Here is a 45964-nt window from a genome sequence, read left to right on the forward strand (position 1 = left end):
CGGGATGCTCTTCGAGGGATACACCCGAGGCAGCGAGGAGAAGGAGTTCGTCGACGGGTTGATGGCCACCGGCGACGTCGGACACTTCGACGACGAGGGTCTGCTGTTCCTCGACGGTCGCAGCGACGACATGATCGTCTCGGGCGGCGAGAACGTCTACCCGCGCGAGGTGGAGAACGTGCTCAGCGAACTGCCCGGGATCCTCGAAGCGGCCGTGCTCGGCGTCGACGACGACGAGTTCGGCGCCAGGCTCGCCGCCTACGTCGTTCGGACCGACGGCGCGGACGGGGCCGCGCTGACCGAGGACGGCATCCGGGCGCACGTGAAGGCACACCTCACACGGTTCTGCGTCCCCCGGGACGTCACGTTCCTCGACGAACTGCCCCGCAACGCGACCGGGAAGGTCGTCCCCCGCGAGTTGCGCTGACGCGTGCCGAAGATCGAGCGGGAGATCTCCCGGCCCGCGACGGTCGCCGCGGACCGCAGGAAACTCGTCACCGCCGGGTTCTGCATGATCTTCTCCACCGCACTCGGCTCGTCGGGCGCGGGCGGCGGCAGGTCCGGCAGGTCGGGCAGCGGAGGCGGCAGGTCCGGCGCCGGCTGCGACGGCGGTGCCAGCCGGGCGGTGAGCAACTCGTAGGCCGACTCCCGATCGAGGGTCTGCCCGTACTTGTCGTGCAGCGGGCTCGCCGCGGCCGCTGCCCGGATCGCGTGCCTCCCCGATCGTGTCCATCAGCGACCTCGGCGGCGGAATCCTCGCCCACGCCACCGGCGTCGGCGCACCCTTCTCCGACAGCACCGTGACGATCGCATCGCCGGTGCCCAGCGAGGTCAGCGCCTTCTCGAGGTCGTAGTGCTCGGTCTTCGGATAGGTACGGACCGTCTTGTTCAGCGCCTTCTGATCGTCGGGCGTGAAGGCTCGCAGAGCATGCTGGATCCGGGCGCCGAGCTGCGAGAGCACCGCGTTCGGCACGTCCGTCGGCAACTGTGTGCAGAAGAAGACGCCGACGCCCTTCGACCGGATCAGCTTCACCGTCTGCTCGATCTGCTGCAGGAACGCCTTCGACGCGTCCGCGAACAGCAGGTGCGCCTCGTCGAACACGAAGACGAGCCTCGGCTTCTCCACATCCCCGACCTCGGGCAACGTCTGGAACAGATCGGCGAGCACCCACATCAGGAACATCGAGAACATCGCCGGACGTGCGGCATGCGCACCCAGCTCGAACAGCGTGACGCTACCGCGCCCGTCCCCGCCGACCCGCAACAGATCCGCGGTGTCGAACTCCGGTTCCCCGAAGAACGTGTCGCCGCCGTCCGCCTCCAGGTTGACCAGCGCCCGCAGGATGACGCCCGCCGTGGCCGAGGAGACACCGCCGATGCCCTTCAGGTCGGCCTTGCCCTCGTCGGACGTCAGGTGCGCGATCACCGACCGCAGATCCTCGAGGTCGAGCAGTGCCGGCCCCTGCGTGTCGGCCCAGTGGAAGATCAGCCCCAGGGTGGACTCCTGGGTGTCGTTGAGGCCCAGGACTTTGCCGAGCAGGATCGGGCCGAAGCCGGTGACCGTCGCGCGGATCGGGACGCCGATGCCCTCGGTGCCGAGGGAGACGAACTCCGTCGGGAACGCCGTCGGGGTCCAGTCGGTCATGCCCGTCTCGACGGCCCGCGTCCTCATCTTCTCGTTCGCTTCACCGGCCGCCGACAGCCCGGACACGTCGCCCTTCACGTCGGCCATCACCACGGGCACCCCGGCTGCGGACAGCTGCTCGCAGATGCCCTGCAGCGTCTTCGTCTTTCCGGTGCCGGTCGCGCCCGCGACCAGACCGTGCCGGTTCAGGGTGGCCAACGGAACACGCACGCGGGCAGACGGATCCACCGTTCCGCCGACGACGATCGTCCCCAGCTCCAAGGCACCGCCCTCGAACGCGTAACCCGCGCGATCTGCTGCGCGGCACCGTCCGAGCCAGGTGCGGGCGTGGCGGACACCGCGTCCTGCGCCGCGGTGGCGGCTGCGGCGACCCTCGCGGCCGCCGCCCGTTCCGCGAGCGCCGCTGCGTCCGAACCCGAACCTCCGGATGCGGTCGGATCCACCGTCATCGACGCCCTCCTCGATCGCAGGTCCGCACGACTTCGACTCCACCGCGAACCCTAGCGGAGAATGCGCTGACTACTGTGGATGCTCGTGCAGGACAAACTTGTGTGGATCGATTGCGAAATGACCGGGCTGCGGCTCGGTTCCGACAAGCTGATCGAAGTGGCCGCTCTGGTCACCGACAGCGAGCTCAACATCCTCGGCGAGGGGGTGGACATCGTCATCCACGCCGACGACGCGGCTCTCGCCGACATGCCGGACGTCGTCCGGAAGATGCACGCCAAGTCGGGGCTCACCGACGAGGTGCGGGCGTCGACCGTCACCCTCGAGGAGGCGCAGCGTCAGGTGCTCGCCTACATCCGCGAGCACATCCCCACCCCGGGCACCGCCCCGTTGTGCGGCAACTCCATCGCCACCGACCGCGGGTTCATCGCCCGGGACATGCCGGAGCTAGACGAGTACCTGCACTACCGGATGATCGACGTCTCCTCGATCAAGGAACTGTGCCGACGCTGGTATCCGCGGATCTACTTCGGTCAGCCCGAGAAGGGTCTGGCGCACCGCGCCCTCGCCGACATCAAGGAGTCGATCCGGGAACTGCAGTACTACCGGCGCACCGCGTTCGTCGCCGACCCCGGCCCGTCTACCAGCGATATTGCCGCCGTCGTCAAGGATCTGGTCGCCGAATAGACGCCGATTGGCATTCCGAGCTCCGGACACGCTAGTATCGTCCACGCTGCTGACGCACAGCCCGCAAGGGCGGCGCGTGGGAAGCGATGGTGACCGTAGTTCAGTTGGTAGAGCACCAGGTTGTGATCCTGGCTGTCGCGGGTTCGAGTCCCGTCGGTCACCCCGAAGAAAGGCCCCCGACTCCGGTCGGGGGCCTTTCTCGTTTCCGAGGCGTGTCCTCCGCACACGTGTGCCCCGCACCGACGAAGCGGTGCGGGGCACACGGTCACCGGTCACACGTTCGCGTTGCCGGCCTTCCACGTCTCCCACGGGATGTTCCAGTCACCGAGGCCGTCGAGCCCGGACAGCGTCCCGCCGACGGTGTTCTTCACGATCACGATGTCGCCGCGTTTGGTGTTGTCGTACACCCACTTCGCGTTCGTCGGGCTCAGGTTCAGGCAGCCGTGGCTGACGTTCGAGTAGCCCTGCTGCCCCACCGACCACGGCGCGGAATGGAAGAAGATGCCGCTGTACGACATCCGGGTCGCCCAGTCGACCGGTGTGCGGTAGCCCTGTGCGGAGTTGACCGGAACGCCGTAGGTCGACGAGTCCATGATCATGTGGTCGAAGCGGTCGCCGATGATGTAGACGCCGTTGTCCGTGGGCGACGAGTCCTTGCCCATCGACGTCGGCATCGTCATGACGACCTCGCCGTTGCGTTCGAACGTGACCTGCTTGGTGTTGTCGTCGGCGGTGGCGACCATCGCGTCGCCGATCCGGAAGTCCGAAGTCTGGTTCACCTGCCCGAACAGCCCGTTGCCGAGGTCGCGGCCGAAGACGTTCACGTCGACGGTGACGGTGGTACCCGGCGCCCAGTAGTTCTGCGGCCGCCAGCGAACCTCACGGTTGTTGACCCAGTAGAAGGCGCCGTCGACGGGCGGGTTCGTCACGATCGTGATGGCGTCCTGCGCGGCCTGACGGTCGGGGATGTTCTCGTCGAACTGCACCGCGACCGGCTGACCGATCCCGACCACGTCGCCGGCACTCGGAAGGACGTAGGGCTTGGTGAGGTTGCCCGGCGAGCTGGTCGTGAAGTTCGACACCGTGGTGGCCGAACCGCCGAGCCCGAACGCCTCCGCCTGCAGGCGGTAGCTGCCGTCGTAGACCAGCGGCTCGGTGTTCACCCACGACCGCCCGTCGGGTGCGATCGCTCCCGGAACCGCGACCCCTGTCGCGTCGACGAGAGTGACGGTCGCGAGTTTGCCGTCGGCCACCCGCACCGAGACCGGCTCACCCGGCGAGTGCCCCACCGCTCCGTCGGTCACGGTGACCGTCACCTTCGGCTTGATCAGCTCGGTGACGGGGTTGACGTCGATAGCCGGCGCCGCGGACGCCTGCCCGTTCGACGGAACCGTGCAGCCCGACACCCCCAGTGCGAGGGCCGCCGCTCCCAGCGCCGCCGCCAGCCGAAACTTCCTCACCACTACCCCACCTCACACCGTGTCCTTCGACGGGTCACCCGGACACTCACCTGCCCTGTCCGCACGGCACCCGCGGACATCAATTTTGCCAGGTCGTAGCGGGCGACACCCGCGCGGCACTCCCGACCGAACCGTAACGTTCGCATTGCAATCGAAACGGACATCACGATCGTTACCGCGAGGCGCCGGTAAACCACCTTCGACCTGCCGATTTCACATCCACCCACCTGTCCTGTTAGTGTTCTCCTCGCACCGAGCGAGGGAATCCCCCGCGAGATGCACCGGGCGCCATTAGCTCAATTGGCAGAGCAGCTGACTCTTAATCAGCGGGTTCGGGGTTCAAGTCCCTGATGGCGCACAACACGCAGGCCTCGGTCCTGGCTGTCGACACAGCACGGATCGAGGCCTGACGCGTGTCACGTCCCGCGTTCGCGCGGTGCCGGCGCCATTAGCTCAATTGGCAGAGCAGCTGACTCTTAATCAGCGGGTTCGGGGTTCAAGTCCCTGATGGCGCACAACGCAGCAGGCCCCGGTCGTTTCACGACCGGGGCCTGGCTCGTCTCAGCGGAAGATCCTGCGCACCACCAGCACCGCCACCAGCGCACCGGCACCGATCAGGACGTACTTGATCGGGGGCTCGTTCACCTTGGCGACCAGCGTGGCCTTCGCCGTGTCCAGCAGCCGCTTCGGGTTGGTCCGCACACTCAGCTCGTCGAGGGTGCTGGCGAGCTGGTTGCGCGCACGCTCGATGTCGCGCTCGATGCTCTCGGTTTCCCTGGGCACGTGAATCCCACTTCCTCTCGTGGTCGATCTTTCTCAGCCATGACCGTACCCGGCGCGCGGGGGCAAGTAGCCTGACCGTTGTGACCGAGAACATCAAACTCGCCCCCGGCGACGCCGCACCCGAGTTCACCCTCCCCGACGCCGACGGCAACGAGGTGTCCCTGTCCGACTACCGGGGCCGCAAGGTCATCGTGTACTTCTACCCCGCCGCGAGCACGCCCGGCTGCACGAAGCAGGCGTGCGACTTCCGTGACAGTCTCGGCGAACTGAACGAGGCCGGGCTCGACGTGATCGGTGTCTCGCCCGACAAGCCGGCCAAGCTGGCGAAGTTCCGCGACGCCGAGTCGCTGACGTTCCCCCTGCTCTCGGACCCCGACAGGGCGACGCTGACCGAATGGGGCGCGTTCGGCGAGAAGACCATGTACGGCAAGAAGGTGCAGGGCGTGATCCGCTCGACCTTCCTCGTCGACGAGAACGGCAAGATCGAGGTCGCGCAGTACAACGTCCGCGCGACCGGCCACGTCGCGAAGCTGCGCCGCGACCTGTCCGTCTGACACCTCCCCTTCCCCCCCGGCTGGAGGCGGCCTTCGTGCGGCTGAGCCGCACGAAGGCCGCCTTCAGCCGGAGTGGTCACTCAGCCGTCCGCGACCTTCAGGTCTTCGACGTACTCGTCGTAGTCCGCCACCCGATCCGGGCAGTAGACGGCGAGCACCAACCGGCCACCCTCGAGCAGGTCGCCGGTCACGATCACCGGACGCTGTCCGGGACCGGCTGCGCCGCTGACGATCTGCTGGTCCAGCCTGCCCTCCCAGAGTCCGCTGCCGCCGCCGGTGCACGCCGCGCCGCCGTCGGTTCCGAGAACCCGCGCGGTCGCGTCGACGTCGAGGGCCGCCAGGCCGGCCGCCGCGAACCGACCGCCCAACTCCGTGGCCTTCTGCTGTGCCAGTGCGTCGTTCTCGTCCTGGTGGAAGACCACCAGTCCCCACACCGCCAGACCGACGAACAGTGCGAACGCGACGAGGTAGACGATCAGGTGACCGTTCTCGCGTGAGTCGTCCCCGACAGCCGAGCCGACCGCGTCGTCGCCGGGAGCCGCCGCCGATTTCATCTCATGCCTGCCCATCGGACACCACCTCGAGCGGGTCGATCGACACGTCCTGTTTCCACGACGGTTTGCGCAGCGCCAGGATCAGCAGCGGCACACCGAGTCCGACGATCCCGAATCCGCCCCCGACGATCAGCACGTAGACGAACGCGCTGCCACCGCCGAACTGCGACGGCGGGACGAACCCGATGAAGAACGCGGCCACGCTCGAGATCAGGCCCACCCAGCACAGCACGAACAGCGCCGGGGCCCGGTAGCCGCGCGGATGGTCGGGCTGGTTGCGGCGCAACCGCATCGCCGCGACGAACATCAGCAGGTACACCACCAGGTAGACCTGCGTGGTGATCACGGACAGGATCCAGTAGGCGCTCGACACCTCGGGGATGAACGCGTACAGCAACGCGATCAGGGTCGTCACCACGCCCTGCGCGACGAGGATGTTCTGCTGGATCCCGTGCCTGTTCAACCGCTGCAGCACCGGGGGCAGGAAGCCGTCCTGACGTCCGATCATCAGCAGACCCTTCGACGGACCGGCCAGCCAGGTCAGCATGCCTCCGAGGGATGCAGCGATCAGCATCATCGCCATGATCGGTGTGGCCCAACCGAACCCGAAGTAGGCGAAGAAGGTGTCGAAGGCCTGCATGACACCGGCGGTGAGCGACAGCTTGTCCGCGGGGACCACCCAGCTGATCGCGACCGCGGGGAGGATGAAGATCGCGAGCACGAGTCCCATCGCGACGAACATCGCGCGCGGGAACTCCCGCGCGGGCTTGCGCAGGCTCGACACGTGCACCGCGTTCATCTCCATGCCGGAGTACGACAGGAAGTTGTTGACGATCAGAACCAGTGACGCGATGCCGGTCCAGGCGGGCAGCAGGGCCGAGAACTCCATCGGGGCGGCCGACGCGTTGCCCTGACCGAGGAACACGATGCCCATCACGATCAGCAGGGCACCGGGGATCAGGGTGCCGAGAACCAGTCCGGCGCTGGAGAGTCCGGCGACGGCCTTCATCCCTCGCGACGAGACGAAGACGCCGGACCAGAACAGGGTGACGATGATGATCGCGGTGTAGAGGCCGTTCGAGGCGAGCGACGGGTTGATCACGTACGCGAACGTGCTCGCGACGTATCCGAGCAACGTCGGGTAGTAGAAGATCGTCATCGCGAACTGGCACCACACGGCCAGGAACCCGGCCCTGTCGGAGATTCCTTCCCCCACCCAGCGGTACACGCCGCCCGACCACCCGGACGCCAGTTCCGCCGACACCAGCGAGGTCGGCAGCAGGAACACGATGGCGGGGACCACGTACAGGAAGACGCAGGCGAGTCCGTACACCGCCATCGACGGCGCCGACCGCAGGCTGGCAACGGAACTGGTCGTCATCATCGCCAACGCGATCCATGTGATGTACTGCTGCCGAGGACCGGCGGGCGCCACGCTGCCGACCTTCGCGTTGTCACCCGTATCGACACTCATCGGTTCACCACCCGTCGGACGGGCCGTCGCCGGTCCCGAACGGAGCGTGCGACGGCGCAGGCTTCAGACGGCACTATCCGCGCGAAGTCTCCCGGCCGCAGCGCGTGACCCGAATTGCGACCAGACGGCTGCCACACTCGGGCGAGCGCCCGACGGCTGTCAGGAGCGCTCGCCGATCAGCTTCTCCACGCCGTCGAGCAGCAGATTCAGTGCGAACCGGAAATCGTGCTCCGCCCAGTCCTCGTCGCCGTCGCCGTCGCCGAACCCGCCGGCCGACAGCGCCGCCACGAGGTGGGGGAAACGCTCGCGGTCGAGCAACGCCGGCAGGAGCGTCGCGTAGTCGTCGTCCACCGCGGCGGCGACGGCGATGTCGTTGGAGAAGCGGGCACGCCCGATCACGAAGAGCGACGTCGACAGGATGATCCTGACCTTCAGCACGGCGGGAAGGGCAACCGCCGCCAGCGTGCCGAGTCCGGCGTCGAGCCAACGCATGTTGTTCGGTCCGGTGGGCGGCGCGACGATCGGCAGCTGCAACCACCAGGTGTGCCGCATGACCGCCGCATACTCGGCGATTGCCCAGGCGCTCAACCCTTCTCGCCACGGAAGGTCCGGAGCGAGCGACGGCGGCGCTCCGAGCGCGCGGTCGGAGATCAGGTCGATCAGTTCGTCCTTGCTGTCGACGTAGCGGTACAGCGACATCGTCGTGAAACCGAGCTTCTTGGCCACCCGCGCCATCGACAACGCCGCCACGCCGTCGTCGTCCGCGAGTTCGATTGCGCTGTCGAGGATCTGATCGAGACTGAGCCCGCGACGTGGGCCGCGGGTGCCGGGTGCGTCGAGTCCCCAGGCCCTTCGTACGGACGGAGGGATCCCCTCGTCACCCGCGGTCTGCATTCTCGCCCACTCCTGCCGTCGTCCTCTTGCGCACATCCTAAAACTGCGTATGTTGTAAACATAAGTTTATGTCGTACACACTTTTGTTGGAGGGACGACCATGACATCGAACGAAGCACCCGACGCGATCGACGTCCGCGGGCTGAGCCGGACCTATGGCGACGTCACGGTCCTCGACGGACTCGACCTCCGCGTCCCGGCCGGCAGCATCTACGCCCTGCTCGGCGCCAACGGCGCCGGCAAGACCACCACGGTGCGCATCCTGTCCACACTGGTGACCTTCGACTCCGGCACCGTCACCGTCGCGGGGCACACCCTTCCCGTCGAGGCGGCGGCCGTGCGGCGCGCCATCAGCGTCACCGGCCAGTACGCGGCGGTCGATCGCCTGCTCACCGGACGCGAGAACCTGGTTCTGGTCGGCGAGCTCAACCACCTCGGCCGCCACGAATCACGCCGTCGCGCCGCCGAACTGCTCGACCGGTTCGGCCTCGTCGATGCCGCCGACCGGAAGTCGAGCACCTACTCGGGCGGCATGCGGCGGCGCCTCGACCTGGCGATGAGCCTCGTCGCCGAGCCGCGCATCGTGTTCCTCGACGAGCCGACCACCGGACTCGACCCGCGCAGCCGCCGCGAGATGTGGGCGGTGATCCGCGAACTCGTCGACACCGGCGTCACGATCCTCCTCACGACCCAGTACCTCGACGAGGCCGACGAACTCGCGGACCGGATCGCGGTCCTCGACGGCGGCCGCATCGTCGCGGAGGGCACCGCCGACGAACTGAAGGCACTGGTGCCGGGCGGCCACCTCGAACTGCAGTTCACCGACGCCGACGACCTCCGGCGCGCCGCCGCCGCCCTGACCGGCTCCTCGGTGGACGCCGCCGGCCTGTCGCTGACCGTGCCCACCGACGGCAGCGTCGCATCGATCCGGGCATTGCTCGGCCGCATCGACGACAGCACCGCCGTCGACCGCGTCGCCGTGCACACCCCGAACCTCGACGACGTCTTCTTCGCCCTCACCGGCTCGCCCCGCGACGGCCGGTCCACGACCACGAGAGCAGCGTGACGATGAGCACCTCGACAACGCCCCGATCGACCGCCACCGCGGACTCCGCGGTGATGCTGCGCCGCAGCCTGACCCACCTGCGACGCAGCCCCGATTCGATGATCATGGCGATCGCGCTGCCGGTCGTGCTGATGCTGCTGTTCGTGTACGTGTTCGGCGGCGCGATCGACACCGGCGCCGAGTACATCGACTACGTCGTCCCCGGGATCATCCTGCTGTGTGCGGCATTCGGCGCCTCCACCACCGCGGTCAGTGTCTCCACCGACCTGACCGAGGGGATCGTCGACCGCTTCCGGACCCTGCCGATCTCCCGGTCCGCGTTCCTGACCGGGCACGTCCTCGCCAGCGTGGTCCGCAACCTGCTCAGCTCCGCCATCGTGATCGGCGTCGCGCTGCTGCTGGGATTCCGGCCCACCGACGACCCGGTGCGCTGGCTGGGCGTGCTCGCGACGCTCGGGCTGTTCGTCTTCGCGCTGTCCTACCTGTCGACGGCGCTCGGGCTACTCGCCCGCAATCCCGAAGCGGCGAACGGCTTCACGTTCGTGATCATGTTCGTGCCCTACGTCTCGACGGCCTTCGTCCCCGCCGAGACCATGCCGACCTGGCTTCAGGGATTCGCGGAGCACCAACCCGTCACCCCCGTCATCGAAACCGTTCGCGGGCTGCTGACGGGCACCGAGATCGGCACCAGCGGATGGCTCGCGGTCGCCTGGTGCGCGGTGATCGCCGCGGTCGGGTTCGCGTGGTCGACGGTGCTCCACCGCCGTCGCGTGGCACGATGACCGACGGTGTGCGGTACCGCGGGAAACACCAGAATCCGAGGGTCGTCGAATCCGGTGCTCACGCCGGTTAACCTGGGTGGGTGGAGTCCATCACCAGCAGCCGAGCCTCGCGTCGAGTGGACCCGGCCCTGGCGGTCGCCGGCAGCGTGGGTGACCACGTGGCCACCGACGTCCCGCAGGAGCTGCTGCCCCGCAAGCGCCCGACCCAGGAACGCAGCCGACGCAAGTTCGACGCCCTGCTGTCCTCCTCGCGGGACCTACTCACCGAAGTCGGGTTCGAGTCGTTCACCTGCGAAGAGGTCGCGTCCCGGGCGGACGTCCCGATCGGCACCCTCTACCAGTTCTTCGCCAACAAGTACGTGATCGTCTGCGAACTGAACCGGCAGGACTTCGCGTCGGTGCGCGACGAGCTCGAGCAGTTCGACGGCGTCATTCCGTCTCTGGACTGGTTGCGTTTCCTCGACAGTTTCGTCGACCATCTCGCCAAACTGTGGACGTCCGACCCGTCCCGGCGGGAGGTGTGGCTGGCGATGCAGTCGACGCCGTCGACCCGGGCGACCGGCAAGATCAGCGAGAAGCAACTCGCGGAGAAGATCTCGGGGATGCTGGCGCCGCTGACCCCGCGAACACCCCACGACCGCCGCATCATGATGGCGGAGGTCCTCGTGCACGTCGTGTACTCGATGCTGAACTTCTCGGTGCAGGACGGCCAGTCTCACTCCGATGCGGTCGCCGAACTCAAACGGCTCATGGCCGCGTATCTCCTTGTCGCCGAGAAGGAGTCGCGGGGCAGGCGGTAGCCGCCGCCCACACGAACACAGAAGGGGCCGGTCGGTGGATTCCTCCACCGACCGGCCCCTTCCGTCGTTCGACTCGTCCGTCAACGCGCGACGGGCGCCACCAGATCCGGCTCCTCGATGACGACCATCGCACCCGCCATGTCCCCGTCATGGGTCAGGGACAGGTGGATGATCGCGCCGGGCAGGAACTGCGCGGCCTCGTCGTGCAACTTGATCGTCGGCCGACCCCAGGCGTCGTTGACGACCTCGACCTGCACGTAGGCGTTGTCACCCACGGCCGGCGGGCGGGCGAACCGCGAGGACGCCCACGCCTTGATGACCGCTTCCTTTGCGGCCCAGCGGACGGCGTAGTGCCGCGCCGGGTCGCCCTTGGCCTCGCAGTAGCGACGCTCCCCCGGCCGGAAGCTCGACTTCATCGCCGTGCCCGGCCGGGACAGCTGCTCCGCGAACTCGGAGACCGTCACCAGATCGAAACCGATGCCCAGGATCGCCATCTACTTGCACCCCGGCAGGCCGGAGGAGTAGACGTCACCAGCGCCGAGGCGCGCCGCCTCGGAGAGCAGCACGTTCGCCTCCAGCTCACGGGCCGCCTTCGCGGGCACGGCGTCGCCGCCGAAGCGCCGGTCCGCGGGCCGCTCGTACAGCTCCGCGCCGCCGACCATGGCGGACGCGAGCCGGCGCTGACCGTCGACGGTCCGCTGACGCGCCTGCTGCAGGTACGCCTCCCGCTTGGCGGCGGGCACCGACTCGACGAACGCCTGCGGGTGGACGACCGCGATCAGACCGGAGACGTGACCGAAGCCGAGGCTGGTCAGCAGGCCCGCCTTCAGCGGGAACCGGTCACCGAACTTGAGCGCCTCCCGCGGCCACACCAGGTGCGAGAACTCGGCCATCTTGTCGTCGACGCAGTCCAGGCTGCGGTTCGGCGGGATGATGCCCTGCCCCAGGACCTGGCACAGGCCGATCAGTTGGAACGCCGCCGCACCGCCCTTCGCGTGACCGGTGAGGGTCTTCTGCGAGATGACGAACAGCGGGGTTCCCTCGCTGCGGCCCAGGGCCGCCGCGAGCCGCTCGTGCAGTTCCGCCTCGTTCGGGTCGTTCGCCGCCGTCGACGTGTCGTGCTTGGAGATCACCGAGATGTCGTCTGCGGTGACACCGAGCGCGTTCAGCGACAGCGCCAGCTGCGAGTCCTGGCCGCCGCGACCGGCGCCGAGGGCACCGATACCGGGGGCCGGGATCGAGGTGTGCACGCCGTCGGCGAACGAACCCGCCCATGCGACCACACCGAGGACCGGCAGTCCCATCTCGAGGGCCAGGTCGCCACGGGCCAGCAGGATCGTGCCGCCACCGGCGGACTCGACGAACCCGCCGCGCCTGCGGTCGTTGGCCCGCGAGAACCGACGGTCGGCGATGCCCTTGGCGGCCATCTCCTCCGACTTCGCCGTCGCGGACATGTCACCGAACCCGACGATGCCCTCGATGCCGAGGTCGTCGAAGCCGCCGGCGACCGCGAACGTCGCCTTGCCGAGACGGATCTTGTCGACGCCCTCCTCGACGGACACCGCTGCCGTGGCGCACGCCGCGACCGGGTGCACCATCGCGCCGTAGCCGCCGACGTACGACTGCATGACGTGCGCGGCGATGACGTTCGGCAGCGCCTCCTGCAGGATGTCGTTCTGCCGCGACTCCCCGAGCAGGGTGTCGATGTAGAGCGACCGCATCGAGGTCATGCCTCCCATGCCGGTGCCCTGCGTGTTGGCGACCGTCGACGGGTGCACCCACCGCAGCAGCTCCGACGGGGTGAAGCCGCTGGTCAGGAACGCATCGACCGTGGTGACCAGGTTCCACAGACCGACCCGGTCCACCGACCCGGCCATGTCCGCGGGGATGCCCCACTTCGTGACGTCGAAGCCGGTCGGGATCTGGCCGCCGACCGTGCGGGTCAGCTTCGCCTTGCGCGGCACCCGGATCTCGGTGCCCGCACGGCGGGTGACCTGCCAGTCGCCGCTCTCCGGGTCCTGCGACGCGACCGTGTGCTCCGGGTCGGAGTCGACGAACGCCTGCGCCTCGGCCTCGGACCCGACCACGAAGCTCAGGTCCTTGTCGAGGAACACCGACGTCATCAGCGGCATGGTGTTGTCGACCATGGCGCCCTCGTCCGCGTACCGGCGGATGCCGCAGCGCTCGACGACGGTGTCGTGGTAGCGGTCCGCGATCTCCTCCTCCGGCACCAGTTCACCGGTCTCGGCGTCGTACCAGCCCGGCTGCGGGTCCTGCTCCCAGCCGATCAGGCCGGTGTTCCAGGCCAGCTCGAGCACGCCGGCCGCCGAGAGCTGCTCGTCGACCTCCATCTCGAAGCGGGTCCGGGCCGAGCCGTACGGGCCGAGCTCACCGGCACCGACGATGACGACCAGGTCCGCCGGGGTGACGTCCAGTTCCGGCCACGCCGGGGCGGGCAGCTCGTCGATGATCCGCGGCGGTGCGGGCAGCGCGGCGATCGTCTCGCCCTCGGGCTCGGTGTCGGCGTCGGCCTGCTCGGCCTCCGCGGCGGCCCGGGCCAGCGCGACCAGGTCCAGCTGTGCGTCGCCGAGACCACCGGTCAGGTCGACCGTCACCGGCGCGACGGCGGCCTGCTGGACCGTCTCCGCCGTGCAGGTGGCGAGCAGCTGCTCGGCCATCTCGTCCGTCGACCAGGTGCGCACGCCCTTCGCCTCGACGGCCTCGACCATCGGGTCGTTGCCGCCCATCAGGCCGGTGCCGCGCACCCACCCGATCAGGGCGTGCACGATCGTGACCCGCTCGGCCCAGCTGCGCTCCGCGTTCCAGCGGCCGACGAGGGCGTCGAGCGCCGCCTTCGACTCGCCGTACGCACCGTCGCCACCGAACAGACCACGGTTCGGTGAACCGGGCAGCACCACGTGCAGGTGGGTGTCGACGTCACGGTCGTAGCCGATCGCGGACAGGCCGGCGACCAGCCGCTCGACCGACCACAGCAGCACCCGCATCTCCATCTCGGCGCGAGCACCGGCGTCGGAGAGCTCACCCATCACGCGCGGCGCGGCGAACGGGAACAGCAGCGTCGGGGTGACGGCCTCCTTCACCAGCTTCTTGGCACCGCCCGCGGTCTCGGTCTGCTCCTGGCCGATCCAGTCGATCAGGGCGTCGACGTCGGTGTACGACGCCATGTTCGCCGGGACCACCCACAGCGACGCACCGGCACGGGCGTTGTCGCGGTACAGCTTCCGGTAGAAGCCGAGCCGTTCCTCGTCCAGGCGGGAGGTCGTGACGAACACCGTCGCGCCGCCGCGCAGCAGCTGCCCGGTGACCGACGCCGCGATCGAACCCTTGCTGGCACCGGTCACGACCGCCACCTGATCCGACCAGGGGCCGGTCAGTGCGTCGTTGACCCGCGCGGCCTCGGCGATCGTGGCGTAGACCCCGACCAGTTCCTCGCGGCCCTCGGCCTCGGCGCGACGCTTCCACCAGTCGGCGTGCGACGCCACCGCGCTGCCTGTGCCAGTGAAGTCGGCGTCGGTGACGGACACGACGGTCGCGTGATCGCCGATCCACAGCCGGGCCAGGTCCTCGCGGGCCGACGCCCAGCGGTCGTCGAACAGGACCGCCTTGCGCGCGTCGAACGCGGGTGCGACCAGACGCGGCCAGTCGGAACCGAGCTCCGCGGAGACCAGGTCGACCAGTTCGGTGTCGGCGTCCGCCACGGCCGCGGTGACCTGATCGGCCAGGCCGAGCTGCTCGAGCACCAACCGGGCCGCCGACGCGAGCACGCCGTTGCGTCCGGTGATGTGCTCGGTGAACTCGCCGAGTGCCGCCGCGTCGACGGTGCCGCCACCGCCGCCGCCGGCCGCAGGCAAGGACACCGCGACCCCGCGACGCGCCGCGACCGACTGCACGGCCGCGTCGATCACGGCGTCGACGGCACCGCCGTCGGCCAGCGCACCCTCGTGCAGGCCGCCCATCGCGCCACCGCGGACGCTGGAGCCGTCACGGGTGCCCAACGCCACCTCGGCGGTGACGTGGCTGGCCCAGCCGGCACCGAGCTCCCACACCTTGGTGACGCGTTCGGCGATCGCCGCCGGACGCTTGCCGGACGGACCGAACACCTTGCGCAGGTGGTCGTTCAGCGAGTCGGACAGCACCGGGCCGAACGGCTTGTACGTACGGGCCAGCTTGTTGACGGTCACCGCCAGCGACCCCATGTCGGCGTCCGCGGCACCGTCGATCGCGCCGAGCGAGAGCTCGGAGCCGAGGTCGACGAGCAGCTGGTTGCGGCGCGAGGACACGCCGTCGCAGAGCGCCTCGATGGTGTCGGCCGGTCCGATCTGGTCCGGACGCAGCTTCGTCCACAGGGCGATCAGCACGTTGGTCGCATCGGACGCCGCGAACGCGATGTCGTCGGGACGCGGACCGCCGGACGGGGCGGCCGGAGCCGCAGCGGGCGCCGGAGCGCTTGCGGCGGGCGCGGCCTCGGCGGCCGGCGCTGCCGGAGCTTCCGGCTCGTCGTCGACCGGAGCCGGGTCGGTGTCCGTGGAGTACACGACGCCGGCCTCACGCTCGATGTTGAGCACCTCGACCGGGCCACCGGTCCGACCGGGCAGCTTCAGCGTCTGCGACGCCAGGTTCGCGACCGTCGGGGTGGCGGCGAGGCCGATCTCGACGAACCGCTCGACGCCGAGACCGCCGTCGGCCTCCTCGCCGAAGAGCAGGTCCTGGGTCTCGATCCACCGCACCGGGCTGGCGAACTGCCAGGCCAGCAGCTCGGCCAGGACCACGCGGGTCAGCGCGACCGGCTTCGCCGACCAGGAGTCGAAGTCCGCGAGGACCTCGGCCAGCTGCTGCGACGGCACCAGGTCCGCGATCTCCTGGATGAAGTCGCGGCCCAGGTTGAACGGCTTGGGCACCAGGTTCGGGATGTAGCGACCGATCAGGATCGCCGGGTCGATCTCCTCGGGCAGCAGCTTGAGCAGCCGCTCGCGGAAGTCGTCGACGCCGCCGCGCAGGACGGTCGAGTGGAACGGCACGTCGATGCCGGGCACCAGGATGAACGCCCGCTTGCCGCCGAACTCGGCGACCTTGCGCTCGATCAGGGCCTCGAGGGCCTTCAGACCCGCGACGGTACCGGCGATCGCGTACTGCGAACCGCGCAGGTTCAGGTTCACGATCTGCAGGAACTCGCCGGTCTCCTCGGCGACACCGGCGACGAACGCCTCGAGGTCGGCGTCGTCGACACCGAACTGCGACGGGCGGATCGCGCCCATCCGGTAGTCGGAGCGGCCCTGCGCGTCACGCGGCACCAGGGCGTGCATGGCCGAACCGCGCTGGAACACGACCTCGAGCACGGCCTCGAGCGGCAGCACACCGGCGACCGCGGCGAGCGCGTTGTACTCACCGACCGAGTGGCCGGCCAGGTAGGAGCCCTCGACGAAGGCGCCGGACTCCCGCAGTTCCGCGACCTGTGCGACACCGAGGACCGCCATCGCGACCTGGGTGAACTGCGTCAGGTGCAGCACGCCGTCCGGGTGCTTGTGCGTGACGCCACGGGCCTTCACGACGGTCGGGTTGTCGCGGACGATGGCGAGAATCGAGAAGCCGAGCGTCTCGCGGGTGTGCTTGTCGGCGCGGTCCCAGATCTCGCGGGCGGCCTTCGAACGCGAGCGGGCGTCGAGACCCATGCCCGGGCGCTGGATACCCTGGCCGGGGAACGCGTACACCGTCTTCGGGGCGGCGGTGCGGCCGGTCGCGACCATCACCAGCTCGCCGTCGACGCGGCAGCCGACCTCGACGATCTCGGCACCGGCGTCGTGCGCGACCCGGTCGACGCGGACGTCGATCGGGGCGCCCGGCCGGACCATGCCGAGGAAGCGGGCGGTCCACGCGGTCAGGCGACGCGGCGGCACGGTGGCCTCCGGGTCGACCGCGATGACGACCTGCTGCGCGGCGGCGGAGAGCCACATGCCGTGCACGATCGGGCTGCCGAGCCCGGCCAGCAGCGCAGCGTTGTCGGAGGTGTGGATCGGGTTGTGGTCGCCGGACACCTGCGCGAACGCGGCCATGTGCCGCGGAGCCACGATCGTGGTCTGACGGCGACGACGGCGCGGGGTGTCGACGGCGGCGTCGGTGAGCGAGCCACCGGCGCGCTCCGGATCGGCCAGTTCGGCCTTGCCGGTGCGGCCACGGATGGCGAACCGCTCGACCATCGTCGCGAAGATCGGGGCGGCGGTGCCGTCCTCGCCGCGCATCGCGCCGACCTCGACGCGGACCTCGACGACGCGGCCGAGGTCGGTGTCGACGACCGAGGCACCCTCGGCCTTGACGGTGAGCACCGCGGCGTCGGAGGGGATCGTGCCGATCAGGTTCACCGCGTGATCGAGGTGGACGAGGTCGAGCATGCCCTCGATGGCGTGGACACCGTTCGCCGTCTGCGCGGCGCCGAGCACCGCGAACACGGCCGGCCAGCAGGCGCCGACGAGCACGTCGGGCGCCGCGGACGCACCGGGCACCAGCGACACCGGCAGGCCGGACGCGGTGACGCCCGAGTGGTCGGCGACCAGATCGGGGATCCACGCGACGTTCAGCCGCGCGACGTCGTCCTTGACGACGGGCAGGTCCTGGCCCGCAGCGACCCCGAGGAGCGCGGACATGGCGGCCTCGGCGTCCTCCGCGGTGACGACGGGCGCGCCGCCGTCGCGGGTGGACGCGGGAACCGTCAGCGCGATGGTGACGGCGCGGTCGCCGGTGAGCGGAACCCGCAGTTCGACGCGGTCCTCACCGAGCAGGCGCAGTGTCGCGCCGGTGGAGGCGTGGGCGGCGTCGGTGTCGGTGACGGTCCACGCGGCGATGTCGCCGAGGCGGTAGACCGGGTTGCGGGTCAGGCGTCCGGCCCACAGGACGTCGGGAGCGCCGAGGACGACACCGAACAGGCCGGCCGCGTCGGTGCGACGACGACCCGACACCGCGACCGGGGCGACTCCCGCGGCCAGCAGTTCGTCGGTGGCGGCCTTCTCGAAGCGGTCGAGCAGTTCACCGACCGGCTCGTCGACCCGGGTGATGCCGGCGACGGCGACCGTGCCGGGAATGATGCACACCTGGTCGGCGGAGTAGCGCGGATCGTGGGCCTGCCACAGCGAGTCGGACCGCCACCAGCGGCGCACGTCCTTGTCGACGACCGGCACGAAGTTCACCGGCTTGCCCGGCGTCTTGCACAGCGCGACGAAGAACGCGACGTCCGCCGGGTGCAGGACCGTGGTCGACGCGTCCGGGAAGCACGCGTTCAGGGTGCACAGTGCGGCCTCGGGACGCTCGAGGATCAGCTCGTCCGCGAACTGCGTGACGATCGGTCCACGGTCGTTGCGGTGCAGTCGGGCCTCGGCGCGCTGCAACATCTGCGCGAACCGGTCCCGCCAGGTGATGTCGATCCACACCGATTCGGTGGCGTCGGCGTACGCCTCGGCCCAGTCGGTGCCGCAGTCGAACTCCTTCGCCGAGTCGATGCCGACGGCGAGCTCCAGGTAACGGCGCAGCCAGCGCTCGTAGGTCATCGTGGCGACGTCGCCGAAGTACGGCTTCGCGGTCACGTCGAGCGCGGCGACGATCTCGTCGCGACGCTTCGCGACGGCCTTCTCGTCGCCGGCGACCTCGTCGAGCAGGCGTCCGGTGCGCGAGGCGGCGTTGTCGATCTCGTGGATGTCGGCGCCGAGCTGGCTGCGACCCGAGGCCATGCCTCCGGTCGCGGTGCCCGCGGCGACCCAGTCGGGAGTGCCGGGGGTGTCGGCCAGCATCTGCTTGACGTCGGGCGAGGTGGTGGCCTCGAGGGTCGCCATCGCCGCGGTGCCGACGAGGATGCCGTCGACCGGCATCGCGGGGTAGCCGAGCTGCTCGGACCAGCGCCCGGTCAGGTAGTCGGCGGCCCGATCCGGGGTGCCGATGCCGCCGCCGACGCAGATCACCAGGTTCGGCCGCACGCGCAGCTCGGAGTAGGTCGCCAGCAGCAGGTCGTCGAGGTCCTCCCACGAGTGGTGACCACCGGCGCGGCCGCCCTCGATGTGGGCGATGACCGGGAAGTCGGGCACCTCGGCGGCGATCCGGATGACGGACTTGATCTGGGCGATGGTGCCCGGCTTGAACGCGACGTGCGTGATGCCCGCCTCGTCGAGGTCCTTGATGATCGCGACGGCTTCCTCGAGCTCCGGGATGCCCGCGGTGACGACGACACCGTCGAACGGGGCGCCCGCCGCACGGGCCTTCGGCACGAGACGCTTGCCGCCGACGTGCAGCTTCCACAGGTACGGGTCGAGGAACATCGAGTTGAACTGGACGGCGCGGCCCGGCTCGAGCAGCGTCGACAGCTCGGCGACGTGGTCGGCGAAGATCTTCTCGGTGACCTGGCCGCCGCCGGCGAGCTCGGCCCAGTGGCCGGCGTTCGCGGCCGCGGCGACGATCTTCGGGTCCACGGTGGTCGGGGTCATGCCCGCGAGGAGGATCGGCGAGCGTCCGGTGAGCTTCGTGAACGCCGTCTCCACAGCGACCTTGCCGTCGGGCAGCGTCACCAGGGACGGACGGAACGACGACCACGCCTTCGCCGCCTCGGGCGCGGCGCCCGGGGTGAGCAGGCTGCGCTGCCCGGTGCGGGTGGCGACCGCGATGATGCCGACACCGGTGCCGCGCAGCGGACCTGTGGTCATCCGGGTCAGCAGGTCGCCGGGGCCGAGGTCGAGAATCCAGGCCGCGCCGGCCGCGACGGCGGAGTCGACGTCGGCGACCCAGTCGACGGAGTCGATGAAGCAGGCGCGGGCCAGGCGGGTGGCGCGCTCGACGTCGAGGCCACACCGGGCGGCCCAGGCGCCGACGGTGTCGACGGCGTCGGCGAAGGCCGGGTGGTGGAAGCCGACCTCGACCGGGACGGGTTCGAAGATCGGCGAGAAGACGGCACCGCCGCGCTTCTTCGCCTCGCGCTCGGCGGCCTCTGCCGCGGCGATCTGCTCGGCGCGCTGCTGGACGCGGGCGAGCTGCGCCGGCGGGCCGGACAGGACGACGCGGCGACGGCCGTTGCGGATGGCCATGACGGCGCTGCGGTCGGCGTCCAGACCCGCGGCGACCTCGTCGACGATGGCCTGCATGCGGGCGGGGTCGACGTCGGAGACCGCGAGCATCGGCGAACGGTCACCGGCGCCGATGATGCCGCGCCGACGGCCGACCAGGACCGCGGCGGCACCGATGAGCTGCGAGATCGCGAGCAACGCGCCGTCGGACGCACCGCCGTCGCCGACGGAGTCCGCGGCCACCAGACCCTGGGAGTGTCCCAGCACCGCGACCGGCGGGGTCTGCGCCGGGTCGAGGCCCTGCAGACGCAGCGACCGCAGCGCGGCGAGCTGGGTCAGCAGGACGCCCGGCATGGAAACGGATGCGGAGGTCAGGGCCTCGGCGGACGGCCCGGCGTCGGCGACGTCCTCGTCTGCGACGTCACGCTCGAGGATCCAGGCGATGGGGTCGAAACCGACCGGCCGGACCACGAGCAGGTCCTGCGCGACCGGCGCCACCAGTGCGGCGGCTTCGTTCACGAGTGAGGTCATGTCGGGCTCGAGGCCGTTGTCGCGAATCAGCTCTTCGAGCGGTTCGAGCCAGGCTGCTCCCTGCCCGCCGAAGGCGAGGGCGTAGGGCTCACCTGCTGCAAGGCGATCGCGCAGGGGCGACTTCGCGACACCGGGTCGCGCGGGGGCAAACCGGGATCCGCCGGTGCCGTCACCCTTGCCCAGTGGTGTGCTCTCGTCGATCGTCACGCTGGATGGTCCTCTCCTGGTCGGAACCCACCGAGGTCACCACCGCCCACGGACGCATCGCCGGGTCCACGGGCCGCTTCTTCGGGGGGTGCGAACAGGGTCCCACAGGATCATGAGGGAAGCCTCACGTTTACTGTCCAGGTGCCGCATCCGGGCAGGTAGAAGGCGTGACGTGCCTCACATAGCGTCCGTTCAGATGACTTTCGAGTAAGAAAGAAAGCGCTGGCAGGAACCGGTACTCGCGAGTAGCAAACCTGAGGATTTCCTCACATTGATCGTTACGAGACCGTTATAATTAGGATCGATCCGCACGCCGGGTCTTTACTCTCGTCCCGATGCAGCCCGGTTCCGTGTCGGTAGTCGCCGCTACCTCTCCCCAAACATCTGAGCGGGGGGCGAGGTTGTGAAGTACACGCGAGAGGTTCTCCAGGACGCCGTTGCGCATTCCACGAGTATCGCGGGGGTGATGAGGCACCTGAACGTCGTGGCTGCGGGTGGCACCCACGCACACCTGAGTCGGCGCATCGAGAAGCTGGGAATTGACACCTCACACTTCACCGGCAGCGCCCATCAAAAAGGACAACCGGCACCGAATCGCCTGACCCCGTCCGAGATTCTCGTGTTGCGCCCGACAGGGAGCGCGCGCTGCAAACCTCATCTGCTGCGACGCGCACTGCTGGAAGCGGGTATGCCCCACGTCTGCGCGCTCTGCGGGATTCCGCCCTTCTGGAACGGGGCACCGCTGACTCTCCACGTCGATCACATCAACGGCAACTATCTCGACTCCCGGATCGAGAACCTCCGATCCCTCTGCCCCAACTGCCACAGCCAGACCGCGAGTTGGGCGGGACGGAACCGGTTCGGACCCCGTTCGTCCGATGCGTCTAGCGAAGGCGTCGTGGCGTAGTCTGATCCGGCACGCGCGAGTGGCGGAATGGCAGACGCGCCACACTTAGGATGTGGTGTCCAACGGACGTGGGGGTTCAAGTCCCCCCTCGCGCACCACGAGTCGACAAACCTTTCACGCCGCCGGTTGATCGCACCAGAACCGGCGGTCGGTGCGATCAACCGGACGAACCACAGATCAGCGTTCGGTCGTGGAACTCCTGTGGGGCAGCTTCCAACTCGGCCGCGGAAAGTGGCAGGTGTAGCCGTCCGGGTAGCGCTGCAGGTAGTCCTGATGCTCAGGCTCCGCCTGCCAGAACTCGCCCGCCGGGGTCACCTCGGTCACCACCGTGCCGGGCCACAGTCGGGAGTCGTCGACATCGGCGATGGTGCCGAGCGCGACTCGCTTCTGGTCCTCGTCGAGGTAGAAGATCGCCGAGCGGTACGAGCTCCCGATGTCGTTGCCCTGGCGGTTCTCCGTCGTCGGGTCGTGGATCTGGAAGAAGAACTCGAGCAGCGAGCGGTAGTCCGTTCGGGCCGGGTCGTAGACGATCTCCACGGCCTCCGCGTGCCCGGGATGGTTGCGGTAGGTGGGGTGATCGTTGCTCCCGCCGGTGTAGCCGACGCGCGTCGACACCACCCCCGGCTGACTTCGGATGAGTTCCTCCATCCCCCAGAAACATCCACCTGCCAGAATCGCCCTGCGCGTTTCCGTCATTTCTCCTCCTTCGGTTGAGCCCAACCCGCCTCGATCGGGCGCCGCACACCTCGACAGGTGTTCGCCGCGTGCCGCGCCGACAATCACAGAACCGCCAGGACGGTACGTCTCATTCCGCTGTGACCGTCACCTCCAATACCACCGGGTTCGGGGCTGCGCATCTCGGGTACCGTCGTGGTGTGGCCCGTACATCCCCCCGTCGTCGACCGGCACTGATCGTGTTCGTGATCGTCGCGGCGGCGGCGTGCCTGGCACTGGGCTACTGGCAGTGGACTCGGTTCGAATCGGTCGGCGGCACCGGCCAGAATCTCGGCTACGCGTTCCAGTGGCCGCTCTTCGCGGCGTTCGTGGTCTACGCGTACCGCCGGTTCGTGCAGCTCGAGGACGTCGCGCCCGAGGAGCAGCAGAAGATCGTCACCGGCGACGAGCCCCGGGAGATCCCCACCGACCTGCTTCCCCAGCGGTCGGCACCGGCCCCCGACGTCCTCGACGCCGGCAACCCGGACGACGAGGCCCACCAGGCATACAACAACTACCTCGCGCAGCTCCGAGCGGGCGAGGCCGATAGGAGCAGCACGTGAGCACGGCCCCCGACGAGACCGCGACGACCACCACACCCGCCCGCGACACCAGGAAGATCGCGGGCGCGCTGCTGCGCTACCGGGTACTCGCCTACGCGACGGGCATCTGGCTGCTGGTGCTGACGGCCGAGATGGTCGCGAAGTACATCTTCGGCGTCGAGGACCTGCCGAGCTGGATCGCGATCGTGCACGGTTGGGTGTACTTCGTGTACCTGATCCTGACGATGGACCTGGCGGTGAAGGTGCGGTGGTCGGCCAAGCGGACCATCGGCACCCTGCTCGCCGGCACCATCCCGTTCCTGTCGTTCTTCGTCGAACACCAGCGGACGCGGCAGGTGAAGGCGCAGTTCGGCCTCTGACCGCCTGCCTACCCCGAGGCTGAAGGCCGCCTTCATCCGGTTGAACCGGATGAAGGCGGCCTTCAGCCATTCTGGGAAAGGACGTCAGTGGTGGGCGCTGCCGGCTGCGAGCGCTGCCAGGTCGGGCACCAGCTGGGCCAGTGCGCGACCGCGGTGCGAGGCGGCGTCCTTCTCTGCGGGCGTCAGTTCCGCCGCCGACCGCTGCTCCCCCTCGGGCACGAAGACGGGGTCGTAGCCGAAGCCGCCGTCGCCGCGCGGCTCGTGGGCGATCGAGCCGGGCCACGTACCCCGCACGACCCGCTCGACACCGCCCGGCACGACGAGCGCGCAGGCCGACACGAACGCGGCCCCGCGCCGCTCGTCGGGGGTGTCGGACAGCTGGGCGAGCACCAGCGCGGTGTTCGCCCCGTCGTCGCCGTGCCGACCGGCCCACCGCGCCGACAGCACCCCGGGCATGGCGTTGAGCGCGTCGACCTCGAGTCCGGAATCGTCCGCGACGCACGGCAGTCCGGTGGCCGCGGCCCCGTCCCGGGCCTTGACGAGGGCGTTCTCCTCGAACGTCGCACCGGTCTCGGGGGTCTCCGGAAATTTCGGGACCTCGTTCAGGCCGACCAGCTCGATGCCCTCGATCCCGGCCGTCTCGAGGACGCGCCGCAGTTCCTTCAGCTTCTTGGCGTTGCGCGAGGCGACGAGCAGCCGGATGGCGCCCCCGTCCGACAGCTCAGGCACCGAACTTCTTCTTCTCCGGCGCCTTGGGCTCGGGCAGCTCACCCGGGTACGGCAACGCGAGTGCGGCCTTCTGGACCTCGAACAGCTGCTCGCAGCCGGCGAGGGCGGAGTCGAGGAGCTTGTCGAGGGTGCTGCGCGGGAAGGTCGCGCCCTCGCCGGTGCCCTGGATCTCGACGAGCGTTCCGGTGTCGGTCGCGACGACGTTCATGTCGACCTCGGCGCGCGAGTCCTCCTCGTACGGCAGGTCGAGGCGCACCCGCCCGTCGACGACGCCGACGCTGACCGCGGCGATCGCGCACGAGATCGGCTGCGGATCCGACAGCAGCTCCGCGGCGCGCAGGTAGGTCACCGCGTCGACCAGTGCCACGTAGGCGCCGGTGATGGCGGCGGTGCGGGTGCCGCCGTCGGCCTGCAGGACGTCGCAGTCGATGGCGATGGTGTTCTCACCGATCGCGGCGAGGTCGATGCACGCGCGCAGGGACCGGCCGACGAGCCGGCTGATCTCCTGGGTGCGGCCGCCGACCTTGCCCTTGACGGACTCGCGGCCGCTGCGGGTGTGGGTGGCCGCGGGCAGCATCGCGTACTCGGCCGTCAGCCAGCCGAGGCCGGAGCCCTTCCGCCAGCGCGGCACGCCCTCCTCGACACTGGCGGTGCACATGACCCGGGTGTTGCCGAACTCGACGAGCACGGAGCCCGCCGGATGGCTGGTGAACCCTCGGGTGATCTTCACTTCGCGGAGTTCGTCGTCCGCCCTGCCGTCCACTCGTCTGCTCACCCGGCAAAGCCTAGAGGGTGGTACCGATCGGCTGTCGAACGCGTCTGGATGTCGAACCGTCTAGATGTCGAAGACGTCCCCGGCGCTGACCGCGTGGACGGGACCGGAGAACTCGGCCTTCGCCTCGGCGATGACGTCCTCCCGGGAGGTCCACGGAGGGATGTGGGTCAACAGCAGCTCCCCGACCCCGGCGCGCGTGGCGACGCGGCCGGCCTCGGTGCCGGACAGGTGGATGCCCTCGGGGCGGTCGGGATGATGCGTCCACGACGCCTCGGACAGCAGTACGTCCGCGCCCTCCGACAGCGCGACGACCTCGTCGCACATGCCGGTGTCCCCGGTGTAGACGAAGCTGCGTCCGGCGGGGTCGGTGAACCGCAGCCCGTACGCCTCCGGGGGGTGGAACATCCGGCGTGACTGCACCGTGAGGGACCCGTAGTCGATGGTGCCGCCGTCGGTGAACCTGCGCAGGTCGATGGTGTCGGAGATGTCGTCGAGATCCCCCGCGCACTCGGCCGATGCGACGCCGATCCGGCCGTGGGTGTCGGACGGACCGTAGATGAGGGCTCGGCCCGACGGCGGGTTCGGGTGGTAGCGGCGCCACACCAGCAGCCCGGGCAGGTCGAGGCAGTGGTCGGCGTGCAGGTGCGACAGGAAGATCGACACCGCACCGGGATCCTCGTAACGCTGCAGCGCACCGAGCACTCCGGGACCGAAGTCGATGACGGCCGGTCGGGTGTCCGGTGCGGTGAGCAGATAGCCCGACGCAGGCGAGTCGGGACCGCCGACGCTGCCCGAACAACCCAGGACGGTGATGCGCATAAGGGTCATGCTGCCACGAGGGGCCCGGGACCAAAAAGGATCGGGCCGTTTCGAGACGAACACGCAGCCTCGCGCGCTGTGCGCGAGCCGTCACAACCTGGTTCGACGGTGGCGGAGGACTATCCCGGCAGCTGCTTCGCGGCGCGTGCCGCGCGGACGTCGGAGGCCAGCAGCCAGGCCGCGAGGACGCCGCCGATCGCGCCGAACAGATGCCCCTGCCACGAGACCCGCGGATCGCTCGGCAGGACACCCCACAGCATCCCGCCGTACAGGAAGAGGATCACCACGCCCAGTGCGAGCTGACCGAAGTGTCGGGTGAACAGGCCGCGGGTGATCAGGTAGGTGAGCCAGCCGAAGGTCAGGACGGACGCCCCGAGATGGGTGGTCCCCGACCCGCCGGTCAGCCACGTTCCCACACCCCCGACGATCCAGATGATCGCGGTGGCGGTGAGCCCGCGCCCGATCCCCGACAGCATCACGAAGAAGCCGAGCACCAGCAGCGGAATCGTGTTGGCCACCAGGTGCCCCCAGCCGCCGTGCAGGACGGGCGCGAAGAGCACCCCCCACAGTCCGTCGACGGTGCGCGGTTCGATTCCACCGTTGTCGAGGCTGTTGCCGAGCAGCATGTCGACGAACTCGAGGACGTACAGCCCGACCACGAAGGAAGTGACGGCGATCGCCGCGCGCTGCCACTGCGGCCGCGGTGCGGTGCTCGCGGGCAGGTTCGACGGCCCGGGGGCGGGGAAGGACGATGTCGGGTAGGTCATGGTCCGGCTCAACCGCTTTCTCGCACGTGGCACTCGACGTTGCCACGAGCCTACCGATCGGACGGCCCGGGGGCGGGAGTCTCAGACGTCGAACGCCGACGGGAACAGGTCGCGGTAGGTGGGGATCCCGGCGACCGTGGTGGCGGTCAGGACGGCGTCGACGACCGCCCGCGACACCACGTCGGCGGCGACCTCGCACACGGCGGCGAGGACGGGAAGATCGGCGGGGAACGCGGCCGGAACCGGCGTGCTCGGCGGCGGCACCTCGCGGGTTCCGGTGGAGAGCGCGAACAGTGTGTCGCCGTCGAGCGGCGAGTGGACGGGACGGATCGCCCGCGCCAGCCCGTCGTGGCCCGCGACGGCGACGCGTCGGCAGGCGGCCTTGCTCAGCGGCGCGTCCGTGGCGACGACACCGATGGTGGTGTTGAGGACGGTGCCCTTGCTGCCGAGCGCGTTCGCGGCGGCCAGTTCGGCGGCGTCCGGGACGCGCAGGCCGTACCCGCCGACGTCGACCCCGCCGAGGCCCCACGGCAACCCGGTGGCGGGGTCGAACACGGAACCGACGGGGTTGGCGACGACGAGCGCCGCGACGGTGACGCCCGCGGCGGGTCCCGAATCGAGGACGGTGCTCGCGGTGCCGATCCCACCCTTGAGGACGCCGGCGCGGGCTCCGACCCCGGCACCGACGCTCCCGCGGCGGACGTCGGCCCGCGCGGCGGCGGCGGCGAGGAAACCGTGATCGGCGGTGGGGCGCACCGACCAGTCCCCCACCGGCAGGTCGAAGATCACCGCGCCCGGCACGATCGGGACGACGTGCCCGGCGGAATCCATCGGGATGCCGCGACCGTGTTCCTCGAGCCAGCGCATCACCCCGTCCGCGGCGGCGAGGCCGTAGGCGCTGCCACCGGTGAGCAGTACCGCATCGGCGTGCTGGACGCTGTGACTCGGGTCGAGCAGGTCGGTTTCGCGGGTGCCGGGCCCACCTCCGCGCACGTCGACCGCCGCGGTCGCGCCTGCGGGTGCGAGGACCACCGTGCAGCCGGTGGCCCGGCCGGCACCGAGGGTGGCGGCGGAGTCCAGTTCGTGGTGGTGTCCGACGAGCACCCCGGCGACGTCGGTCAGTGCGTTTCTCGGCCCGGGCCGGCTCACGGAAGCAGCACCTGAACGAGGGAGTCCTGCATCCAGGTGAGCCAGTGGTAGACGTCGAGGTGCGGCGCCCGCGGATCGTCGGGGTCGAGTTCGTCGGGGGTGTCGGCGTCGATGCCGATCGTGGTGCCGAGTGCCAGCCGGACGTCGTTGAGGCCGTACAGCCAGTCCTCGGCCTGCTCGGGCGTGAGGACGACCTTGCCGCCGTCGACGGGAACGGTCTGCAGGATCACCGACCCGGCCGCGACCTTCGCGTCGATGATTTCGGGTTCGTAGAGGCTGCGCAGGGCGCCGTTGTCGTTGGCGTCGCGCGAGCTCGGGTCGACCGCGTCACGCCCGGCGCCGAAGAAGTCGGGCAGCAGCCGGGCGAGCGTGGCGTCGGTGGGCGCGGTGGAGTTTCCGGTCCGCAGGCCGGTCAGTTCGGCGAGGTCGTCCTGCGGTGCGGATGCGGACCGGTCCTCGAGCAGTCCCAGCACCGATGTGACCAGTGACCGCAGCACCGACGCCTCCCGGGCGTCCATCTCGGACCGGATCTTGACCCCACTGAGCGAGTTCCTGCGGCTCCATGTGCGCACGACGAATTACCTGATGACCCTTCCCGAGTGTCGGTGTCCGGCTCAGCTGTCCCGCTGCATCGTGGCCCAGAGGCCGGCCGCGTGGAGACGTTGCACGTCGTGTTCCATCTTGTCCCGAGATCCGGACGACACGACGGCCTTGCCCTCCTTGTGCACCTGCATCATCAGATCCGTCGCCTTGGCCTTGCTGTAGCCGAACAGCTTCTGGAAGATGAACGTCACGTAGTGCATGAGGTTGACGGGGTCGTCCCACACGACCGTCACCCAGGGACGATTCAGCGCTTCGTCCTCGTCGGTGACCTCCGCCTGCTCGGGCAGCACTGACGGAGCCGGGGCGGGCATGTTCGCCATCGGCACGGCCATGAGTGTGATGTACGGGCGCGGAGCCATACGTCCAGACTACGACGCGATCCGGACCAATTGAACACGCTCGGACAAAACACGTGTCCACCTGAAGATCGGCGGCGTCGCGAGTCGTAGTGTGGCGAAGTGACGAACTCCCAGTGGTCCCGTCCCACGACCAGCACGGCGCTGCTCACCGATCAGTACGAGGTCACGATGATCGCCGCGGCGCTCGCGGACGGATCCGCCCACCGCCACTGCACGTTCGAGGCCTTCGCCCGCCGGCTCCCCGACGGCCGTCGGTACGGCGTGGTCGCAGGGGTCGATCGGCTGCTCGATGCGTTGGAGCACTTCCGGTTCGGCGAGCCCGAACTCGCGCTCGTGTCCCGCTTCCTCGACGACGACACCCTCGCCTGGCTGCGGGACTACCGGTTCTCCGGCGACATCGACGGATACCGCGAGGGCGAACTGTACTTTCCGGGTTCGCCCCTCCTCTCGGTGCGTGGCACGTTCGCGGAATGCGTTGTCCTCGAGACGCTGGTCCTGTCGATCCTCAACCACGACAGCGCCATCGCGTCGGCGGCCGCCCGGATGGTCAGCGCCGCCGACGGCCGGACGCTGATCGAGATGGGGTCACGGCGGGCGCACGAGGAGTCCGCGGTCGCGTGTGCACGCGCCGCGTACCTGGCGGGGTTCACCGCGACGTCCAACATGGAGGCGGCGCGGCGCCACGGCGTTCCGAGCGCGGGCACCAGCGCGCACTCGTACACCCTGCTGCACACCGACGCGGAGGGACCGGACGAGGCGGCGGCGTTCCGGGGCCAGGTCGAACGCCTCGGTGTGGGCACCACCCTGCTGGTGGACACCTACGACATCACCGAGGGCGTCAAGACGGCGGTCGCCGTCGCGGGACCTGAGCTCGGTGGTGTGCGGATCGACTCCGGCGACCTCGGCGTGTGGGCACGGCAGGTGCGCAAGCAGCTCGACGATCTCGGCGCGACGAAGACCCGGATCGTGGTGTCCGGCGACCTCGACGAGTACTCGATCGCGGCGCTGCGCGCCGAACCGGTCGACACCTACGGTGTGGGCACCGCACTGGTCACCGGATCCGGGTCGCCCACCGCGGGCATGGTCTACAAGCTGGTGGAGGTGGACGGCATCCCCGTGGAGAAGCGCAGCAGCCAGAAAGTGTCGCGCGGCGGCGCCAAGAGCGCGGTCCGGTTCGCCCGCCCGACCGGGACGGTCGTCGAGGAGGTCGTGTACCCGCTCGACGCGCCGGTCCCGAACGATGTCGAGCTGGTGGGCCGGCCGCTGACGATCCCGCTGGTCCGAGGTGGTGACCGGGTTCCCGGACTGCCCACCCTCGGCGACGCGCGGGAGTTGCTGGCGGCGAACCTGGTCAGCCTGCCGTGGGAGGGCCTCAAGCTCTCGCACGGGGAGCCGGCCGTGCCGACCCGTTTCGTCGGGTAGTCCCCTCACGCACGGTCGGCGGCGGTCTGACGCACGGGCTCCGGCGGGGCGGGCTGACGGGCGGGCAGGATCGAGCAGCACGCGGTCGCCAGGACGGTGAAACCGACGGCCCACCAGAAGGCCGCGTCGAAGGCGTGGGTGCGGTCCTCGAGGGTGCGGAGGCCGACCATGGTCGACTCGAGGATCACCGCGAGCAGGGCGGTGCCGAACGCGCCGCCGACCTGCTGGGCCAGCCGCGTGATGATGCTGGCGTGCGGTACCTCGGCGCGATCGAGGCCGACGAAGGCGACCGACATGACCGGGATAATCACCGCCCCATGCCGAAACCGCGTACGGCCAGCACGATCGTCAGCCACAGCGTGCCGGTGTCGGCGTCGGCCAGTGCGAACGGGATGGTGGCCAGACCCATCACGAGGAACCCGACGATCGCCACGATGCGGGCGCCGATGAGATCGGTGTAGTGGCCGGCCACCTTTCGACTCATCAGCGCCCCGACGCCCTGCGGGATCAGCAGCAGCGCGGCCCCCCAGCGGGTCGGAGCCGTGGATGGTCTGGAAGAACAAGGGCAGCAACAACATCGAGCCGTACAGCGAGGCCCCGGCGAGGAATATGACCGCCGACGACGATCCCACCGCTCGGCGACCGAGCAGGCTGACGTCGACGAGGGCGGTCTCGGCCGGCGCAGCGCCCAGACCGCGAACGCGACGAGGAGCACGACACCCGCGGCGGTGGGCAGCCAGACGTCGGTGCGGGCGAACCCGCCGTCCTTGTTCATGTTGGACAGGCCGTAGAGAATGCCGACGAGCGCCGGGAAGACGAGCAGCAACCCGACGGTGTCGAGTTTCGCGCGGCCGGACGGTTCGTCGGCAGGCAGGAACCGCCACGCGAGGGCGAGTCCGAGGAGGCAGAACGGCACGTTGACCCAGAAGAGCCAGGGCCGGCTGCCCCAGTTGAGGATGATGCCGCCGACGCCCTGGACGACACGAACGGCGATGAGGCTGGACGCATTCCAGGCCAGGCTGCAGGCGATCGAGGTGACCAGGAAGACGGTCAGTCCGATCATCCAGAGGCGTTTCCCGCCGATCCGGGCCTGCGCCCACCCCACGACCGGGATAGTGACGCCCAGCGCGAGGAGATAGCCGGTGCTGACCCAGTGGATGGTCGACACGCTCACGTGGAGGTCCTCGGCGAGGGTCTGCAGCGCGATGCTCACGATCGCGGAGTCGAAGATCATGGCGAGCCCGCCGACGATGAGCACCGTCCCGGACACCGGGTCGCTGCGCGGCGACGTGCTCGAACTGCTCCGCAGATCCAACCTGCACGGCGAGGAGTCGATCGCTCTGTTCGTCGTGACCATCGGCGCGCATCACCTCGCGACCGGGGACACCTTCGCCGAGATCCGCGAGGAGGCGGTCGGCGCGCGGGCGACCAGCATCCTGGACCAGGTCCTCGACCGGGCGGCGGCCCGCGGCGCGATCGATCCGGAGCGGCTCACGCCACGGGTCCGCGCGGTCGCGTTCGACCTGTTCCGGCACGACCTGCTGATGACGATGCGACCGCTGCCCGACGAGGACATCGTCGCCATCGTCGACGAGGTGTTCCTGCCGCTGGTGTCGCGACGCTGAACACCCGCGGCGCGGCGCCGGCCCCGACGGGTGGAGGATGGAGTCATGACCGGAAACAGGGCCCTGGTGATCGTGGACGTGCAGAACGACTTCTGCGAGGGCGGGTCGCTGGCGGTGGCCGGAGGCGCGGCCGTCGCGGAGGCGATCACCGAGTACCTGGCGTCGCCGGCCCGGCCGCGGTACGCGGCGGTGGTGGCGACCGCGGACCGGCACATCGACCCGGGCGCCCACTTCTCCGACCGCCCCGACTACCGGGACAGCTGGCCGCCGCACTGCGTCGTGGGCACGCCCGGCACGGAATTTCATCCGGCGCTGGACCTCTCCGCGGTGCAGGAGGTGTTCGGCAAGGGAAACTTCGCGGCTGCGTACTCCGGATTCGAGGGCGTCTCGGACGACGGGGATCCGCTGTCGGAGTGGCTGCAGGACCACGACATCGACGCCGTCGACATCGTGGGTATCGCCACCGACCACTGCGTGCGCGCAACCGCGATGGACGCCGTCCGCGAGGGCTTCGACACCCGCGTGCTGCTGGACTACACGGCCGCCGTGTCACCGGACACGGTGCGCACGGCACTGGGCGCGATGCAGGACGTCGGCGTCACCCTGGTCGGGTCGTCGGCGGTGCCCCTGCCGCGCCGATCGGCCACCCGCCGCGGGCAGTAGTCTTGTTCGGTGCGTGAACTCCCCACCGTCCCCGAACTGCTGTCCGAGGCGGTGCGCGCCCTGGGCGGCGCCGAGCGGCGGAACCAGCTGACGATGGCGTCGGCGGTCGCGCACTCGATCGAATCCGGGGAGCACCTCGCGGTGCAGGCCGGCACCGGCACGGGCAAGTCGCTGGCCTACCTCGTGCCGAGCGTGCGGCACGCGGTGGAGTCGGGCCGCACGGTGGTGATCTCGACGGCCACGATCGCGCTGCAACGCCAGCTGGTGGACCGCGACCTGCCGCGGCTCGCGAAGGCGCTGAAGAAGCCACTGGGCCGGGAGCCGCGTTTCGCGATCCTCAAGGGCCGCAACAACTATCTGTGCATGAACAAGATCCACACCGGGATGGCGGAGCAGCCCGCCCCGGAGGCCGAACTGTTCGACGCCTTCGCCGTCTCACGGCTCGGCCGGGAGGTGCAGCGGCTGACGACGTGGTCGTCCGACACCGAGACCGGCGACCGCGACGAGGTGGTCCCCGGTGTCAGCGACCAGGCGTGGCGGCAGGTCAGCGTGACGGCCCGCGAGTGCCTGGGCAAGTCCCGCTGCCCGGTCGGCGAGGACTGCTTCGCCGAACGGGCCCGCGCGGAGGCCGCGCGGGTCGACGTCGTCGTCACCAATCACGCCCTGCTCGCGATCGACGCCATCTCGGGCATCGCGGTCCTTCCCGAACACGACGTCGTCGTGATCGACGAGGCCCACGAGCTGGTCGACCGGGTGACCGGTGTCGCGACGGCGGAACTGGCGCCGTCGACGATCAGTGCCGCGGCGCGTCGCTGCGTCAAACTCGTCGAGGAGCAGGACGCGGACCGATTGGAGGCGTCCGCGGAGGCCTGGACCGCCGTGCTCGAGGAGTTGGCCGCCGGGCGCTGGGACCAGCTCCCGGACGGCGCGGGGCAAGCGCTGGCCCTGGTCCGGGACTCGGCGTGGGCGGTGCGGACGGCGATCGGCCCGTCCCGTCCGGGGCAGGCCGCGACGGATCCCGAGTCCGCGGCCGCCCGGACCACGGCGCTGGCCGCGGTCGACGAGGTGCACGACAGCGCGGTCCGGGTGCTGACCGCGTTCGACGAACCCGACCCGGCGAAGCGGCGGGACGTGGTGTGGCTGACCGACGAGGATCGGCGCGGCAAGCTGGTGCGGATCGCGCCGCTGTCGGTCGGCGGCCTGCTCCGCAGCCGGCTGTTCGACGAGTCGACGGTGGTGCTGACGTCGGCGACGTTGACGGTCGGTGGGTCGTTCGACGGCCTGGCCGTGGAGTGGGGGCTGCCCGCGCAGGGCTCGGTGCGCAGCGACACCGCGATGGCGACCGGCACCGAGGCTCCGTCCGACGACGCGACCGTGAAGTGGAACGCCGTCGACGTCGGCTCGCCGTTCGACCACGCGAAATCCGGAATCCTGTACGTGGCCAGGCATCTTCCGCCGCCGGGCCGGGACGGCCTGACGCCGCGCGTCCTCGACGAGATCGAGCGGTTGGTCACCGCCGCGGGCGGCCGCACCCTCGGGCTGTTCTCGTCGACGCGGGCGGCGAAGGCCGCGGCCGCCGAGATGCGGGAGCGGCTGGACACCCCGGTGCTGTGCCAGGGCGAGGACGCGACCGGTCAGCTGGTCCGCAAGTTCGCCGAGGACGAGGCGACGTCCCTGTTCGGCACCCTGTCGCTGTGGCAGGGCGTGGACGTGCCCGGCCCGTCGCTGTCGCTGGTGATCCTGGACCGCATCCCGTTCCCCCGCCCGGACGATCCCCTACTGGTCGCGCGGCAGCGTGCGGTCGAATCCCGGGGCGGCAACGGCTTCATGGCGGTCGCCGCGAACCATGCCGCCCTGCTGCTGGCCCAGGGTGTGGGCCGCTTGCTGCGCAGCGTCGACGACAAGGGTGTGGTCGCGATGCTCGACTCCCGGCTGGCCACCGCCCGGTACGGCGGATACCTGCGGGCATCGCTGCCGCCGTTCTGGGAGACGACCGATCCCGACGTCGCCTGCAAGGCGCTGGAGCGGCTGCGTCAGGCGTGAGGCGCAGTCAGGTCCTGGTCCCGCGGGATGCGAGCAGCTGCGCAAGGGTGATCGCCCGCCGACCGGCGAGTTCGTCGAGCTGGAGGCGGCAGGAGAATCCGTCGGCGAGCACCACGGTGCCCGGTTCGGCGGCCCGGACCGCGGGCAGCAGTGCGGTTTCGGCGACGGCGACGCTCGTCTCGTAGTGCCCCTTCTCCACCCCGAAGTTTCCTGCGAGCCCGCAGCATCCACCGATCCGCTGCACGTCGGCCCCGGCTCGGGAGAGGAGATCGGCGTCGGCTGACCAGCCGAGCACCGACGCGTGGTGGCAGTGCGGCTGCGCGATCACCGACACGCCGCGCAGGTCCGGCGGCCGCCAGTCCGGGGTCTGCGCGAGCAGTTCGGCGAGGGTGAACACCCCCGCGGCGACGGCGCGCACCCGCTCGTCGTCGGGAAGCAGGTCGAGGGCGTCGCTGCGCCAGACCGCGATGCAGGACGGTTCGATGCCGACGATCGGGGTCCCGCCCGCGACGATCGGGTGCAGCACGTCCAGCGATGCCCGCAACCGACGGCGAGCACCGTCGCGCTGCCCGGTCGTGATCCACGTCAACCCACAGCAGGCGGTCCGGTCGATCAACCGGGGTGCGTAGCCGGCGGCGGTGAGCACCGTGAGTGCGGCGGACACGCCGTCGCCCTCGAACGAATCGGTGAACGAGTCCACCCAGATCGCAACGGGTTTCCCCGAGCCGGCCGGGGCAGCGATCGAGCGCCGCGCGGTGGTGAACCTCGGCAGGCCCCGGCGGGGCTCGACGCCCGCGGCCGCACGGATCCACCGTCCCAGGACGCGATTCGCCATGGCCGCGTTGACGACTCGCGCGGCACGCAGCCGCGACACGAACCTGCCCCACCGCGGCAGCCAGCCGAGCGCGTAGTGGCTGCGGGGCCGGACCCGGCGCCGGTACCGCTCGTCGAGCACGATCGACTTGTACGACGCCATGTCCACCCCGCGCGGGCAGTCGCCGGCACAGCCCTTGCACGACAGGCACAGGTCGAGCACCTCGGCGACCTCGGGCGCGTCCCAACCGCGCACGAGTTCCCCACTGACCAGTTCCTGCAGCACCCGGGCCCGGCCGCGGGTCGAGTCCTTCTCCTTCCCCGTCGCCAGGTACGACGGGCACATCACCTGCCCGGCGGAAGCGCCGTCCGCCAGGCACTTGCCGACTCCCGAACACCGGTGCACGTTCGCAACGAAGCGTGGGTCGCCGATCGCGGGTGGGCGGATGTGCAGCAGCGGGATTCGCATGTCGACGTGGACCGGATCGGGATCGACGAGGACACCGGGGTTGAGGACGCGATGCGGATCGAAGAGGTCCTTGACCTTCGCCATCAGCGCGAGCGCCTCCGGCGAGTACATCCGCGACAGCAGCCCCGAGCGGGCGCGTCCGTCGCCGTGTTCGCCGGACAGCGAGCCGCCGTACCGGCCGACCAGGTCCGCGGCCGCCTCGACGAACGCCCGGTAGCGGTCCGGGCCGTCCGGCGTCCCGAGCGGAAAGTCGATGCGGCAGTGCACACATCCGTCGCCGAAGTGGCCGTACGGCAGACCGTGCAGGCCGTGCGCCGCGAGCAGGGCGTCGAAGTCACGCAGATAGGCACCGAGGCGGTCCGGCGGGACGGCCGCGTCCTCCCAACCGCCGTACGCCGGTTCGGCGAGGCTCGACTCCGCGAGCCCGGCGCCGTCGGCGCGGATCTTCCACAGTGCGGCGGCCACATCCGGGTCGTCGACGGTCCAGCCACCCATTGCCGCGCAGTCCCGCAGGAGGTCATCGGCTCGCTCCCGCAGCCGGTCCGCGTCGTCGTCGACGAGCTCGACGAACACCCAGCCGTCCCCGGCGGGCAGCGGCGGGAGCGACGCCGTTCCCCGACGCCGCGCGACGACGTCGACCATGCGGCGGTCGAGCCCTTCGGCGGCGGTGGGCCGGTGGCGGAGGATGCTCGGGGCGTCGTCCGCGGCGTCCGGCATCGACGGGTAGCCGAGCACCACCATCAGCTTGTGCAGCGGGTCGGCGACCAGCCGGACCGTGGCCTCGGTGACGACGGCGAGGGTCCCTTCCGTACCCACGAGGAACCGGGCGACGTCGAAACCGTTCTCCGGCAACAGATGTTCGAGCGAGTATCCGGAGACCTGCCTCTTGAACCGACCGAACTCGGTTCGGATGACGGCGAGGTTCTCCGCGACGAGGTCGTGCAACGCGTCGAGGGTGGGCGACTGCGTCCTCGCACCCGACTCGACCCGCAACCGCTCCCCCGTGCCGAGCACGACGTCCAGCGCGACGACGTTGTCCGCACTGCGCCCGTATCCGAGTGCCCGCGGGCCGCAGGCGTTGTTGCCGATCATGCCGCCGATGGTGCAGCGGTTGCTGGTGGACGGGTCGGGCCCGAAACGCAGTCCGTGGGGCGCGGCGGCTGCCTGCAGCGCCGCCTGCACGACACCGGGCTGCACCGTCGCGGTCCGGGCGGCCGGATCGACCGCGACGATCGTGTCCAGACGGGTGCGCGTCTCGACGATCACGCCCCGGCCGACCGCGTTGCCGGCGCACGAGGTACCCGCGCCCCGCGCGGTGAGCGCGACACCGTGCTCGATCGACGCCGCCACGATCGCGGCGACGTCGGCGGCGGACCGCGGGTACACCACCCCCTGCGGCGCGATCCGGTACAGGCCGGCGTCGCTGGTGTAGAGGGCGCGAGCGAGATTCGTGCGGTCGACCGCGATCCCGGACGCGTCCAGCGCACCGGTGAACGCGTCCAGCCGGTCGTCGCCGAGAAGTGCCTCGCTCATGTCGCCCTGTCTCGCCTGTCGTCGCTGTGCCCCCGTGAACACGCTAGGGCATCTCTCCCAATTCCTCTCGGATGCTCCTGGCAGCACAATCGTCGGCCGGCAAGCCCCAGGAGTCGCTCCGCGGGCTCCGCTCCTGCGCGGAGGAGAAGCCGACACCGCGGCGGCCGACGACAACGCAGCGGGGCGGCGATCGGGCGCCAGGAGCGCCGACAAGGGAATCGGGAGACGTGCCTGGCCCCGCGGGGACCCGGACCCGGCATCGCCTACCCCGCGGGCAGCGCCAGCAGACCCAGCTCGGCGTCGTCGGCCAGCAGCGGGTGATGAGGCAGCACCCGCACGGTGTAGCCGACCGCGCCGGAGTGCGGCAGGGCGGTGTCGACGGCGTACACGTGTCCGAGTTCCTCGGTCCCGGCGAGCCTCATCGGCACCGTCACCACATCGGAGAGGTCCTCGTCGGGGCCGACCCGGCCCAGCACCGCCTGCACGGTCACCTCCGCCGGGTCGAGACCGCCGAGCTGCACGTACGCCCGCAGCGACAGTTCGGCGCCGAGGACCGGCGTGTCGGGCAGTCCGGAGCTGTCGACCTGCACCACCTGCACCGCCGGCCAGGCCGCCGCGACCCGCTCGCGGTAGTGGGCCACCTGCCTGGCCCCGGCGTACCCGTCCGCGACGGCCGTGCGCGCGCCGCGGGCGGCGGGGGCGTAGTACCCGACGACGTAGTCGCGAACCATCCTCGACGCCAGCACCTTCGGGCCGAGCGACTGCAGGGTGTGCCGCACCATCTCGACCCACCGGACCGGCACGCCGTCGTCGCCGCGGTCGTAGAACTTCGGCAGTACGGACTGCTCGAGCAGGTCGTACATCGCGTTCGCCTCGAGGTCGTCGCGGCGGGTCTCGTCGAGCACTCCGTCGGCGGTGGGGATGGCCCAGCCGTTCTCGCCGTCGTACATCTCGTCCCACCAGCCGTCCCGGATGGACAGGTTCAACCCGCCGTTGAGGGCGGACTTCATCCCCGACGTCCCGCACGCCTCGAGCGGGCGCAGCGGGTTGTTCAGCCACACGTCGCAGCCCCAGTACAGGAAGCGGGCCATCGACATGTCGTAGTCGGGCAGGAAGACGATCCGGTGCCGGACGCCGTGGTCGTCGGCGAACCGCACCACCTGCTGGATCAGTGCCTTGCCGCCGTCGTCGGCGGGATGACTCTTACCCGCGACGACCAGCTGTACGGGACGGTCGGGATCGAGCAGCAGGGCCCGCAACCGCTCCGGATCCCGCAGCATCAGCGTCAACCGCTTGTACGTCGGCACTCGCCGGGCGAAACCGACGGTCAGCACGTTCGGGTCGAAAACCTCTGCCGTCCAGCCGAGTTCGGCCTCGCTGGCGCCGCGTTCGAGCCAGGACGCCCGCACCCGGCGCCGCACCTCGTCGACGAGCCGGGCGCGCAGGGTGTTGCGGGTCGCCCACAGTTCCGTCGAGTCGACCGCCGTGAGCTGCTCCCACCCGCGGGCCTCCTCGACCGACTCCGGTCCGGCGAGCCGCAGCGCGAGGTCCATCCACTCGCGGGCGGCCCAGGTCGGGGCGTGCACACCGTTCGTCACCGAACCGATCGGCACCTCGCCGGCGTCGAATCCCGGCCACAGTCCGTTGAACATGTCCCGGCTGACGATGCCGTGCAGCTTCGAGACGCCGTTCGCGCGCTGACCCAGCCGCAGACCCATGTGGGCCATGTTGAACACCGACGGATCGGCCTCCCGCCCCAACGCGAGGATCCGGTCCACCGTCAGCCCGGGCAGCAACGCCGATTCGGGCTCACCGTGGACCCCGCCGAAGTAGTGCCGCACCAGGTCCGCCGGGAACCGGTCGATGCCCGCGGGCACCGGGGTGTGCGTGGTGAACACCGTCGCCGCCCGCACCGCGGCCAGCGCGGAGTCGAAGTCGAGGCCGCCGGTGACGAGCTCGCGGATCCGTTCGGCCCCGAGGAAGCCCGCGTGGCCCTCGTTCATGTGGAACACCTCGGGGTCGGCCAGGCCCTCGGAGCGGGTGTAGGCGCGCACGGCCCGGACCCCGCCGATCCCGGCGAGGATCTCCTGCTTGATCCGGTGGTCCTGGTCGCCTCCGTACAACCGGTCGGTGACACCGCGCAGTTCCGGGTCGTTCTCGGCGATGTCGGAGTCGAGCAGCAGCAGCGGTACGCGGCCGACCTGCGCGATCCATACCCGCGCCCGCAGCACCCGGCCACCGGGCATCGCCACGTGCAGCAGCACCGGGGCCCCGGAACCGGGCTCGGTCAGCAGCCGCAACGGCAGCCCCTGGGGGTCGAGCGACGGATAGTGCTCGGCCTGCCACCCGTCGGCGGTCAGCGACTGCCGGAAGTACCCGGACCGGTACAGCAGCCCGACACCGATCAGCGGCACCCCGAGATCCGACGCCGCCTTGAGGTGGTCACCCGCCAGGATCCCGAGCCCGCCGGAGTAGTTCGGCAGCACCTCGCTGACACCGAATTCCATCGAGAAGTACGCGATCCCGGTGGCCAGGTCGCGGTCCTTCGCCTGCTGGTTCTGATACCAGCGGGGGCGGTCCAGGTACTCGTCGAGATCGGCCTCGAGCCGGTCCAGCTCGGCGAGGAAGTCCGCGTCGGCGGCCAGCTCGTCGAGCCGAAACGGCGCCACCTCACCGAGCATCCGGACGGGATCGTGGCGCACGCGGGTCCACAGATCCGGGTCGATCCGCGCGAACAGGTCCTGGGTCGGGGGGTGCCACGACCAGCGCAAGTTGGTAGACAGCGGGCCCAGCGCGGCCAGTCGGGCGGGCAGGTGGGCACGGACGGTGAACCGACGCAAGGCTTTCACGTCGCGCACACTACCGATCGCGGGGCCGTCGGTCCTGTCATGCGCGGGAGTGACCTCGCCCGCGGATGCGTTTCGTCGCGAGCGGACGGGGCCCCGATACCCGTAGTGTCTCGGTCATGACCGGGCGGATTGGTATTGACGACGTCGTCCCCGAGATCGCGGGCGGACGGTATCCGGCGAAAGCCGTGGTCGGCGAGACCTTCCCCGTCTCCGCGACGGTGTGGCGGGAGGGTCACGATTCCGTCGCGGCGACGCTCGCGGTGCGGGGGCCCGGATTCACCCGGAGCATCCGGATCCCGATGCTCCCCGGGCCGCTGCCCGACACCTTCGCCGCGGTCTTCACCCCGACCACCCCCGGCACCTGGACGTACCGGGTCGAGGGGTGGAGCGACCCGGTCGGCACCTGGCGCGCGGCGGTCGAGGCCAAACTCGCCGTCGGGCAGGGTCCCGCCGAGCTGGCCAACGACCTCGAGGTGGGGGCCCGGCTCTTCGACCGCGCGGCGCGCTCGGTGCCGCGCGGTGACCGGCACCGCTGCCACGCGGTCGCGGCCGCGCTGCGCAGCACACAGCAGCTCCCGGAGCGGGTGGCGCCGGCGTTCGCGCCCGGTGTCACCGAACTGCTCCGTGCGCACCCGCTGCGGGACCTGCTCACCCGGGGTCGGGCCCTGCAGGTGGCGGTGGACCGCACCCGCGCCCTCACCGGATCGTGGTACGAGTTCTTCCCCCGTTCGACCGGCGGCTGGGACGAGGCGGGGCGGCCGCGCCACGGCACCTTCGTCACCGCGGCGAAGGACCTGCCGAGGATCGCGGCGATGGGTTTCGACGTGGTGTACCTGCCGCCGATCCACCCGATCGGGCGGGTGAACCGCAAGGGCCCCAACAACTCCCTGACACCCGGACCGGACGACGTCGGGTCTCCGTGGGCGATCGGCGCGTCCGAGGGCGGCCACGACGCGATCCACCCCGCGCTCGGGACGATGCGGGACTTCCGGTCGTTCGTCTCCCGCGCGGGCAAGCTCGGCCTCGAGGTCGCACTCGACCTCGCTCTGCAGTGCGCCCCCGACCACCCTTGGGCCGCAGCACATCCCGAGTGGTTCACGGTGCTGCCGGACGGCACCATCGCGTACGCGGAGAACCCGCCGAAGAAGTACCAGGACATCTACCCGGTGAACTTCGACGACGACCGCGACGGCATCTACACCGAGGTGCTGCGGGTGGTCCGGTTCTGGATCGCGGCCGGGGTCAGGATCTTCCGCGTCGACAACCCGCACACCAAGCCACCGGACTTCTGGGAGTGGCTGATCGCGGAGGTCAAGACGACGGACCCGGACGTGCTGTTCCTGTCGGAGGCGTTCACCCGCCCGGCCCGGATGTACGGACTTGCCAAGCGCGGGTTCTCGCAGTCCTACACGTATTTCACGTGGCGGGTGCACAAGCAGGAGCTGATCGACTTCGGACTCGAGATCGCCGCGAAGGCCGACGAGGCGCGCCCCAACCTGTTCGTCAACACCCCCGACATCCTGCACGAGACACTGCAGGTCGGCGGCCCGGGCATGTTCGCGCTGCGCGCTGCCCTCGCCGCGACACTCGCCCCGACCTGGGGCGTGTACTCGGGTTACGAACTCTACGAACACGTCCCGGTGCGGGAGGGCAGTGAGGAGTACCTGGACTCGGAGAAGTACCAACTCCGTCCCCGCGACTTCGACGGCGCCCGCGCCCGCGGCGAGTCGCTCGAGCCGTGGATCACCACACTCAACCGGATCCGCCGCGCGCACCCGGCACTGCAGCAACTGCGCAACATCACGTTCCACCACGTCGACAACGACTCGCTGATCGCGTATTCCAAGTTCGACCCGACCACCGGCGACGCCGTGCTCACCGTGATCAACCTCAATCCCCACGGCACCGAGGAGGGCATGATCTGGCTGGACATGCCCGCCCTGGGCCGGGACTGGCACGACCACATCACGGTCCTCGACGAGGTGTCCGGCGAGCAGTACCACTGGGGCCAGACCAATTTCGTCCGGCTCGAGCCGTGGCGTGCGGTCGCGCACATCCTCGCCCTGCCCCCGGTCCCCTACCCGGCGCGGCTGCACCTGGCGCAGCGGCGCCCGGTCTCGTGAGCGTCGCGACGCCGCGTCCCGGCGCGGCCCCCTCCCCCGACGACCTCGCCCGTCTCGCCGCGGGGACGCACCACGACCCCCACTCGGTCCTCGGCGCCCACGCCCATCCGGGCGGCACCGTCATCCGGGCGCTGCGGCCGCACGCCGTCGCGGTCGCGGCGCGCGTCGGCGGCACCGACCACCCGATGGCCCAGGTCGCCGACGGTGTGTTCGGCGCGGTGGTCCCGGTCGAGGACCTGGTCGACTACCGACTCGTCGTCGAGTACCCGGGCGGGCACACGGTCGTGGTCGCGGACGGCTACCGGTTCCTGCCGACACTCGGCGATCTGGACCTGCACCTGGTCGGCGAGGGCAGGCACGAGCGGCTGTGGGACGTCCTCGGGGCGCATCCGCGCAGCTACACCACCCCGGACGGCGAGGTCACCGGCACGTCGTTCGCCGTCTGGGCGCCGAACGCGCGCGGGGTGACGGTGATGGGCGACTTCGACGGCTGGGGTGGCCGGACCGCGCCGATGCGGGTGCTGGGGTCGACGGGCGTGTGGGAACTGTTCGTGCCGGGCCTCGGGCCGGGAGAGCTGTACAAGTTCCGTGTGCACGGACGCGACGGCTCCGTCCACGACAAGGCCGACCCGATGGCGTTCGCGACCGAGGTGCCGCCCGCGACCGCGTCGCGGATCACGAAGTCGGAGTACACCTGGTCGGACGCCGAGTGGATCACGGCCCGGGCGCGGCGGGAACCGAACCAGGAACCGATGAGCGTGTACGAGGTGCACCTCGGGTCGTGGCGGCCGGGCCTCGGTTATCGCGAGTTGGCGCAGCAGCTCGCGGAGTACGTCGTGGACTGCGGTTTCACCCACGTGGAACTCCTCCCGGTGGCCGAGCACCCGTTCGGCGGGTCGTGGGGCTACCAGGTCACCTCGTACTACGCCCCCACCGCCCGGTTCGGGTCGCCCGACGACTTCCGCGCGTTCGTCGACCACCTGCACGGCGCCGGGATCGGGGTGATCGTCGACTGGGTGCCCGCGCACTTCCCGAAGGACGAGTGGGCGCTGGCCCGGTTCGACGGCGACGCGCTGTACGAGCACTCCGACCCCCAGCGCGGCGAGCAATTGGACTGGGGCACTTTCGTTTTCGACTTCGGCCGCGCGGAGGTTCGCAACTTCCTGGTCGCCAACGCCCTGTACTGGATCGACCGGTTCCACGTGGACGGGCTGCGCGTGGACGCGGTCGCGTCGATGCTCTACCTGGACTACTCGCGTCCGTCGGGCGCCTGGACCCCCAACGTGCACGGTGGACGGGAGAACCTCGAGGCGGTGGCGTTCCTGCAGGAGATGAACGCCACCGTGCACAAGCACCATCCCGGGGTCGTCACCATCGCCGAGGAGTCCACGGCGTGGCCGGGGGTCACGCGCACCACCGCCGTCGGGGGGCTCGGCTTCTCGATGAAGTGGAACATGGGCTGGATGCACGACACCCTCGGCTACCTCGGCCGCGACCCCGTGCACCGCAGCTTCCACCACCACGAGATCACCTTCTCGCTGATGTACGCGTGGAGCGAGCACTACCTGCTGCCGATCAGTCACGACGAGGTCGTGCACGGCAAGGGCACCCTGTGGACCCGCATGCCCGGCGACGACCACGCCAAGGCCGCCGGTCTGCGCGCCCTGCTGGCGTACATGTGGTCCCATCCCGGCAAGCAGCTGCTGTTCATGGGGCAGGAGTTCGGGCAGAAGACCGAGTGGTCGGAGGAGCGGGGCCTGGACTGGGGCCAGCTCGACGACCCGTACACCGGGGCACTGCAGCGTGGGGTGCAGGCATTGGTCCGCGACCTCAACGCCACCTATCGGGCGCATCCCGCGCTGTGGACGCTGGACACCTCACCCGGCGGTTACTCGTGGATCGATGCGAACGACACCGAGAACAACGTGCTCAGCTACCTGCGGTACGGCACCGACGGCTCGATCGTGGCCTGCCTGTTCAACTTCTCCGGCAGCTCGCACGGGCGGTATCGGGTCGGCCTGCCCGAACCGGGACGGTGGAGCGAGATCCTCAACACCGACGCGCTGCAGTACCAGGGCTCCGGACTGGGTAACTTCGGAACTGTGACCGCAACCACCGACTCCTGGCACGGCAGACCCGCCTCCGCGGAGGTGACGCTGCCCGCGAACGGCGCGATCTGGCTGCGCCGGGAATCGCCATGAGCCGAACCTCCCTCGCGGTCGCGGCGGCGGTCCTCGCCACCGCGTTGCTCGCCGGTTGCGGCTCGGTCATCGAGGGACGGCCGGTGTCGATCTACGACAACCCGTTCACCGTCGCCGGCCTGCCCGCCACCGACGGCCCGAGCGGACCCCGGCCGGACGCGCCGGCGTCGACACTGTCGGTGCGGGGCGCGGCCGGGTCCCCGGCGGACGTTCTCGCCACCGAGGCGGTCGACGACATCACCGACTTCTGGCACGCCGAGTACCCCCGTGTGTTCGCCGGCGCGTTCCGGCCGGTCACCGACCTGGTGTCGTGGGACCCCGAGACCTCGCCCGCCCAGTCCGGGACGTTCTGCGGGGACAGCACCCACGGTTTCGTCAACGCCGGCTACTGCACGCGGGACGGCTCGATCGGATGGGACCGCACCGTCCTGCTGCCGACGCTGATGGACACGTTCGGCCCGATGGCCGTGGTGATGGTGATGGCCCACGAGTACGGTCACGCCGTCCAGCACGATTCCGGTCTCGCCGGCGACGACGACCCGACACTGGTCCTCGAGCAGCAGGCCGACTGCTTCGCCGGCGCGTTCATGCGGCACGTCGCCGAGGGCGAGTCCGCGCATTTCACCCTCAACACGTCCGACGGACTGAACTCGGTGATGGCCGCGATGGTCGCGGTGCGGGACACCGACCCCAACGATCCGGAATCCGTGCACGGCACCGCCTTCGAACGCGTGACCGCCTTCCAGATCGGGTTCACCGAGGGCGCGAGCGCCTGCACGGCGATCGACGAGGTGGAGGTCGAGAGCAGGCGGGCACAGCTTCCCCAGCAGTTCGCGACGAGCGACGACGGGGAGATGCCGGTGACCGAGGCAACCGTCGCGGTCACGGTCGACTCGTTGCAGTCACTGTTCGCGCTGCCCGAGGAACCCCGTGTCGTGTTCAGCGGCGCCGACACCGGCTGCTCCGACGCCGTGCCCACCGAACCGGTGTCGTACTGTCCCGCGACGAACACGATCGGGGTGTCGATGCCCGAACTCGTCGAACGCGGCACACCCCACGACGGCGTCGCGGCGAACGACCTGCCCACCGATGTGCGCGGTGACTTCGCCGCCTACGTGCTCGTCGCGTCCCGGTTCACCCTCGCTGCCCAGCAGGCGGCGGGTGACGGTCTCACCGACCCCAAGACCGCGCTGCGTGCCGCCTGTCTGTCGGGTGCGTGGACGGCGGCGATCGCCGTGGGGCACGCGGGCACCGTCACACTCTCGCCGGGAGACCTCGACGAGGCGGTGTCCGGGTTGCTCAGCGACGGCCTGATGGCCAGCGACGTCAACGGCCGCACCGTTCCCAGCGGGTTCGCGCGCGTCGACGCGTTCCGCTCCGGGGTCCTCGGCGGCGAGGACGCCTGCGCGAACCGATATGGCTGACGCCAGTGGTGGGGGGGGGGGGGGGGGGGGCGGCGCCCCCGCCCCCCCCCCCCCCGGGGGCCAAACAAGTGGGGGTGGCCCCACACCACCCGGCGGTGGGCCAGGGCCCCGACCA

The 45964-nt window shown here is 70.4% G+C and carries 36 protein-coding genes, 4 tRNA genes and 1 pseudogene (1 of these 41 only partly in view); 21 read left to right on the forward strand and 20 right to left on the reverse strand.

Annotated elements, in window-relative coordinates; genetic code table 11:
- Window positions 1-427, forward strand: the end of a protein-coding gene (locus tag ACFYVR_RS04955; protein ID WP_387470164.1) for an AMP-binding protein. It extends 1205 nt beyond the left edge of the window; only the last 427 of its 1632 coding nucleotides appear in the window; its start codon lies off the left edge, out of view; its stop codon occupies window positions 425-427.
- On the opposite strand, the pseudogene ACFYVR_RS04960 reads toward ACFYVR_RS04955, so the two are convergent.
- A pseudogene (locus tag ACFYVR_RS04960) lies at window positions 412-1983 on the reverse strand (helicase HerA-like domain-containing protein); the annotation flags it as partial. The gene ACFYVR_RS04955 and the pseudogene ACFYVR_RS04960 overlap by 16 nt on opposite strands.
- Here ACFYVR_RS04960 and ACFYVR_RS04965 point away from each other — a divergent pair.
- The 3 genes from ACFYVR_RS04965 to ACFYVR_RS04975 all read left to right on the forward strand — a co-directional run bounded on the left by ACFYVR_RS04965 (window position 1973) and on the right by ACFYVR_RS04975 (window position 2941).
- A complete protein-coding gene (locus ACFYVR_RS04965; RefSeq protein ID WP_387470370.1) occupies window positions 1973-2149 on the forward strand; it encodes a hypothetical protein in 177 nt (58 codons plus the stop codon). The pseudogene ACFYVR_RS04960 and the gene ACFYVR_RS04965 overlap by 11 nt on opposite strands.
- Window positions 2150-2179: 30 nt before the next feature.
- A complete protein-coding gene (gene orn / locus ACFYVR_RS04970) occupies window positions 2180-2779 on the forward strand; it encodes an oligoribonuclease (protein ID WP_387470166.1) in 600 nt (199 codons plus the stop codon).
- A gap of 89 nt (window positions 2780-2868) precedes the next feature.
- A tRNA-His gene (locus ACFYVR_RS04975) sits at window positions 2869-2941 on the forward strand.
- A 110-nt stretch (window positions 2942-3051) separates the two neighbouring features.
- On the opposite strand, the gene ACFYVR_RS04980 is transcribed toward ACFYVR_RS04975, so the two are convergent.
- Window positions 3052-4242, reverse strand: a complete 1191-nt coding sequence (locus ACFYVR_RS04980; RefSeq protein ID WP_387470168.1) for an Ig-like domain-containing protein — start codon at window positions 4240-4242, stop codon at window positions 3052-3054.
- 282 nt (window positions 4243-4524) lie between these two features.
- Here ACFYVR_RS04980 and ACFYVR_RS04985 point away from each other — a divergent pair.
- A tRNA-Lys gene (locus tag ACFYVR_RS04985) sits at window positions 4525-4597 on the forward strand.
- Window positions 4598-4681: 84 nt separating this feature from the next.
- Window positions 4682-4754: transfer RNA gene (locus ACFYVR_RS04990), tRNA-Lys, on the forward strand.
- A gap of 46 nt (window positions 4755-4800) precedes the next feature.
- Here the strand turns inward: ACFYVR_RS04990 and ACFYVR_RS04995 are convergent.
- Window positions 4801-5022 (reverse strand): DUF3618 domain-containing protein, encoded by a 222-nt coding sequence (locus ACFYVR_RS04995; RefSeq protein ID WP_387470170.1) that lies wholly within the window; start codon window positions 5020-5022, stop codon window positions 4801-4803.
- A gap of 80 nt (window positions 5023-5102) precedes the next feature.
- Between ACFYVR_RS04995 and bcp the strand changes: the two genes are divergently transcribed.
- Entirely contained in the window at window positions 5103-5576 is a 474-nt protein-coding gene (bcp, locus tag ACFYVR_RS05000) for a thioredoxin-dependent thiol peroxidase (protein WP_387470172.1), read from the forward strand.
- Window positions 5577-5656: 80 nt separating this feature from the next.
- Here bcp and ACFYVR_RS05005 read toward each other — a convergent pair whose 3' ends face one another.
- The 3 genes from ACFYVR_RS05005 to ACFYVR_RS05015 form a co-directional block, all read right to left on the reverse strand.
- Complete coding sequence (locus tag ACFYVR_RS05005) at window positions 5657-6145, reverse strand: hypothetical protein (RefSeq protein WP_387470174.1); 489 nt, start codon at window positions 6143-6145, stop codon at window positions 5657-5659.
- Entirely contained in the window at window positions 6132-7604 is a 1473-nt protein-coding gene (locus ACFYVR_RS05010; protein ID WP_387470176.1) for an APC family permease, read from the reverse strand. The genes ACFYVR_RS05005 and ACFYVR_RS05010 overlap by 14 nt, the downstream gene beginning before the upstream one ends.
- Before the next feature lie 159 nt (window positions 7605-7763).
- Window positions 7764-8498, reverse strand: coding sequence for a TetR/AcrR family transcriptional regulator (locus tag ACFYVR_RS05015; RefSeq protein ID WP_387470178.1), 735 nt, complete (start codon window positions 8496-8498; stop codon window positions 7764-7766).
- Window positions 8499-8598: 100 nt separating this feature from the next.
- Between ACFYVR_RS05015 and ACFYVR_RS05020 the strand changes: the two genes are divergently transcribed.
- From ACFYVR_RS05020 to ACFYVR_RS05030, 3 genes are all read left to right on the forward strand, one after another.
- The gene (locus ACFYVR_RS05020) at window positions 8599-9564 is read left to right on the forward strand and encodes an ABC transporter ATP-binding protein (protein ID WP_387470180.1); all 966 of its coding nucleotides are present in this window, start codon (window positions 8599-8601) and stop codon (window positions 9562-9564) included.
- 2 nt (window positions 9565-9566) lie between these two features.
- Window positions 9567-10346: an ABC transporter permease gene (locus tag ACFYVR_RS05025; protein ID WP_387470182.1), complete on the forward strand. Its 780-nt coding sequence runs from the start codon at window positions 9567-9569 to the stop codon at window positions 10344-10346.
- 80 nt (window positions 10347-10426) lie between these two features.
- Complete coding sequence (locus ACFYVR_RS05030; protein WP_387470184.1) at window positions 10427-11146, forward strand: TetR/AcrR family transcriptional regulator; 720 nt, start codon at window positions 10427-10429, stop codon at window positions 11144-11146.
- A gap of 80 nt (window positions 11147-11226) precedes the next feature.
- Here the strand turns inward: ACFYVR_RS05030 and ACFYVR_RS05035 are convergent, their stop codons facing one another.
- Both ACFYVR_RS05035 and ACFYVR_RS05040 read right to left on the reverse strand, forming a co-directional pair.
- A complete protein-coding gene (locus ACFYVR_RS05035; RefSeq protein WP_387470186.1) occupies window positions 11227-11640 on the reverse strand; it encodes a holo-ACP synthase in 414 nt (137 codons plus the stop codon).
- The gene (locus ACFYVR_RS05040) at window positions 11641-20940 is read right to left on the reverse strand and encodes a fatty acid synthase subunit beta domain-containing protein (RefSeq protein WP_387470188.1); all 9300 of its coding nucleotides are present in this window, start codon (window positions 20938-20940) and stop codon (window positions 11641-11643) included.
- Window positions 20941-21343: 403 nt separating this feature from the next.
- Here ACFYVR_RS05040 and ACFYVR_RS05045 point away from each other — a divergent pair, with 403 nt between their 5' ends.
- Together ACFYVR_RS05045 and ACFYVR_RS05050 are read left to right on the forward strand one after the other, a co-directional pair.
- The gene (locus ACFYVR_RS05045) at window positions 21344-21847 is read left to right on the forward strand and encodes an HNH endonuclease (protein WP_387470190.1); all 504 of its coding nucleotides are present in this window, start codon (window positions 21344-21346) and stop codon (window positions 21845-21847) included.
- 13 nt (window positions 21848-21860) lie between these two features.
- Window positions 21861-21945 (forward strand) — tRNA-Leu (locus ACFYVR_RS05050).
- 79 nt (window positions 21946-22024) lie between these two features.
- Here the strand turns inward: ACFYVR_RS05050 and msrA are convergent.
- A complete protein-coding gene (gene msrA / locus ACFYVR_RS05055; RefSeq protein WP_387470192.1) occupies window positions 22025-22543 on the reverse strand; it encodes a peptide-methionine (S)-S-oxide reductase MsrA in 519 nt (172 codons plus the stop codon).
- Window positions 22544-22722: 179 nt separating this feature from the next.
- Here msrA and ACFYVR_RS05060 point away from each other — a divergent pair, with 179 nt between their 5' ends.
- Together ACFYVR_RS05060 and ACFYVR_RS05065 are read left to right on the forward strand one after the other, a co-directional pair.
- Window positions 22723-23124: a transcriptional regulator gene (locus ACFYVR_RS05060; protein ID WP_387470194.1), complete on the forward strand. Its 402-nt coding sequence runs from the start codon at window positions 22723-22725 to the stop codon at window positions 23122-23124.
- The gene (locus ACFYVR_RS05065) at window positions 23121-23483 is read left to right on the forward strand and encodes a DUF3817 domain-containing protein (RefSeq protein ID WP_387470196.1); all 363 of its coding nucleotides are present in this window, start codon (window positions 23121-23123) and stop codon (window positions 23481-23483) included. Before ACFYVR_RS05060 ends, ACFYVR_RS05065 begins: the two co-directional genes overlap by 4 nt.
- Before the next feature lie 84 nt (window positions 23484-23567).
- Here the strand turns inward: ACFYVR_RS05065 and rdgB are convergent, their stop codons facing one another.
- From rdgB to clpS, 7 genes are all read right to left on the reverse strand, one after another.
- Entirely contained in the window at window positions 23568-24212 is a 645-nt protein-coding gene (gene rdgB / locus ACFYVR_RS05070) for an RdgB/HAM1 family non-canonical purine NTP pyrophosphatase (protein WP_387470198.1), read from the reverse strand.
- Complete coding sequence (rph, locus tag ACFYVR_RS05075; protein WP_387470200.1) at window positions 24205-24987, reverse strand: ribonuclease PH; 783 nt, start codon at window positions 24985-24987, stop codon at window positions 24205-24207. The genes rdgB and rph overlap by 8 nt, the downstream gene beginning before the upstream one ends.
- 60 nt (window positions 24988-25047) lie before the next feature.
- Entirely contained in the window at window positions 25048-25806 is a 759-nt protein-coding gene (locus tag ACFYVR_RS05080; RefSeq protein ID WP_387470202.1) for a cyclic nucleotide-degrading phosphodiesterase, read from the reverse strand.
- Window positions 25807-25925: 119 nt separating this feature from the next.
- A complete protein-coding gene (locus ACFYVR_RS05085; protein WP_387470204.1) occupies window positions 25926-26573 on the reverse strand; it encodes a rhomboid family intramembrane serine protease in 648 nt (215 codons plus the stop codon).
- A gap of 81 nt (window positions 26574-26654) precedes the next feature.
- Window positions 26655-27722 (reverse strand): P1 family peptidase, encoded by a 1068-nt coding sequence (locus ACFYVR_RS05090; protein ID WP_387470206.1) that lies wholly within the window; start codon window positions 27720-27722, stop codon window positions 26655-26657.
- Window positions 27719-28294, reverse strand: coding sequence for a DUF2017 domain-containing protein (locus ACFYVR_RS05095; protein WP_387470208.1), 576 nt, complete (start codon window positions 28292-28294; stop codon window positions 27719-27721). Before ACFYVR_RS05095 ends, ACFYVR_RS05090 begins: the two co-directional genes overlap by 4 nt.
- 42 nt (window positions 28295-28336) lie before the next feature.
- Window positions 28337-28636, reverse strand: a complete 300-nt coding sequence (clpS, locus tag ACFYVR_RS05100; protein ID WP_387470368.1) for an ATP-dependent Clp protease adapter ClpS — start codon at window positions 28634-28636, stop codon at window positions 28337-28339.
- A gap of 147 nt (window positions 28637-28783) precedes the next feature.
- On the opposite strand from clpS, the gene ACFYVR_RS05105 reads away from it, so the two are divergent.
- Window positions 28784-30106, forward strand: a complete 1323-nt coding sequence (locus ACFYVR_RS05105) for a nicotinate phosphoribosyltransferase (protein WP_387470210.1) — start codon at window positions 28784-28786, stop codon at window positions 30104-30106.
- 5 nt (window positions 30107-30111) lie between these two features.
- Here the strand turns inward: ACFYVR_RS05105 and ACFYVR_RS05110 are convergent, their stop codons facing one another.
- Window positions 30112-30402: a hypothetical protein gene (locus ACFYVR_RS05110; RefSeq protein ID WP_387470212.1), complete on the reverse strand. Its 291-nt coding sequence runs from the start codon at window positions 30400-30402 to the stop codon at window positions 30112-30114.
- A gap of 11 nt (window positions 30403-30413) precedes the next feature.
- A complete protein-coding gene (locus ACFYVR_RS05115; protein ID WP_387470214.1) occupies window positions 30414-31319 on the reverse strand; it encodes an MFS transporter in 906 nt (301 codons plus the stop codon).
- Here ACFYVR_RS05115 and ACFYVR_RS05120 point away from each other — a divergent pair.
- From ACFYVR_RS05120 to ACFYVR_RS05130, 3 genes are read left to right on the forward strand one after another with little or no spacing between them, the layout of a single operon-like run.
- Window positions 31312-31731, forward strand: a complete 420-nt coding sequence (locus ACFYVR_RS05120; protein WP_387470216.1) for a TetR-like C-terminal domain-containing protein — start codon at window positions 31312-31314, stop codon at window positions 31729-31731. The genes ACFYVR_RS05115 and ACFYVR_RS05120 overlap by 8 nt on opposite strands.
- A gap of 45 nt (window positions 31732-31776) precedes the next feature.
- On the forward strand, window positions 31777-32394 hold the full coding sequence (locus tag ACFYVR_RS05125) for an isochorismatase family protein (protein WP_387470218.1): 618 nt from the start codon (window positions 31777-31779) through the stop codon (window positions 32392-32394).
- Window positions 32395-32403: 9 nt separating this feature from the next.
- A complete protein-coding gene (locus ACFYVR_RS05130) occupies window positions 32404-34437 on the forward strand; it encodes an ATP-dependent DNA helicase (protein WP_387470220.1) in 2034 nt (677 codons plus the stop codon).
- A gap of 7 nt (window positions 34438-34444) precedes the next feature.
- Here the strand turns inward: ACFYVR_RS05130 and ACFYVR_RS05135 are convergent, their stop codons facing one another.
- Window positions 34445-37252 (reverse strand): FAD-binding and (Fe-S)-binding domain-containing protein, encoded by a 2808-nt coding sequence (locus ACFYVR_RS05135; protein WP_387470222.1) that lies wholly within the window; start codon window positions 37250-37252, stop codon window positions 34445-34447.
- A gap of 263 nt (window positions 37253-37515) precedes the next feature.
- Window positions 37516-40101, reverse strand: coding sequence for an alpha-glucan family phosphorylase (glgP, locus tag ACFYVR_RS05140; RefSeq protein ID WP_387470224.1), 2586 nt, complete (start codon window positions 40099-40101; stop codon window positions 37516-37518).
- A gap of 116 nt (window positions 40102-40217) precedes the next feature.
- Between glgP and ACFYVR_RS05145 the strand changes: the two genes are divergently transcribed.
- Genes ACFYVR_RS05145 through ACFYVR_RS05155 form a run of 3 tightly spaced genes read left to right on the forward strand, consistent with a single transcriptional unit; the run spans window position 40218 to window position 45849 of the window.
- Window positions 40218-42224 carry a maltotransferase domain-containing protein gene (locus ACFYVR_RS05145; RefSeq protein WP_387470226.1) on the forward strand — a complete coding sequence of 669 codons (2007 nt, stop codon included), beginning with the start codon at window positions 40218-40220 and terminating at the stop codon, window positions 42222-42224.
- A complete protein-coding gene (gene glgB / locus ACFYVR_RS05150; protein ID WP_387470228.1) occupies window positions 42221-44425 on the forward strand; it encodes a 1,4-alpha-glucan branching protein GlgB in 2205 nt (734 codons plus the stop codon). The genes ACFYVR_RS05145 and glgB overlap by 4 nt, the downstream gene beginning before the upstream one ends.
- Window positions 44422-45849, forward strand: coding sequence for a neutral zinc metallopeptidase (locus ACFYVR_RS05155; protein WP_387470230.1), 1428 nt, complete (start codon window positions 44422-44424; stop codon window positions 45847-45849). Before glgB ends, ACFYVR_RS05155 begins: the two co-directional genes overlap by 4 nt.
- Window positions 45850-45964: the final 115 nt, after the last annotated feature.

It is taken from the genome of Rhodococcus sp. NPDC003318, from assembly GCF_042879035.1.
GTDB lineage: Bacteria > Actinomycetota > Actinomycetes > Mycobacteriales > Mycobacteriaceae > Rhodococcus_G.

Excerpts from the sequence above, each read along its gene's own strand:
- ACFYVR_RS05035 (WP_387470186.1), bottom strand. The coding sequence starts at position 11,640 with ATGGCGATCCTGGGCATCGGTTTCGATCTGGTGACGGTCTCCGAGTTC.
- clpS (WP_387470368.1), bottom strand. The coding sequence starts at position 28,636 with ATGCCCGCCCCGGCTCCGTCAGTGCTGCCCGAGCAGGCGGAGGTCACC.
- ACFYVR_RS05145 (WP_387470226.1), top strand. The coding sequence starts at position 40,218 with ATGACCGGGCGGATTGGTATTGACGACGTCGTCCCCGAGATCGCGGGC.
- ACFYVR_RS05025 (WP_387470182.1), top strand. The coding sequence starts at position 9,567 with ATGAGCACCTCGACAACGCCCCGATCGACCGCCACCGCGGACTCCGCG.
- ACFYVR_RS05120 (WP_387470216.1), top strand. The coding sequence starts at position 31,312 with ATGCTCACGATCGCGGAGTCGAAGATCATGGCGAGCCCGCCGACGATG.
- ACFYVR_RS05015 (WP_387470178.1), bottom strand. The coding sequence starts at position 8,498 with ATGCAGACCGCGGGTGACGAGGGGATCCCTCCGTCCGTACGAAGGGCC.
- ACFYVR_RS05155 (WP_387470230.1), top strand. The coding sequence starts at position 44,422 with ATGAGCCGAACCTCCCTCGCGGTCGCGGCGGCGGTCCTCGCCACCGCG.
- ACFYVR_RS05020 (WP_387470180.1), top strand. The coding sequence starts at position 8,599 with ATGACATCGAACGAAGCACCCGACGCGATCGACGTCCGCGGGCTGAGC.
- ACFYVR_RS05010 (WP_387470176.1), bottom strand. The coding sequence starts at position 7,604 with ATGAGTGTCGATACGGGTGACAACGCGAAGGTCGGCAGCGTGGCGCCC.
- ACFYVR_RS05135 (WP_387470222.1), bottom strand. The coding sequence starts at position 37,252 with ATGAGCGAGGCACTTCTCGGCGACGACCGGCTGGACGCGTTCACCGGT.
- ACFYVR_RS05085 (WP_387470204.1), bottom strand. The coding sequence starts at position 26,573 with ATGACCTACCCGACATCGTCCTTCCCCGCCCCCGGGCCGTCGAACCTG.
- ACFYVR_RS05110 (WP_387470212.1), bottom strand. The coding sequence starts at position 30,402 with ATGTCGGTCGCCTTCGTCGGCCTCGATCGCGCCGAGGTACCGCACGCC.
- msrA (WP_387470192.1), bottom strand. The coding sequence starts at position 22,543 with ATGACGGAAACGCGCAGGGCGATTCTGGCAGGTGGATGTTTCTGGGGG.
- ACFYVR_RS05125 (WP_387470218.1), top strand. The coding sequence starts at position 31,777 with ATGACCGGAAACAGGGCCCTGGTGATCGTGGACGTGCAGAACGACTTC.
- ACFYVR_RS05080 (WP_387470202.1), bottom strand. The coding sequence starts at position 25,806 with ATGCGCATCACCGTCCTGGGTTGTTCGGGCAGCGTCGGCGGTCCCGAC.
- ACFYVR_RS05005 (WP_387470174.1), bottom strand. The coding sequence starts at position 6,145 with ATGGGCAGGCATGAGATGAAATCGGCGGCGGCTCCCGGCGACGACGCG.